Origin of the sequence: Flavobacterium circumlabens (genome assembly GCF_004345565.1) — a bacterium.
Classification (GTDB): Bacteria; Bacteroidota; Bacteroidia; order Flavobacteriales; family Flavobacteriaceae; genus Flavobacterium; species Flavobacterium circumlabens.
The window spans coordinates 1-57,671 of the sequence record NZ_SLWA01000003.1 but is presented as its reverse complement, the minus strand read 5'-3'; the positions used below and the strand labels follow the sequence as shown (position 1 = coordinate 57,671).

The following is a 57,671-nucleotide window of genomic DNA, read 5'->3' as shown; positions in this document are numbered from 1 at the left end:
TTTAACACAACTTAGAACCTTAAAAATATGCTAGAAATTATAAAAGAACCTTGGCCCTGGTACGTTTCGGGTCCGTTGATTGGGCTAACAGTCCCTATTTTGTTAATTATAGGAAATAAATCGTTCGGGATAAGTTCGTCATTGCGTCATATTTGCGCGGCTTGTATTCCGGCAAACATCTCCTTTTTTAAATACGACTGGAAAAAAGAAAGCTGGAATTTATTTTTCGTTTTCGGAATTTTCCTTGGCGGTATTATTGCTGCTTATTTTTTAGCCAATCCAAATCCGGTTGAAATTACGGCCAAACTTTCAGAGCAATTAAACAGTTACGGAATCACAGATCGTTCCGGTTTACTGCCAAAAGAACTTTTTTCATGGGAAAGCTTATTGACACTGCGTGGCTTTATCATGATTGTTGCTGGTGGATTTCTAGTGGGTTTCGGAACACGTTATGCTGGCGGATGTACAAGTGGACATGCAATTATGGGAATTTCAAACTTACAATGGCCTTCACTGGTAGCCACAATCTGTTTTATGATTGGCGGTTTTATCATGGCCAATTTGATTTTGCCGTACATTCTTTCACTTTAAAATTTTAAAAATGAATAATTTAGAAAATAAAAATACCGATACCGAAGGAATTAACGGAAGTCAATTAAAAGATTCCGGATTCTCAAATCTTAAGTATCTTTTCGTTGGAATTCTATTTGGAATCATATTCGTAAAAGCCGAAATCATCAGCTGGTTTCGCATTCAGGAAATGTTTCAATTGCAATCCTTCTTTATGTATGGTGTAATTGGAAGCGCAGTTGTAGTTGGAATTATATCGGTTCAGTTGATTAAAAAATTCAATATTAAAACCCTTCAGGGTGAAAAAATTGAAATTCAGCCAAAGACTTTCAGCAAAGGGCAAATCTATGGCGGTTTACTGTTTGGGTTTGGATGGGCATTGACCGGAGCTTGCCCGGGACCTTTGTTTGCGCAAATCGGGACTGGAGTTACCGTAATTGTTGTTACTTTGATAAGTGCTATTTTTGGAACCTGGGTTTATGGTTTCTTTAAAGATAAGTTACCCCATTAAATATCGAACCTGACAATAATAATCATACCCGACAAGTTTTAAAAACGTGTCGGGTTTCTTTTTGAATTCAACTTTAGTTTTAAACAATAGTTAAATATCAAATAATCAGTATTTTAAATTAAAATTTTGTAATACATTTATACTAATTATATGGAGTTTACATAAGTGATAGTTTGGCCTTGATTGAATTAACAAAAAATTAACGTAACATTTGTATATACAACTATTAAAAGATGTACATTTGTATATACAAATTATACACTTACGACTATGACGATTGAAGAGGTTATAAAAAGTACAGTTAAGATGGATAATGCGAAAAAAGTTATTCTGAATATCATGTACACGCAAAATGTGATTCAGGATCATTTCAACGAGTTGATAAAACCGTATGATCTGTCCGGAGAACAATATAATGTGTTACGTATATTAAGAGGACAAAAAGGGAATCCTGCTAATATGTGTGTGATACAAGAACGTATGCTGGCTAAAACAAGTAATACAACCCGATTAGTAGACAAATTATTACTGAAGGATTTTGTAACCAGAAATGTTTGCCCGGGCAATCGACGTAAAATCGAAGTTCTCATTACCCAAAAGGGATTGGATGTATTGAAAGAATTAGATCCGAAGGTAGATGAGCACGAACGCGTATTTGCGGAGAATATTAGCCCTGAAGAATTAGAATTATTAAATCAGTTATTAGAAAAATACAGAACCCAAGAAAATTAATATTTATGAGTACATTCTTAGAAAATCAAAATTGGAGATATGCAACAAAACAATATGATGCAACTAAAAAAATCTCCGATTCAGATCTAAAAACAATTAAGGAAGCTGTGAGATTAAGTGCTTCTTCATACGGATTACAGCCTTATAAAGTTGTAATTGTAGAAAATCCTGAATTAAGAGAGCAATTAAAAGCTGCAGCTTATGGGCAAACTCAGATTACTGACGCTTCTCAGCTGTTTATTTTTGCAAATGATATAAATACAGGAGCAGAATCTGTAGATAAATACATTAGTAATATTAGCGAAACAAGAGGAGTTCCTGCTGATGCACTTGCGGGATTCAGTGACATGATGAAAGGTATGATTTCGAGCTTACCTGCTGAATCAAAAAATGTCTGGACAGCAAAACAAACCTACATCGCTTTAGGAAACTTACTAAGTGCCGCTTCTGAATTAAAAATCGATGCAACTCCAATGGAAGGTTTTAATGCTGCTGCATTCAACGAAATCTTAGGTTTCGATAAATTAGGATTAAACGCTTCTGTTATTGCAGCTGTAGGGTACAGACATGATGCGGACGACGCTCAGCATTACAAAAAAGTTAGAAAATCAAACGAAGAATTATTTATCACACTATAATTATTAATAACAATCAAAATCAATTTTAACAACATGAAAAATTTAAAAACAATTGCAATAGCATTATTCGTAGCAGTGGCTAGCGTTTCAGTAAACGCACAAACAAAAAAAATCGATGTAAAAGCATCTACTATCAAATGGGTAGGTAAAAAAGTAACCGGAGAACACTCAGGAACAGTAAACTTCAAAGATGGTTCTGTAGTTTTCAAAGGAAAAAAATTAGTTGGCGGTAGCTTTACAGTTGACATGACTTCTTTAACTTCTACTGACTTAACAGGAGAATACCAAGGAAAATTAAACGGTCACCTTAAAGCTGACGATTTCTTCGGAACTGATAAATTCCCAACTGCTAAATTAGTTTTCAAAACTATCGGAGCTAAAACAACTGATGTTTATACTGTAACTGCTGATTTAACAATCAAAGGAATTACTAAACCAGTAACTTTTGACATTACTGTAGCTGGAAACACTGCAACTACTGCATTCAAAGTTGACAGAACTAAATACGACATTAAATATAATTCTGGTAACTTCTTTGAAAACTTAGGAGATAAAACTATCAATGACGATTTCGAATTGACTGTAGCTTTAAAATTCTAATATTTCAGGCTTACTAGTTCATAATATTCAGAAAACCCCAATAGTTTACGCTATTGGGGTTTCTTTTTTGCCATATATTCAAAAAAATAACGTTCTTAATATTTGCATAACACTTTGGTAATACTGATCGCGGTTTTGATTAACATGAGGCCCTTAATTTTGGGTAATTAAAAAAAATCAAAAACTAGAAATCAAATAGTTATGAAAACAAAAATGCAAATTGCACTTATTACCCTTATCAGCACTTTTTTTCTACACGCCCAACAACAAACAAAAGGAATAATTGGAACAAATAACTGGATGAATAACTGGACCAATTTTAAACCTGTCGCTAATGAATATAGCGAAGCCACCAATATCATCGCCGGAACAATCGATAAAGACACTAAACTTTTAAAACGTAATACGTACCAATTAGTTGGTGTAGTATATGTTACCAATAACGCTACTTTGACAATAGAGCCGGGAACTGTTATTCGCGGGGACGATAAAACCTGCGGAACGCTGGTTATCACAAATGGCTCCAAAATCATAGCCGAAGGTTTAGAAACAGATCCGATTGTTTTTACGACAAACAAAGAAAAAACGGAAAGAAAACCGGGCGACTGGGGTGGTATCATTATTTTAGGGAAAGCACCAATAAATACTCTTGGGGGTTTACACACCTTGCCTTTTGACTTAGATCCTTTGCTAAATCATTATGGCGGTCCCGATGCAGAAGACAATTCCGGAATTCTGAAATATGTACGTATTGAATATGCAGGAAGAAAATTAAGCGCGCTAAAAGAACTTAACGGCCTTTCTTTAGCGGGAGTGGGAAGAAAAACCGTTTTAAATAATATCCAGATTAGTTTTTCAAATGATGATTCTTTCGAGTGTTATGGAGGAGATCTGAATATGAATAACCTGATTTCTTACCGTACTACCGATGATGATTTTGATTTTACACAAGGTGCTCAAATCACTATTAGCAATAGTATTGCTATCCGTCATCCTTTCTCTTCAGATGTATCAGGATCAAGATGTTTTGAGGTAGATTCTTATGATAAAATTCAAAATACAGATATGAGCAAAAAAATGACCCGTATCAACGCAAGTAATATTACACTGGTAAATCTTGAAGAAAATAATCAGGGATTGGTGAGAGAATCCGTTTATGTGAGGGAAAATACTTTTTTCAGCTTAACCAACAGCATTGTTTCGGGCTTTACCCCTTTTGCTTTAATGGAAGAGAATATTGGAAACAGTGATGCCAATTTATCTAAAATTACATTCAAAAACATAATTGTAAACAATTGTAACGGAGGAATTACAAGCGAAGCAAGTGGTACGACTACAGCTATTCAAAATTGGTATTCCAAACCTGAATTTGGAATTGGATACACAAAAATGAAAAACAATGAGTTGTTTACAATGCCAAATATCAAAGGAAATCCAGACTTCAGAGCGAACCAAAACAACACGATTGCTATTGGAAATTAAACACTTGAAAGTCGTTTGCTCTTTTAGAATTTAACAAATTTCTAAATTTAGAAAAGATTTTTTTGAAATTTTATGTCTTTTAATCCAAATTACATTTATATCTTTGTTACAACAAAAAAAGAAATGAGAACAATTTTAAACAATACTTGGTGGTGGAAGAATTTACGTCAAACGTCGTGAACAAAGCTTCCTATGGTACTTTAAAACTATAAATATAAAAGGCTTGTCATCACGACAAGCCTTTTTTTTTTGGTAAAAATCGAAGTGAAAAAATATTAAAAACTATAAAAACGAAATATATTGAAACCTTTTATACTCAACACGCACTACAAACAAATTCTGGCAGATACGATTACTCCGGTAAGCATTTATTTTAAAATCCGAGATAAATTCCCAAACAGTCTATTATTGGAAAGTAGTGATTATCATGGAAATGACAATAGTTTCTCTTATGTATGCTGTAATCCGATTGCTACAATAAAAATTGAAAACGAGAGCATCTCAAAAACTTTCCCTGACGGAACAACAGAAACCATTTCAATAAATGAATCCACTAATATTCCGGAGGTCATTCAGGAATTTTCAAGTCAGTTCAAATCGGAGAAAAATGATTTTAAATTCATTAATAATGGCTTATTCGGATACATTTCATACGATGCCGTTCGTTATTTTGAAAAAGTAACTATTGCCAAAAAAGACAACGCCACTTCAATTCCGGATGTTTTTTATGCTGTTTATCAAAACATTATTGCCATTAATCATTTCAAAAACGAAGCTTATATCTTCTGCCATAGCGTAGATGGAAGAAATAACATTTCAGAAATCGAACAATTACTGCAGTCCAGAAATATTGCCTCTTATAAATTTACAAAAGAAGGTGAAGGTTTTTCGAACCTGACGGATGAGGAATTCAAACACAATGTGGCATTGGCCAAAAAACACTGTTTCCGTGGAGACGTATTCCAATTGGTTTTATCCCGTCGTTTTACACAAGGTTTTAAAGGTGATGAATTTAATGTTTATCGTGCCTTAAGAAGTATTAACCCTTCTCCCTATTTGTTCTTTTTTGATTATGGAGATTTCAAAATATTCGGGTCTTCGCCTGAAGCACAGATTATCGTAAAAAACAGAAAAGCAGAAATTCACCCGATCGCCGGAACATTCAAAAGAACCGGAAATGATGAACGTGATGCGCTTCTGGCAAAAGAACTTTCTGAAGATAAAAAAGAAAACAGTGAACATGTGATGTTAGTCGATTTGGCCAGAAATGATTTGAGCAGAAATGGCCATGATGTCAATGTGGAAAAATACAGAGAAGTTCAGTTCTTCTCGCATGTAATTCACTTAGTCTCAAAAGTCACAGGTCATTTACATGAAAAAGCAACCACAATGCAAGTTGTTGCCGATACTTTTCCGGCAGGAACTTTAAGCGGAGCACCGAAACACAGAGCGATGCAATTAATTGAAGATTACGAAAAAACCAATCGTAATTTCTATGGCGGTGCCATCGGCTTTATGGATTTTGAGGGAAATTTTAATCACGCCATTATGATACGAACTTTCCTTAGTAAAAACCATCAACTACATTGTCAGGCCGGCGCCGGAATCGTGGCAAGTTCAGATGAGGAAAGCGAGATGCAGGAGGTTTACAATAAATTGAGAGCGTTGAATACGGCACTTGAAATGGCAGAGAAGATTTAGTATTCAATCCTTCCCGATAGCTATCGGGATCAGTCGCAGTAGCCAACCTGAAACCTGAAACAAAAACAAACCAACTATAAAAATCATGAAAAAAATAATATCAATTTTAATTTTAATACTGGCCATTTCCGCTTGTACTTCAGAGAAAAAACAAAATCCTATTGAAGGAACCTGGCGTTTGGTAGCGGCAGAGACAACAGAGAAAGATTCGACTTTTTCGACTTTCAATTCCAAAACAAAAATGATTAAAATTATAAATGATTCACACTTTGCTTTTTTTAATCATGATTTAAATAATGGAAAAGATTCGACAGCCGCTGTATTTTTTGGCGGAGGTGGAAAATATACTTTGAAAGACAGTATTTATACGGAAAATCTGGAATATTTTAATAACCGTCAGTGGGAAAACAACAAGTTTGAATTTACAGTAAAAGTTAAAAATGATACGCTGATTCAAAAAGGAATAGAAAAAGTGGAAAAATTAGGAATCAATCGCATTATCACTGAAAAATACATTAGAGAAAAATAAAAATTTAGTTTCAAGTTTTCTTTGTTTCAGGTTTCAAGTTATTGGAACGTGAAACTTGAAACCTGAAACCTGAAACAAAAAAATAAAGATGAAAAAAATATTAGTTATAGACAATTACGATAGTTTCACTTACAACTTAGTGCACTATCTGGAAGATTTAAATTGCGAAGTTACCGTTTACAGAAATGATGAGTTTGACATCGACGAAATCGCTTCTTTTGATAAAATATTGCTTTCGCCGGGACCCGGAATTCCGGATGAAGCGGGATTACTAAAAGCCGTAATTCAGAAATACGCGCCAACAAAAAGTATATTAGGTGTTTGCCTGGGGCAACAGGCAATCGGAGAAGTTTTTGGAGGAACACTTTCGAACCTTGACAAAGTATATCACGGAGTTGCCACCAACGTAAAAACAGTAGTTTCTGATGAAATTCTGTTTGAAGGTTTAGGAAATGAATTTGAAGTAGGGCGCTACCATTCCTGGGTAGTAGACAGTAATTTACCGGATGTTTTAGAAGCCACTTCAATAGACGAAAACGGACAAATCATGTCGCTGAGACACAAAACTTTTGATGTCAGAGGTGTTCAGTTTCATCCGGAAAGCGTTTTAACACCTAATGGAAAAAGGATCTTAGAGAATTGGGTAAAGAGCTAGTTTTAAGTGCACAGTCACTCCCGATAGCTATCGGGATCAGTCACAGTTTAAAAACTTAGAACCTTAGCCTCTCAGCAACTTAGAATCTCAAAAAAATGAATATAGAAATTTTAGAAACCAGAAAAATCAACTTAGAAGACATATTGTTCCTATACAAAGAAAACGAATGGAGTTCGGCAAATAAGCCTCATGAATTATATAACGGTCTTTTGAATTCCGAAACTTTAGTAACCGCCTGGGAAGGAGAAAAACTAGTTGGCCTTGGCAACGCTATTTCAGATGGATACTTAACGGTTTATTATCCTCATTTATTGGTACTTCCCGAATATCAGGGAAAAGGAATCGGGAAACTGATTTTAGATAAACTACAGGAAAAGTATCGCCATTTTCACATGCAGATGCTAACCGCAGATGGAAGAGCTGTTGACTTTTATAAAAAGAACGGATTCGAACGTGCAGGAAAAACAGAGCCCATGTGGATTTATCAGGGAAATGAACATTGAAAAAGCAGACAGTCCCAGTTTACAGTCTTAGCAGAAAAACTCAGAACCTTATCCTCTCAGTAACTTAGAACCTTAAAAAAAATGAAAAATATATTAAATAAATTAATCAACCACGAAGTGCTTACCAAAGAAGAAGCAAAAACGGTATTGATTAATATTTCAAGCGGAGCTTATAATCCGAGTCAGATTTCGGCTTTTTTAACCGTATTCATGATGCGCAGTATTACGATCGAGGAACTTTCCGGTTTCCGTGAAGCCTTATTGGAATTATGCATTCGTGTAGACTTATCGGCCTACAATACCATTGATTTGTGCGGGACGGGTGGTGACGGAAAAGATACGTTCAACATTTCTACCTTAGCTTCATTTATCGCTGCGGGAGCCGGAATAAAAGTAGCAAAACACGGAAATTACGGAGTTTCCTCTATTTCCGGATCCAGTAACGTCATGGAAAAAATGGGAATCAAATTTAGCAATGATCCCGAATTTTTAGAAAAATGTATCGATCAGGCCGGAATTTGTGTTTTACATGCTCCCCTATTTCACCCTGCAATGAAAAATGTCGGACCCATCAGAAAAGAACTGGCTGTAAAAACATTCTTCAATATGTTAGGCCCAATGGTAAATTCGTCGTTTCCTAAAAATCAGCTGGTGGGTGTTTTCAATTTAGAATTAGCCCGAATGTATGCGTATTTATACCAGAATACCGATGTGAATTTTACAATCCTGCATTCGCTTGACGGTTATGATGAAATTTCGTTAACAGGTCCGACAAAAATTATCACCAGCACTATGGAAGGCATGATAAAACCGGATGATTTTGGTGTTCGTCTTTTAGCGCAAAGCGAAATCGAAGGCGGAAGAACAATCGAAGAATCAGCAGAAATGTTTACCAGTATCATTTCCGGAAAAGGAAGCGAAGCACAAAACAATGTGGTTTGTGCGAATGCGGCAATGGCAATTGCAACCGTGAACAAATGTTCTCCACAGGAAGGTTTCAAACAGGCCAAAGAAAGCTTATTCTCCGGAAAAGGATTGAAAGTATTAAATAAACTGAAAGAATTAAGTAAGTAAGAAAAATAGTTTCAGGTTTGAAGTTTCAGGTTGCTGGAACGTGAAACTTCAAACCTGAAACCTGAAACAAAAAATAAACCATGAATATTTTAGATAAAATAATCTTCGATAAACAACGGGAAGTTGTTCTTAAAAAATCAATCATTCCGGTTTCACAACTGGAAAGTTCGGTGTTTTTTGAAAGGCAGACGATCTCTTTAAGTCAGAAATTAAAACAAAGTTCAACTGGAATTATTGCCGAACACAAACGCCGTTCGCCTTCAAAATCAGTCATAAATCATAATTTTACGGTTGAAGAAGTAGTAAAAGGATACGAAAATGCGGGTGCTTGCGGAATTTCCGTTTTAACCGACGGGAAATATTTTGGCGGTTCGCTGGACGATTTACTTTTGGCAAGAGCTTCGGTACATATTCCGCTTTTGCGAAAAGAATTTATTGTAGACGAATATCAAATTCTCGAAGCCAAAGCTTTTGGAGCCGATCTGATTTTACTGATCGCCGCGGTTTTAACCCGTGAAGAAATCAAATCATTGTCTGAATTCGCTAAAAAATTAGGTTTAGAAGTTTTACTGGAAGTTCACAATCAGGAAGAATTAGAAAAATCGATTATGCCAACGCTGGATATGATTGGCGTAAACAACCGAAACCTGAAAACCTTCGAAGTAAGTCTGGATTTCAGCAAGCAGCTGGCTTCTCAAATTCCGGATGAATTTGTAAAAGTTTCCGAAAGCGGAATTTCATCGGTTGAAGCTATTTCAGAATTAAGACCTTATGGTTACAGTGGTTTTTTAATCGGAGAAAATTTTATGAAAACCGATAATGCCGGAAAAGCTGCAACAGAATTTATTAGACAGCTGTAGGCTAAAGGCAATAAGCTTTTCTCAACATTATTAAAATTAGCATACAGCCTAAAGCGTAAAGCCTTTTCTCAACATTAATAAAATTAGCCTAAAGCCTACAGCTTAAAGCGTAAAGCATAAAAAAAAATGAAACTGAAAATCTGCGGTATGAAATATCCCGATAATATTCTCGAAGTAGGAGCACTCCTGCCCGATTATATGGGCTTTATTTTCTACGAAAAATCCGGTCGCTATTTTGACGGAACGATTCCCGAACTGATCAAAACAATAAAAAAAACAGGCGTTTTTGTAAATGCAACTGTCGATTATATCATGTCGAAAGTCAACAAATATCATTTACAGGCTGTTCAGCTGCACGGAAATGAATCGGTTGAATTCTGTCAGGAATTAAAAAAGAAAATTGATGCAAAAATTGACGCGAAAGTCGAAATCATAAAAGTTTTTTCAGTTGGAGAAGATTTTGATTTTGATCTTTTAAACCCTTTTGAAAAACTGTGTGATTATTTTTTATTCGATACAAAAGGAAAATTACCCGGCGGAAACGGAACCGCTTTCGACTGGAAGATATTAGAAAATTACAAATCCGAAAAACCCTTTTTCTTAAGTGGCGGTATCGGAATTGATGACATACCCATTATAAAAAATCTTAAATTGCCGATTTACGCGATAGATATAAACAGTAAATTTGAGATTGAACCCGGATTAAAAAACGTAAAATTGTGCAGAGAAGCATGTATCGAAACACACAGCAGTGCAGCTGTACGCGCCCGTCTTCATGAAATAAAAAACAAATAGATTATGAATTATAATGTTAACGAAAAAGGATATTACGGTGAATTTGGAGGAGCTTACATTCCCGAAATGCTGTATCCGAATGTAGAAGAATTACGCCAGCAATATTTAAAAATCATCGCTGAACCGGATTTCAAAGCCGAGTTTAACCAATTGCTAAAAGATTACGTTGGCCGTCCAAGCCCGCTTTATTTCGCCAAACGTCTTTCTGAAAAATACAATACTAAAGTCTATCTGAAAAGAGAAGACTTAAACCATACGGGAGCGCACAAAGTCAACAACACTATCGGACAAATACTGGTTGCCAAACGTTTGGGTAAAAAACGAATTATTGCAGAAACCGGAGCAGGTCAGCATGGTGTGGCAACAGCAACCGTTTGTGCCTTAATGGGACTGGATTGCATTGTGTACATGGGCGAAATTGACATTGCCCGCCAGGCTCCGAATGTGGCGAGAATGAAAATGTTGGGTGCAGAAGTGCGTCCGGCGCTTTCAGGCTCAAGAACCTTAAAAGATGCGACTAACGAAGCCATCCGGGACTGGATTAACAATCCCGTTGACACGCATTATATTATCGGATCTGCTATCGGGCCGCATCCTTATCCGGATATGGTCACCCGTTTTCAGAGCATTATCTCAGAAGAAATCAAATGGCAGCTGAAAGAAAAAGAAGGACGCGAAAACCCTGATTATGTAGTCGCTTGTATCGGTGGCGGAAGCAACGCTGCCGGAACGTATTATCACTTTTTACACGAGCCTGAAGTGGGTATAATTGCTGTTGAAGCGGCCGGAAAAGGGGTCAACAGTGGTCATAGTGCCGCAACGAGCAAGTTAGGAAAAGTGGGCGTTATTCACGGTTGCAAAACACTTTTGATGCAGACTCCTGACGGACAAATTACAGAGCCCTACTCTATTTCTGCCGGTCTGGATTATCCGGGAGTTGGCCCAATGCACGCACATTTGGCACAAACGGGCCGTGGCGAATTCTTCTCCGTAACTGATGATGAAGCAATGAAAGCCGGCTTAGAACTTACAAAACTCGAAGGTATTATTCCGGCGATCGAAAGTGCCCATGCCTTTGCCGTTTTAGACCAGAAAAAATTCAAACCAACCGATATTGTGGTCATCAGTCTTTCCGGTCGCGGTGACAAAGATTTAGACAATTATATCGAATATTTTAAATTATAATAAAAATTGTAATTTGGGCGTTCCCCAAGGGTCGGGTTATCCGCTAAATCTTTTATTTTTTAAAGAAAAAAACAAAAGGATACCGCTGCTACCCCTAACGCGGACCAATAACAAGAAAAAACAATATTTATGGAACAGCTATTTTCTTACGGAACATTACAGTCAAAAGAAATTCAGATGCAGGTTTTTAATACAATTTTGAACGGAACTCCGGATCAGCTGACTGGTTACAAGCTAAAAGATCTAAAAATAGAAGAAGAATTTGGAATGACGGATTATTTTGTAGCCATGCCCAGCGAAAATACTTCCGATTTTATAAAAGGAATCGTTTATCAGATATCTGCCAAAGATCTGGCAAAAGCAGATTTGTTCGAATCTAATGCGTACAAAAGAGTTCAGATAAAACTGAAATCAGGAATAACAGCGTGGATTTATATTGAAAGCTAAAATTCGAAAAGAGACTGGCCCTTTAAAACCCCTGCAAGGTTTAAACCCTGAACAAATAATGCAAAACAAGCAATAATAATGATTTTAGCAGCAGCACAAACAAAACCAAAACGAGGAGATATAGCGTCTAATTTATTAGATCATTATCGTTTGATCGCACTGGCTGCCGAAAAAGGAGCCAATTTAATTGTATTTCCTGAATTATCCATTACAGGTTACGAAAGAGAAAATGCAGCAGCACTAGCTTTTACGAAAGACGATTACAGAATAGATCATTTAAAAGAATTAGCGGTCGATCGTAATATTACGATTATTGCCGGCGCACCCATTCAAAATGAATCAGAATTGTATATTGGTGAATTTGTTATTTTTCCCGATAATTCGGTTTCAATCTATACCAAACAATTTTTGCATGAAGGCGAAGACGCGTTCTTTCAGCCTTCCTTCGATTATAACCCAATGATTGCGATTGAAGATCAGAAAATTTCGTTTGCTATTTGTGCCGATATTGACCATCCGCTGCATGCTGAAAATGCCGCTCAAAAAGAAACTTCGATTTATATCGCCAGTATTTTCTTTTCCCCAAACGGAATTCCGAATGCGTACAGCCATTTGCAAAGTTATGCCCAACAACATAAAATGAATGTCTTGATGTCTAATTTCAGTGGTGAATCCTGGGGATCTCCTTCAGGCGGAAAAAGTGCTTTCTGGAATAACAAAGGAGAACTTGTCGCACAAATGAACGATTCAGATTCCGGACTTTTAATTGTAGAAAAGCAAGGCGATAACTGGATCAGCCAGGTTATTACCAAGTAAAGCAGAAAAAGAATGCCACAGATTCTCAGAGATTAAATTATTAAAAAATCATTAGAATCTTTTAATCTGTGGCGAAAAAAATAATAAACCTATAAAGTTTTAAAATCCTTTCGGTAGGTAAATAAAAAGACATAAAATGAACAGAATAACGCAAAAATTACAAGAAGATAAAAAGATCCTTTCCATTTATTTTTCGGCCGGATATCCAGATTTAAATGATACGGTCCAGATCATTCAGGATTTGGAAAAAAACGGTGTTGATTTAATTGAAATTGGTTTGCCATTCAGCGATCCTTTGGCTGATGGACCAACAATCCAGGCGAGTTCGACTCAGGCGCTTCATAACGGAATGACGACGCAGATTCTTTTCGATCAGCTGAAAAACATACGCGAAAGCGTAAAAATACCGTTGATTATCATGGGATATTTCAATCCGATGTTACAATACGGCGTTGAAGCATTCTGCAAAAAATGTGCGGAAATTGGCATCGACGGATTAATTATTCCGGACCTGCCTGTTGATGTTTATGCAGACGAATACCAAGCTATTTTCGAAAAATATGGCATCATAAACGTGTTTTTGATTACACCGCAAACTTCAGACGAACGCATTCGTTTTATTGACAGCGTTTCAAATGGCTTTATCTATATGGTAAGTTCAGCAAGTGTTACGGGTTCTCAATCCGGTTTTGGAAATATTCAGGAAAGCTATTTCGAAAGAATTGCAAATATGAATCTGAAAAATCCACAAATTATTGGTTTCGGAATTTCGAATAAAGAGACTTTTAATCAGGCGACCAAATTTGCCAAAGGCGCTATTATCGGGAGTGCTTTCATTAAGCATTTGAGTGAAAGCGGTTCGGGCAAAATTTCGGAATTTGTTGGAGGGATACGATAAGCAACAACATTTAGAATTATTTTGTACATTTTGATAAAATCAATTATCATGGATTTAGAAGCCCGCAAAATATTTTTCGTTCAGGAATTTCTAAGACTTCAAAGTTAAGAAATAGTCATTGATCTTGAAAACTTGCTTCATAAACAAAAAGTTAAACTTTTAGATCCGGAAATGAAATCAATGAGTATTGAACAATTTAATAAAGAAATTGATCAATCCTTGGATGATGCCAGAAATGCAAGAATTGTATCTGGAAAAGACTTAAAATCTAAAATTCAAAAATGGGGCTAACTGTTTAATTGGACTCAATTTGCATAAAATAAAACTTGAAGACATTTTTGAATATTACAAATTTAAAGCCGGGATAAGATTCTCTCAAACTTTAGTAAAGGGTATAATTGACAGTTCGCTATCCTTAGAAATAAACGCTTATGGCGGACAAAAAGAAGAACTTTTATCTGAAAGAATCGAAGATTTCAGGTATTTAGTTTTTAAAAATTACCAAATTATCTATTGGATTGATGAGGCCAGGAAAATAGTAGTTGTATCAAATATTTTTGACACCAGACAAAACCCTCAAAAGCTTTCTTCAGGAAAATAATCCTTTTTTCTAATTATTTTTAACACAATATTATCCTACAGTAACTACATGGTTTTCTGTTAATATTGTGTTAAAAATAAATTAAACAACTGTTTAATTTAAACGCTTGTTTAATTTTGTACCCGATTAGAAACACTACCATGTCAAACTTCGAATTTAACGATAAAAAAATTCAGATTCTTGAGGTTGCTGAAAAGTTATTTTCAGATAAAGGATTTGAGGGTACTTCGATACGGGATATCTCAAAACATGCAAAAATAAATATTGCCATGGTTTCGTACTATTTTGGTTCCAAAGAGAGGTTACTTGAAGCTTTAATTATCTATAAAACCTCTGATTTAAAATTACAACTCGAAAATTTATTACAGGAAAATCTCGAACCTATTGAAAAAATCAATAAATTAATTGAAATTTACATTAACCGAATTAGCTGTAACAAAGGAATTTTCAGGGTTTTACATTTTGAACTAAACTCAAAGAACAGAGAAAAAAGCATGGCTGCCTTTACAGAATTAAAAAAAGGAAACTTAAAATCTGTTGAAAGTATTATTACACAAGGTCAGTTAAAAGGTGTTTTCAGGAAAGATGTTATCATTCCGCTTATTACGCCAACTATAATTGGAACCTTTTTTCATTTCCACATGAACAAACCTTTCTTTGAGGAACTTTTAAATTTAAATACAGAAAAGTTATACAACGATTATATTAAAAACAGTCTTACAAAGCACATTCAACAAACTATAAAAGCGCTACTTGTTTATGAAAATTAGTCAATTAATGCTCTTTGGGATTTTCTTTATCGGGATTTCATCAATAGAAGCACAAGAGAAAACAAGTTTAACCTTAGACGAAGCCGTTAAACTGGCTTGGGAAAAAAGTAACGAAGTTACTCTTGCCAATACTAAGGTAAACTCAAAAAAGTATGAGTTACAAACAGTTAAAAACAACCAATATCCTGACTTAAAAATTTCAGGACAGTACCAAAGGTTAACAAAAGCTTCTATTGACATGCACAATGACGAAGCAAGTGCAGAACCAATGGCTTCCCCGGACCGCGCAATGTTTGGTATGGCGAATTTGAGTCTCCCTATTTTTTCGGGATTTAAGATCCAAAGCAGTATTGAAGCTTACGACAATCTTTATGAGGCTGAAAGTGCAAATGCAGCGAAGACTAAAGAGGATGTTGCTTTACGTGTTATTACCTATTACACTGCTTTATATAAAGCGCAAAAAACACTGGATCTTCTAAACGAAAATCAAAAACAGGCGCAACAGCGTGTAACTGATTTTACGGAACTGGAAAAAAACGGAATCATTCCAAGAAATGACTTATTGAAAGCGCAGTTATTGGTTTCTAAAACGAAATTATCGATAGACGAAGCAAATAACAACATCAATAATATTAATTTTTACCTGACTACTTTATTAAAATTAGATCCGACTGTAAAACTTCAGGTTAACGAAGCTGATTTCTTTAATTTAAAAACAAACAATGCCCCCACTTCAGATGCTCTGGCGCTTGAAAGCAGAAAAGATTTAGAAGCTATTCGTTTTCAGCAAAAAGCAAGTGAGGCCAATATTAGAATTGCAAAATCAGGATATTATCCTTCCCTTGCCTTATTGGGAGGCTACACGGCATTAGACCTTAAAGATTTTATTACGGTAAAATACGCGATGAATTTTGGACTTGGTTTAACGTATGACTTATCCGGAATTCTAAAAAACAGTGCTCATGTACGTGAGGCTGAAAGCAAAGCTTTGGAAGTGAAGAATACGGAAGCTGTTATGACAGACCGAATTAAAGTGGAAGTTCAGAAATCTATTGAAGATTACAGTCTGGCAATTAATCAAAGTGTCGTTTATGACGAAGCGCTGAAGCAGGCCGAAGAAAATTACAGACTTGTAAAAGACAAATTTGATAATGGTTTATCTGACACTAATGATTTAGTTGAAGCTGATGTAGAACAGCTTAATGCCAAAATAAACACTGCTTTATCTAAAGCGGCCATTATTCAAAAATATTACGAATTACTTTCAGTATCAGGACAATTATCACAATCATTCAATCTTTCTAAAATATAATCGATAGCTCTCATGGAAAAGAAAAAAACAAATACTAAATTCATCATTATACTAACCGTTTTGGTTTTAGTGGGGGGAACTTACGGAATAACAAAATACATGCACTCCTTGTCTCATGAAGAAACAGATGATGCTCAGATCGAGAAAAAAATGAACCCGATTATTCCAAGAGTATCCGGTTATATTAGCAAAGTGTATGTGAAAGATAATGATTTTGTAAAAAAAGGAGATACTTTATTTACCATTGACAAAAGAGATTATCAATTAAAAATTGACGAAGCAAATGCTGCTCTTTTAGGAGCTGAAGGTCAATACGAAGCTGCAAAAGCTGATATTGGAAGTGCATACGCCAGCATTTCTGTTTCTGATGCCAATATGAAATCTGCAGGTGGTTCTATCGAAAGTGCAAAAATCAGACTGAGACAACTTACAAATGATTTTAACCGTTATAATAATCTGTATAAAACACATACGATTACAAAACAACAATTTGAACAGGCTCAGACTGCAAAAGACGAAGCTGAAAATCAGGTACGCGTTTTAGAACAGCAACAAAGAGCAAGTTCTTTTCAAAAATCAGTAATTCAGTCTAAATCTAAAGTTTCTGACAAACAAACCGAAGTGGCTTCTGCTAATATTAAAAGAGCAAAAACAATGCTGGACGTAGCGAAACTAAACCTTACCTACACTGTTGTAACTGCTGCTATTGATGGTCAGGTTTCTAAAGTTGATATTCAGCCGGGACAATTGGTACAACCGGGACAATCTTTATTTTATATTATTAATAATACTGAAGCGTGGGTTGTTGCTAACTTTAAGGAAACACAATTAAACAAAATGATTGTGGGGCAGAAAGTGAGCTTAAAAGTTGATGCTTATCCGAACTATGAATTCAAAGGAACTTTGACATCATTCTCACCAGCTACAGGATCCCGTTTTTCTTTATTACCTCCTGACAATGCTACAGGAAACTTTGTAAAAACGATTCAGAGATTACCCGTGAAAATTAGTTTAGATGAATCAAACGATCCTGAGAAAGTAAAATTATTACGTCCGGGAATGAATGTTGATGTAGACGTACATTTGAAATAAAATGACAGCAGCACAAGGAGATGATGATTTAGTAGAATACGGTTACAGACGTGTCATAATCACGATTACAGCAGTACTTTGTGCTTTGCTTGAAATCGTTGATACCACCATTGTAAACGTAGCGCTAACAGACATGCGAGGTAGCCTTGGTGCTACTTTGACTGATGTGGCTTGGGTTATTACAGCATACGCAATTGCGAATGTTATCGTAATACCGATGACGAGCTGGCTATCACAGCAATTTGGAAGACGTAATTATTTTGTGGCCTCTATCATCATATTTACAGTTTGTTCTTTTTTATGCGGAAATGCCAGTAATATTTGGGCACTAGTAGCTTTTAGGTTTGTTCAGGGTATGGGTGGAGGTGCGCTTCTTGTAACGGCACAAACCATTATTACAGAAAGTTATCCTATAGCAAAACGTGGAATGGCGCAGGCTATTTACGGAATGGGTGTAATTGTTGGTCCAACTTTAGGTCCGCCATTGGGAGGATATTTAGTAGATAATTATTCCTGGCCTTATATTTTTTATATCAATATTCCGTTAGGAATTATTGCTACTATTCTGGCGTTAACTTTCGTGAGAAGTCCAAAATATGGGGAAAAATTAAAAGCAAATCAGGTTGACTGGTGGGGAATTGCATTATTAGCCTCTTTTATCGGATCCTTACAGTTCGTTTTAGAACACGGACAACAAGACGATTGGTTTAACGATTCGCTGATTGTTACGCTAAGTGTTGTTACTGTTCTTGGATTGGTATTGTTTATCTGGAGAGAACTTACTTATAAACATCCAATTGTAAATCTAAGTGTTTTAAAGGATGGAAACTTAAGGATTGGAACCATCATGTGTTTTATACTTGGTTTCGGTTTATATGGATCCACTTTAATTATTCCTATTTACACGCAGTCTATTTTAGGATGGACAGCAACTGATGCCGGATTATTATTGATTCCGGGTTCAATTACAACAGCGATCATGATGCCATTTGTCGGAAACATGATTCAGAAAGGAGTCCCTCAGGGATATATGGTTGGATTAGGATTTTTAGTTTTCTTCTTCTTTACCTTTATGATGCAAACGCGAATTACACCTGATACCGGTGTAGAACATATGTACTGGCCATTGATTTTGAGAGGAATCGGTTTAGGATTACTTTTTGTACCTATTACCACGCTTTCCCTTTCAACTTTAAAAGGAAAACATATTGGTGAAGGAGCTGCTTTTACCGGAATGATGCGCCAATTAGGAGGATCATTTGGTATTGCAATCATTACCACTTTTATCACCCGTTTTAGTCAGGAACACAGAGTTAATCTGATCAATCGCATTGATCCTGCAAGATACGACGTTCAACAACGTATTGCCGGAATGCAGCGAGCTTTTATGGCTAAAGGATACAGTGCCGATGTTGCGCTTAAAAAAACGTATCAGGCAATTGATTATTCCATTTTAAAACAAAGTACAGTAATGTCATACATCGATATTTTCATGTATTTAGGAATTATGTTCTTATGTTGCATACCGATTATTCTTTTCATCAAGAAAGCAAAAAACAAGATTAATCCCGCCGATGCGATGCATTAATAATAATTATAATAATTGATTTATAACACGAAAAGCCGGGTTCTTAATTGAACCCGGCTTTTTATTTTAATTTTCAGAATGACTAATAAAAAGTTTGGCTAAAGCCCTTTTACAGATTTACATCCTATCTCCAGCTAAAGCTGGAGGTTATTGAAATTCTAAACTGAAAGCCTAAAAATTATTGAAGCAATAATAAAAACATTAGTAACTCAGACCCTAAAAAAACCTCTGAACCTTTGCAACTTTGCCCCTTTGAGCCTTTGAACCTTCCCAAAAAACCTATCTCGTAAATACCAAATGATTTCCTTCAGAAAGATTGGCATCAAACTGATACCCTTCATAATTGAAACCTTTTAAATCAGCAACAGTTTCAGCATTGGTATCGATGATATAACGCACCATCATCCCTCTTGCTTTTTTAGCGAAGAAACTGATTATTTTTAGTTTTCCATCTTTATAATCTTTAAAATCAGGCGTAATCACAGGTACTTTTAAAGCTTTTACATCCACAGCAGAAAAATATTCATTACTGGCTAAATTTACAAACAACTCCCCTTTTGACAACTCTTTATTCAAAGACTTGGTAACGGGCGCTTTCCAGAAATCATGCAAATTTTTATGTTCCCCCACAGGTAGTTTTGTTCCCATTTCCAAGCGATAGGCCTGCATAAGGTCCAGTGGTTTTAAAACGCCGTAAAGCCCGGATAGGATTCTGAGTTTGTCTTGTAAAACCTCTAATTTTTCTATTGGAATTGTATACGCATCCAGACCGGTATAAACATCACCATCAAAAGTATAAACTGCAGGACGCGCATTTTCGGGTGTAAAAGGCGTTTTCCATTGTTGGTTTCTCTGCCAGTTTAAATCCGCCAGTTTTTCTGAAATCGACATTAGTTCCGCTAAATCAGAGGGTTTTTTAGGTTTTAAAACTTTATGAACCTGACGTGCTTCTTTTAGGAAAGACGGTTCTGTATAGTGTGCAGTTGGTAATTCTTTTTCAAAATTTAAGGACTTGGCAGGCGATATAACAATTTTCATGTGTGCATTTTTAAGTGATCCAAAAATACAAATTGAATTGCTAAAAAAATAGTATTGCAATTGATTTGTTTGATAGCCTTATAAGGCTTTTTTTTCCACGAATTTCACGAATTTTCGCGAATCGTATCGGGTCAAAAAATTAAAAGGGATTCGTGAAAATTCGTGGAATTCGTGGCAACCTTTTTTATTTCATAAAATTATGCACTTCAAACTGTAAATTTCTTCAAAAAAGTGAGCAATAGATTATAATAGGCATTTTCTATGTTGTAAATTTGCAGACGTTCGATTCTCTTCAGGAACAAGACGTACTATTTAAAATTCGTGAATTCGTGGCTATACAAACAAATTACAAAACAGCTTTACAACATAAAATCTTCGGAATCATTTCGCAGGCCTCTCAGGAACTCAACGTTGACACTTACGTGATTGGTGGTTTTGTCCGGGATTTACTTTTAAACCGTGGTTCTAAAAAAGACATAGACGTTGTAGCGGTGGGCAGCGGAATCGAACTGGCCTTAAAAGTATCTGAATTACTTCCTAAAAAACCAAAAGTTCAGGTTTTTAAAACGTACGGAACTGCTATGTTGCGTTTTGAAGATACTGATATTGAATTTGTTGGCGCCCGAAAAGAATCTTATAATTTTGACAGCAGAAATCCGCTTGTTGAAAACGGAACTTTGGAAGATGACCAGAATCGTCGTGATTTTACCATAAATGCTCTGGCCTTATCCTTAAACGAAAAAACATTTGGAGATCTCTCTGATCCGTTTGATGGTCTGGCTGATTTAGAAAATAAAATCATTAAAACTCCTCTGGATCCAAGCATTACGTATTCTGATGATCCGTTGCGCATGCTTCGTGCCATTCGTTTTGCCACTCAGTTGGGTTTTGAAATCGAAAAGAATTCATTAGACGCGATTACCAAAAATGCCGAAAGAATAAATATCATTTCCGGAGAAAGAATTGTTGATGAACTGAATAAAATCCTTTCGACTGAAAAACCTTCTGTTGGATTTTTACTTTTATATCAAACCGGACTTTTAGATCTTATTTTACCTGAATTAACCGCGTTGAACCAGGTTGAAGAAATTGAAGGTCACACCCATAAAAACAACTTCTATCACACGTTGGAAGTTGTCGATAATATTTGCCCAAATACAGATGATGTCTGGTTACGCTGGTCGGCTCTATTGCATGATATCGGAAAAGCACCGACAAAACGTTTCAATAAAAAACAAGGCTGGACTTTTCACGGACATGAATTTCTGGGTGGAAAAATGGCTAAAAAAATATTCGAACGCCTGCACATGCCCTTAAATCACAAAATGAAATTTGTGCAAAAAATGGTCATAATGAGTTCGCGTCCCATTGTTCTGGCTCAGGATATTGTAACGGACAGTGCCGTTCGCCGTTTGGTTTTTGATGCAGGAGAAGATGTAGAGAATTTAATGACATTATGCGAGGCCGATATTACAACCAAAAATCCTTCAAAGTTTAAAAAGTACCATAAAAACTTCGAAATCGTACGCAAGAAAATTGTTGAAGTCGAAGAACGCGATCATGTACGTAAATTTCAACCGCCTATTTCGGGAGAAGAAATTATGGAGTTTTATAATTTAAAACCTTCACGCGAAATCGGAATGTTAAAAGAAGCTATTAAAGAAGCTATTTTAGAAGGTGAAATCCCTAATGAGTATGATGCTGCTTTTGAGTTTATGCAGAAGAAAGCGCATAAAATGGGATTAGTAAAATTGTAATCATTCCCGGGATTATAACGGATTTTATTTAATTTTATAAAAATTAAAAGTTATGGATATCGCCGAACTAAAATTAGATCTGATAAAAAAAATAATGGAAACCAATGATCTTGATTTATTACTAAAAATAAAATCTTTATTAGATTCTGGTGAATCAGGAGAGGATTTATCTTCAGTCAATGAACCTGTTGCAGCATATGAAAAATTAAAAACTAAGAATATCAGAATTTTTTCTGAGGCTGAACAAAAGAAAATAAACATTGCGTTACAACAATACGAAAACGGAGATTTTGTCTCGAATGAAGAAGCTCAAATTGAATTAGAACAATGGTTCAAAGAACAAGAAAAATAGTTTGGACTTCATTTGCAAAAGAATCAAAATACGCTATTTTTTTGTATTGGAATCAAAGAAATAAATCAACATCGTACAGTAGAAAATTAAACGTTTTACTTCAGGAATCATTAAAACAAATTGTAAAATTTCCGGAAAGCGCTATTGAATCAAATAATTCAAATGTCAGACTTAAAATTTTGAGTCATTTTGAATTGATTTACCAAATTACAAATACTCAAATTGTTGTTCTTGACATTTAGGATACGAGACAAAATCCTGAAAATTTTCCAATTAAATAAATTTAAAAAAACATAGAACCTCAACAACTAAGAATCTCAGGCACTCAAAAAAAATGAAAAAACACTTCCCTGCAATCGCAAAAACAGCATTAGTTTTAGTTTATTTAGTAATTGTCGCAGGAGCCTTAGTTCGAATGACAGGTTCCGGAATGGGCTGTCCGGACTGGCCAAAGTGTTTTGGTTATTATATTCCGCCAACGGATTTAAAAGAACTGACGTGGGCACCAAACCGTGCTTTCGAAAAAGGTCAGGTCATTATTAAAGAGGAAACTCTATTAGTTGCGAAAGATAATTTTACAACTGAGACCAATTTTGATGCTTCGCATTGGGAAAAATACACCAAACACGATTATGCGATTTTCAATCCGTTGCATACCTGGATAGAATACATTAACCGTTTATTCGGGGCATTGGCCGGTATGGCTTGTTTTTTTATGGCCGTTGTTTCCTTTAAATTCTGGAGGGAAAAGAAAAGAATTACACTGCTTTCCTGGCTGGTTGTTTTTATGATGGGCTTTCAGGCCTGGTTAGGAGCCAAAGTGGTTTATTCTGTATTAAACCCGATAAAGATAACCGTGCATATGGTAATGGCTTTGGTAATTGTTGCGGTAATTTTATACATTATTCAATTAGCAAGACCAAAATTGACTGCCGTAACATACAATTCCGGATTTAAAAAAATACTTTTATTTTCGCTTTTACTGACTCTAATTCAAGTTGCTATTGGTACACAAGTACGTCAGTTTGTTGATGAACAGGTAAAAAACGGTCTGACGGAAAGTATTCTTTGGCTGCAAAATCCTTCCGTTACTTTTTACATCCATCGTTCCTTTTCGATTATCGTTTTACTTGTAAATGTGTATTTATTCAATAAGAACAGAAAACTAAACTTAGGTTTTTCAAAAATAAACTGGGTATTGTTTATCATTGGAATAGAAATTCTAACCGGAATGGCTATGGCGTATCTTGATTTCCCATTGGGGAGCCAGGCCATACATTTGGTTTTAGCCTCTATCCTATTCGGAATTCAGTTTTATGTGATTCTGGAAGCGAAGAAAACTATCCCAGCCAACTCTTAAAATCCTGAACTTTTTCGCGGCTTACAATAACCTCATCTTCTTTATAAGACGGTAAAATAACTTTCAGACGCGAATTGGTGTAAACCTGAATTTCCTTTATTGCCGTAAGCGGAACAATAAATTTTCTGCTTACGCGAAAGAAATCTTTCATATCCAATTCCTGTTCGAGAATCTCTAAAGTGGAGTCGATTAGGTAGTTTCTGTTTTCGAAAGTATGAATGTAGGTCCCTTTATTTTCACTAAAGAAACATTCAATCTCATCAGTGGTAATCACTTTTAAGTGTTGTCCTATTTTGACTGTAAATCGTTTTTTATAGTTCTTTTCAAAGGGATTAGACAGCATTTTCCTGATTTGCTCAAAATCGAGCTGAAGGTTTGTGGTTTCTGTTCCCAATTTAGGAAGGCGGGTTTTAAACTTAGTAACCGCAACATCGAGATCATCTTCATCAATAGGTTTCAGAAGATAATCGATACTGTTAAGCTTAAAAGCTTTTAATGCATATTCATCATAAGCAGTGGTAAAAATAATGGCGCTTGTAATGTTTATTTTTTCAAAAATTTCAAACGACAAACCGTCTGATAGCTGAATATCCAGAAAAATTAAATCGGGATGTTTGTTATTGCTGAACCAATGAATTGATTCTTCTACAGAGTGCAACATCGTTTCTACAGCAATATCTAACTTTTCAAGTTTCCGCTGCAACAATCTTGCAGCTGGTTTTTCGTCTTCTATAATTAATGTGATCATCTATTGATATGCAAAATTTGAAAAAATAAATTTTAAAGTTACTCCCATTTACTCTTACTCTCTACTTCTTTCTCCATATATTTTTTGATTTTTTTATCCTCCCAATCCTTATTGAAGAAGATATCAGGCCCAAAAACTGTAAAGGCATGAATGGCTAAAGCAATCCCCCAGTAAAATGCTGTCGAATAAACTTCCCAGTTCTGAAACCCTCTCAATTCAAAATGATTTCCAACAAAGTCCCTGTTCAAACTTGAAATAATGATAATAGCATTCACTATAACATAAACCTTCAAATGCGAGTAAAATCCTTTTATTTTTTTTACTTTTCTGTAAGCTATGTTATAGCTTTCGTCTGTGCTAAATTCGTGTGCATATTCTTCGTACATACGTCTTCTAAATCGTCCCATTTTTTTATTTGAATTATATTATTGCCATTTGTTTTTGCTCTCTTTTTCTTTTTCCATCAATTCCTTGATTTTTCTTTCTTCCCAGTCTTTACCTAAAACCGGAAATACTTCAAAAACTTTTAACCCATGAAAAAGAACTCCTACTCCCCACCACAATAGTGGCCAGAAAAACCATAAATACTGTGGAGATGTCCACAAATTAATGATAATTAAAATAATATTAACCCCAATAAAGGCGGTAAGATTACCATAAAAGCCTTTAATATTTTCTACTTTCTTTTTTGCAAGATAGTATCTGTCCTCTTCATTATAATTTATTTCCATGATCACACCCATTTTTGTTTTTTTTGTCTTTTCTCTAAAATATGTTTCAGTTTACGTTCCTCCCATTCCTCTCCAAAAACTTTAAAAGAAAGAAATAAATCTATTGCAGAAAATAAAAACACCGAGGTCCAGATTATCATTACAACATGATTTAAATATTGGAATGGAAAGAAGTTCAGTGGAACTCCATAATATTCCTTTACCACAAAAACTACTAATCCTAATGCATAAACAAGCGCATGCATATAAAAAGATCTGAGCTTTACTGCCTTTTTCCTGAAGATTTGCTGAAACTCAAATCTTTCATGATCCTTGTTACAATTCGTTTCCATACTTATTTCCAGGTTTTTGGGTTGTTCTCTTTTTCTAAAATTTCCCTGATTTTTCGTTCTTCCCAATCAGAGCTATACCCAAACACTTTGAAAGCATGCATGGTAACTCCAAATCCCCAGCCTAAAGCCGAAAACCAAAACCATTGAAATCCAGGAGAGTAGGTTAAATTTACAAAAATTAAACACGGAATCACACAACAATATGAAATTACGTTTGCATAAAATCCCTTTAACTCTTCTACTCTCTTTTTAGCCCTGAAATAGGCTTTATTCTCATCACTATATTCTGCACTTGTTTCCATAACTGAAATTTGTTTGGTTAAAATTGGAATTTTAACGGTAAAATTTTCTTCGTTTTGTTCAATCAGAACCTTCCTGTTGGTTATAATTCCATATCGGTTTACGATGTTTTGCAAACCAACTCCCTGACGATCCTGTAATACTTCTTTCTTCTGAAAATTATTCTGGATGGCGAGACAGTCGCCGTCAATAAAAATTCTGATATGCAATGGTTTTTGCTCACTTACCACATTGTGCTTTACTGTATTTTCGAGTAAAAGCTGTAGTGACAACGGAACTACTTTTGCATCCGGATTTATACCTTCTGAAGGTAATTCGTAAAACAAACTGTTTTCGAAACGCATCTTTAACAAATTCATATAGGTTTTGGCAAAAGACAATTCCTCTTCAACAGAAACCAGTTCCTTATCTTTCTGTTCTAAAACATAACGATAGATTTTAGACAAAGAAGTGGTGAAACGCTGTGCATTATCCGGGTTTTCTTCAATCAGGGAACTCAGCACATTTAAACTATTAAAAAGAAAATGCGGATCTATCTGATTCTTTAAACTTTCGAATTTTGCATTTGCCGTTCCAGCGATAATCTTTTGCTGGGTTACTTCAAATTTCGAAGCCTGTTTCCATTTTACCATAAAGCTCCTGGCCTGCATGAAAGTGGAGACTCCCAAAGATAAAATGATATAAAAAAGGTGTACCCAAATCATTCTTTCACTAAAAAACTTATCTAAGGAAAGGTTCTGAACTACCACAAAAATGATATAGTTGATTCCTAAAACGGCCGGAACAGTATATAAAACAGTACACAGAATGCCGTAATAAACCCTCAGGTTGGTTTGTTCCAGCCAGTCCCATTTTTTATCTAAAAGAACATTCAGAAAGCCATTTCCAAAACCGAGTCCAAAGGAATAAAGGCAGCTTAAAAAGAACGTCAGCAGTACATTTTTAACAGTTAAATCGGCTCCTAAAAAAGCTGAAAATATGATTGTAAAGACCATAGAGATCTTGAAACACATGATTGTTCCGGTTCTCAAATTTGCGAATGTATTTCTATGGTCTTTCATTTATGAACTGATATGATATTATTTTTTACAACTTTTTTGAGTTTCCAATGCCCTGTCTAATCCCCATTTTGGTGAAAAAGGAGTTTCCGGTTTAAAAGTAGCGAAAAGTTCGATAGCTTTATCTACCTGAGCACACAATGGCTTTGTATCAACGCCTGTCCATTTTGCTCCTCCTAACTGATAATCAGCTTCACCAAAAACAGCTCTCGGATTATTAGGATCTATTGCCTTAGCTTTGGCGTAATTCTCCATTACTTTACCCGAATATTTTTGAGCGTTTGTCATCGGATCCTGTACCACCCAGGCGGTATAAAGTAAAGCCTGCAAAACGTATAATTCTGCGTTGTTCTGATCTTTTATAAATTCAACATCAAGTGCATCCTGCGCTTTAGTCAGTAATAAATCAGCTTTAGATTTATCTTTTTCTGCAAAAGCACTGGTTGTATTCACTAAGGCAACATAATAATTAGGCAGCCAGCTGTTTTTTTCTGCAGACGCTATTCTTTCGAACATTGCCGAAGCTTCTGTATTTTTTCCTTCTTTCCAAAGTCCGAATGCTTTTCCCATTCCTTGTTCAAATTGTGTTTGTGCTGAACTTATTACGGCTACAAATAATGCGATGGTGGTAATTATTTTTTTCATTTTAATTTTATTTTAATGGTTGTTAATTAATTATTTTTTAGTTGAATACAATAGCTATTTTCGAGTCTTTGCTAACCGTAAATTTAGCATCTTTGTACGAAGGAGGCCCCATAAATCCTCTGGCATTATTCGAACACGCATAGGCTTCAGAAGGAATTCCCATCATATTTTTATCCAGCTTTCCATTACTGTTTTCATCATGATACGTTGAAATCCCGTATTCTCCTTTTGGAATACCTTTAAAGGTAACGGTTAACTCATTATTTTTAATTTCAGAAACAATGCTTTTGTAAGTCGTGTTCAGGAATGTACCGTCTGAGTTGTACAAACCTACTTTGACAGCCCCTGTATTGTTTTTCAAACCTGAAACGGAAACAGTAAGATTTACATTTTGTGCAGACATTAAACTGCAGATAAAAAAAGTGATTAGCGTAATAATTTTGGTCATGGTTTCTATTTTTTAAGGTTCTAAGTTTTTTTATTGATGATTAAAACTCTGTTATTAATTTATACTTCAAAAGTATACCGGATTTTATTGTTTTAAAATTAAATGATACCGAGTTGTTGAATTTGGTTACTGAATTGTTTTTTCTTTGAGGTACAAAGTAACAAAGGTGCAAAGGCTCAAAGTTTTTTATATCCTACAAATCTAATTTTGCCAAATAATTTCTTTAAAAAAGCTTTTACGATCACAATTCTAAACCTTTGTAACTTTGCACCTTTGCAACTCTGAACCTTCTTTCTACAAGTTTTTCAACTGATTCTCGTTTTTATTCTGACTGATCGTCCAGAAGAAACCAACAAAGAAGAATCTGTCTGCTGTTGGGGTAACGGCTTGTCTGTTGTAAACTCCGTTGGCATCCGGTAATTTGGCATAATCGTATCCGAAAACGTTTTGACTTCCTAATACATTTGAAACCGAGAAATACAATATTTTTTGGGTGGTCAATAAGTACGCCCAGTTAAAGCTTAAGCTATTGTAGGACTTTGTCTTTCCGTTCATAAATTGTGTCTGGTTGGGATCGTTGTAAGGTCTTCCGGAACTGTAACTGTTCGTGAAACCAATTTGTGATTTCCAATCGGTGATGAAATATTTGGTTACGATTGACAAACTATGATTCGCAACAAAATTTGGTGTCGCCATATTAGGAAAGTTTTTATACTGTCTTTCCGAATCGATATAAGAATAAGAAATCCAATATTCTAAATTTTTATACAAATTGCTGTCTCTCCAAAACAAATCCAAACCTTTGGCATAACCGGAACCGTTATTATTGAAAACCGAATTATATTGAATATCTCTTGTATTATACTGAACCAAATTGCTGTAATCTTTATAGTAAGCCTCGGCTCTGAAGGTTTGTCCCGGTTTCGTAAATTGATAATTCAGAATATAATGCTGTGCTTTTTCGCTTTCAAACTGATGGTATTTTGAATACTTGATATAATCAACCACCGGTGTCTGGGAAAAATCCCCATAAGCAAAAGAGAACTGGCTATGTTTAGAAATTTTGTAAGCTACGGAAGCTCTTGGCGCCAGATTTGTTTCATCTAACAAACTGTTATTCGAAAGCCTTACACCTACTTTCAAAGCCAGGTTCTTCGAAAACAAAACATCTCCCTCCGTATAAAAAGCCGCAATATTGGAATCGTAACCATTTGCTACTTTAATCGAAATATTATCATTGAAGTTTTCATTAAATTTGGTAATGAAATAATCGGCTCCAAAAGATAATTTAAAGTAATTGGAAACATTTTTTCTCAATTTCAATTTTAGTTGTGCCGCATTTTCATTAGTATCAACATCGTTAATATCAAATTTGACTTTGTTTTTGCTGTACCCGTAACTTATTCCCGAAGTCAGTTGCCAGCCGGTTCCAAAATCTCCTTTGTAAGAAGCATTCAGATAAAAATTATTATTGTTTAAATCCGTTCTGACCGGTTCGGCAAAATTTATATTTTTCTGATTCAAATCGAATTTTTCAGAATCGAAAGCAGCATACAATTTAAAGATTCCATTTGTAAAATGATAACGATAAACAGCTTCCCCACCCAGAGACTGGTATGGATTATTCCAATCTACATTTTGTGGAATAACGGCCTGGTAAGGCGCTAAATTGATGTAATTGGTATTGATACTGAACGAGCTTTTTTTCCATTTTTGGGTATTCCCTACTCCTAAACCAACCGTCATTAAAGCGATATCTGTCTTATTCTGATCCGGTTCATCCTGAGTATTCAAAAGTAAAACACTCGACAAAGCTTCGCCATATTCCGCAGAATAACCACCAGTAGAAAAAGCGATTCCACTAAACAAAAAAGGAGAAAATCGGCTTCTGGTCGGCAAATTATTAGTACTTGCACCGTAAGGCTGCGCTACACGAAGTCCGTCAACGAAAGTTTGTGTTTCGCTGGCTTCTCCTCCACGAACAAATAAACGTCCGTCTTCCCCAACGGTCTGTGTCCCCGGCAAAGTCTGCAAAGCGGCAATAATATTTCCGGCAGAGCCCGCAGTGGTAACAATATCCAAAGGTTTTAACACTGAAACTCTCGCCTTATCTCCCGATTCTAAAGTTCCGGCTGTGATCACTACGGCGTCAAGAGCATTTACATTTTCTCTTAATTTAACCGTTTGGTCTTTATAATTGGTAACATCAATTTCTTGTTTGAAGGTATCATAAAGCAGGAAGCTCACTATCAAAAACTGATTTCCCGTTGTTGTCGTTTCAAAAGAAAATTCACCGGTTTCAGAACTTGTAGCTCCGTCATACGTTCCGTCAATGTAAATGTTGGCTCCCGGAACCGGTTTTCCTTTTTGGTCGAGCACTTTGCCGGAAATCGTATTTTGGGCAGAAACAAAAGCTGCAAAAAATAAAACGGTAATTGTAAAGAGTAATTTGGTTTTCATACCTGTTGGTTTATATATTATTGGTTTTTGATGACGCAAATATATTTTAACAGTTTTAGTTAAAAAATATTAAATAACCCAATTGTAGAAATTCGGGGATGAGTTGTAAATTACTTATTTGTATCTTAGCTTTTAGTTCGTCACTTTTAAGATAAAATACAAATGAACATAGGACTTGCTCAGATAAAACCCAGCAAGGGAAACATTTCAGCCAACATAGAAAAGCACATCAAATTTATCGAAATTGCTTCTTCACTAAAAGCAACTTCCCTATTTTTTCCGGAGCTTTCTTTAACAGGTTATGAACCGGAACTTGCAAAAGAACTTGCAACTCATCAGGACGATGACCGACTGGAGAGCTTTCAGCAAATTTCGAATCTAAGAAAGATTACAATCGGAGTCGGGATTCCAACAAAAACAAATACAGGAATCCAAATCAGTATGATTGTATTTCGACCGGATCAGGAAAGACTTACCTATTCCAAACAACAACTCCATGACGATGAACTTCCTTATTTTGAAAAAGGTAATGAACAAATACTAATTGAAATTGAAAACCAAAAAATTATTCCCGCTATCTGCTACGAAAGTCTGCAAACCCAACATGCCGAAAAAGCAAGTAAACTGGGAGGGGAAATATATCTTGCCAGCGTAGCAAAATCTCAAAATGGTATAAAAAAAGCTCTTATTCACTATCCGGAAATTGCTAAAAAATATACAATGCCGGTTTTAATGGTAAATTGTATTGGGGAATGTGATAATTTTGTGAGTATGGGTTTTAGCGCTGTCTGGACAAAAGAAGGAAAATTAGCCGGGCAACTTGATAATAATCATGAAGGCATTATAGTTTTTAATACACAAACCGAAGAAATTACAAAACATATCATCCGGTAAAATTCACTTTACACCTTTGATAATCAGTTAAAACCTGAAATTAAACTTTAAAAAAAACAAAAAATCCATAGTCGTTATGTCAGAAAACAAAAGAATTTCGAATTTATACCAATCCATTTACAATGGAAATCCGTGGCTGGAGGTTACTCTGTCACATACTTTAGAGAATGTAACAGCAGAGCAGGCTTACAGGAAAGTAAACCCTAATTTGAATACCATTTGGGAAATTGTCAATCACCTTATACAATGGCGAAGAAACATTTTAAGGCGTGTTCAGGGAGAAACAGTAGTAGCTCCTGACCATAATTATTTTGTTCCAATTTTAGATTCTTCCGAAGCAGCCTGGGAGCAATCGCTGCAAAGTCTGGCAAAATCCCAGGAATTGTGGAATGCCTTTTTCGAAGATTTTAATGATTCGGATTTAGAAAAAATATACGTCGATAACAATCATACGTATTACGAACACATTCATGGAATCATTCAGCATGACGTTTATCATTTGGGGCAAATTGTAATTCTGAAAAAATTACTATAATCATAACCCTACTTTATGAAGACTGAAAAAGAAAAAATGATTTCGGGCGAATATTATATTGCAACAGATCCCGTTCTAATAAAAGAACGCCGAAAAGCCAAAAATTTACTGCATCGCCTCAACGTAACCGAATACCGTCTGACGAAAAAAGCCAAAGAAATTATAGCTGAATTAATTCCGAATACAGGCAAAGGTTTTTATATTGAGCCCCCTTTTCATTGCGATTACGGATATAATATTTTTTGTGGGGATAACGTTTATTTCAATGTCAATTGTGTGGTTTTGGACTGTGCACCGGTACATATCGGATCGAATGTGTTCTTTGCCCCGAACGTTCAAATTTATACGGCAACCCATCCGCTTGATGCCGAGTTGCGAAAAACATTAGAAAATGCTTTACCGATTACCATTGGGGACGATTGCTGGATTGGCGGGAATACTGTTATATGCCCGGGCGTAACCATCGGAAAAGGCTGTGTTATAGGCGCCGGATCTGTAGTGACGAAAAACATTCCGGACAACTCACTGGCTGTTGGAAATCCCGCAAAAATCATTCGAAAATTAAATCAGGAACCTGAATCAAAATCATAATGCTTACCTTAAACAAAGTCCACCATATCGCCATTTTATGTTCTGATTATCAAAAATCCAAAACTTTTTATACCGAAGTTTTAGGACTGACTATTATTCGCGAAATCTACCGTGAAGAACGTCAGTCGTACAAGCTTGACCTGGCATTAAACGGCAGTTATATTGTCGAATTATTTTCATTTCCAAATCCACCGCAGCGTCCTTCCAGACCAGAAGCCGTGGGTTTGCGGCATTTGGCCTTTGAAGTAATTAATCTGGAGGAAACCGTTGCTTTTTTAAATTCGAAGAATATCGATTCGGAACCCATTCGAATTGATGAAACAACAGAAAAGAGATTTACTTTCATCGCCGATCCGGATTTATTGCCTATTGAATTTTATGAAAGGTAATTTTTAGAAAGATTTAATCTTGAGAAGTCGCGAAGTCGGAAAGTTTTTTTTTCATTTATGTCATTTCGACGAAGGAGAAATCTTCGCAAGTAGCTCGACAAAGATTGGCGATTTTGCATGTGGAGTTACTAGTGGAGATTTCTCCTTCGTCGAAATGACAAACTAGTAGGTTTAGTAATTAATTTAAATTAAACTTCTCAACTTTTCGAAATTTTTCTTCCACATTACACAACAAAAACAACTTAGAATTATCCTTCAAAACAACTTTTAACACAATATTCTGAATGTTTTTTATTAAAAACCGAATTTGATTCTCTAATTTTGTGAAATCGCAAATAAAATTCTGCGATTCTCAAATTTACTTCTGATGAACAAAACGGCGCAAATCAAAAAAAATCATCAATTCATTGTTTTCCGAAAATTAGTTATCGTTTCTGTATTAATTGGTTTTCTTTCGGCATTCTTAGGAATTTCACTAAAAAAAATAACAGAATATTACGAAGAAATTTTCTTTCACCAAGTGACTGTAAATCCAATATTCTATGTTCTTTTTCCTGTTTTCGGATTGTCCGTCATCTATTTCCTGAGACAGTATCTTTTTAAGAAAAAGGAAAATAAAGGCATTAAGGAAGTCTTTGAAAGTACTAATTCAAGTTCAAAAAATCTTCCTTCGTATAAAATTCCATCCCATTTTATAAACGGATTATTAACCGTTATTTTCGGAGGTTCAACCGGAATTGAAGTTTCAACTGTTGTAGCTACTGCAACAATTGGTTCCGTTGCACAGCAAAAAGAAAATGTTTTCCGCAAGTACAAAACAGAATTAATTTGTGCCGGAGTTGCGGCGGGAATCACCGCTTTATTCAGCAGTCCTATTGCCGGAATTTTATTTGCTGTTGAAGTAATCTCCCGAAAAGTGACACGTGCTTTTATCATTACCAATGTAATCGCAGTTTCTATTGCTTTTGGTTTATTATCGATTTTAAAAGAAGAGCATTTATTTACCGTTTCGATTACCACCTGGCATCTGAAAGCGATTCCTTATTTTATTCTTTTAGGCATTCTGGCCGGAATAAATTCGGTTTACCTGACACGCTGCGTATTGTTTTTTAAATCTCAGTTCGGTAAAATCCAAACTCATTATTACAAAATTCTTATAGGATCAGTTATTTTGAGCGTTTCTTTATTTGTATTTCCACAATTGTACGGAGAAGGCTATCATTCTATTAAAATGATTTTTGGAAATTCCGGCGAGCTTCCTCTGACCCTGACTTTAGCCCTGACTTTCATCGGAATTTTAATTCTGAAACCAATCGTAACTTCTGTAACCCTGGCTTCCGGCGGCGATGGAGGTGTCTTTGCCCCGAGCCTATTTATCGGTTCTTTTCTGGGTCTATTGGTCGCTTCTATTTTAAATACATTTTTTAACACACAGGTCATCCCGGTTAATTTTATGATTATCGGAATGGCCGCAGTACTGAGCGCCAGCATTCATGCACCTTTTACCGCTATATTTTTGGTGTGTGGTTTAACGAATGACTATACTTTATTCTTTCCGATTTTAGCCGTTTGCCTGATTTCTAAATACACGGCAAAAATGATTTATCCGTATACCGTTTATACGTATTCTCCAAGTTTCATAAAATAAAAAGGTATTTTTTTGCCACAGATTAAGCGGATTCTAAGATTTTTAATCCTTAAATCTCTGACAAAAACATTAATGTTCGTCAAAATAAAATGCACATAAATGCCCACTCAAAAATTAAAAAGAAGTTACCGCAAGACCCGTTATATACTTTATAAGGAAACCTTAATTGATTATAAAGAACACTTTTGGTCCTTTTTAGGCTCCTTTGTCGGAATTGGAATTCTGGCTTACATACAATCCATACATTTTTCTGGTAATGATGCCGTTTATTTAATTGGTTCGTTTGGTGCCTCGAGTGTTTTGGTTTACGGAATTATTCAAAGTCCCTTTTCACAGCCCCGAAATTTAGTTGGCGGACATGTGGTTTCTGCACTGGTCGGCGTAACTGTTCATAAACTCGCTCCTGACATTCTCTGGATTGCGGCACCACTTGCCGTTTCCCTGGCTATTATTGTAATGCAAATTACCAAAACACTGCATCCTCCCGGAGGTGCAACGGCGCTTATTGCCGTAATTGGATCCGAAAAAATAAAAGCTTTGGGCTATATGTATGTCCTGTCTCCTGTACTGGCAGGAGTTTTGATTTTGCTTGTGGTCGCTTTAATTTTTAATAATATGACTTCAGGCAGGACTTACCCAAGTCATAGTACCTATCACAAACGCTATCATAGGATCAGAAAGCGATTGGTTGGGAAGTAATTTTTTATCTTAACTCTTCTGTCACGCTGAGCGAAGTCGAAAGATTGCCAATTGGAATGGGCTTCGACTCCGCTCAGCGTGACCACTAATACTAAACTTCATTCGTTAAGATAAATCGCTTTCTAAAATCTTTTCAACAAAACGTAATTCATAATTCGGATTTCGTTTTTTATATTTTACCTTTGACTTTTCAAAAAATACAAAGATTATGGTTTATAAATTTAGAGTAATTCTAGACGCCGAAGAAGACATTTTCAGAGACATTGCAATTCTTGAAGACGATACGCTTGAGGATTTACACAATGCGATCTTCAACGCTTTTGGTTTTGACGGAATGGAAGTAGCTTCTTTTTATACCTGCGATGAAACTTGGAATCAGGAAGATGAAATTCCGCTTTTTGATACCGGAGATGTTCCAGGCGAACAAAAAATCATGAGTGATTATACCTTATCTGATATCTTAGACAAAGAAAATACCAAAATTATCTATGTGTACGATTTCATTAATATGTGGACATTCCTTGTAGAATTGGCCGCTGTGGAAGAGCAATCTGCCACTGCAATCTACCCGGAAACCTTATTCTCCCACGGGGAAATGCCGGACGAAGCCATAGAAAAAAACTTTGAAGCCGACATGCACGACGATATCTACGGCGAATTTGAAGACGATTTAGACGAGGATGATCTGGATATGTTCGAAGGAGACGACAGCTTTGAGGATTTCGGGTTTGAGGAGAATTGGAATTAGTTTTTTTTTTGAGGTTCTGAGGTTCTAAGTCGCTAAGGTTCTAAGTTTTCATATTGAAGGTTTTTTCTTATTTTTAATTTTTCAAATTAAAAAAATAAAAATGAGTGATTTTCGAAAACTTCTAATCTGGCAAAAATCAATGACCCTGATTACCAAAATCTATTTTTCAACCAACCATTTCCCAAAAGAAGAAATCTTCGGATTGACTTCACAAATCCGACGAAGTTCAATTTCAATTCCCAGCAATATTGCCGAAGGATCCGGACGAGAAAGTAGTAAAGATTTTTTACGCTTTTTAAATATAGCAATAGGCTCTTTATTTGAAATGCAAACTCAATTAGAAATTGCTAAAAATATAACCTATCTTAACGAACAAGAATTTAATAATTTATATGAGGACAGCCGGGAAGTAGAGAGAATGCTAGTTTCGTTTATAAAAAAAATAAAAGACAGAAACTAAAAACTCAGAACCTTAGCGACTCAGAACCTCAGAACCTTTAAATATGATCAACTTATTCAACACCCACATCGAGACGCTTTCGATACACCGCGTAGGAAACAAAAGCAGAAACGAAGCGATTTTTTTATCGGAACAGCCATTTAATCTGAATGACGAAATTGTGCCTTTGATAAAAGAGTACTTCTTTAAGCCTTTTAGAGAAAAAGAAGAAAACTATTATCAGTTTGCGCACGAAGTAGATTTGGATTATAATGACATGTTTAAATATGCTACCGAGATTTTTGCGAATCCCGCGAATGTGCAGGAGATTTCAAAAAAAATCACGACACATTTATTCGAGCAGTCCAATCATCCGCATATTAAGAACGGAGAGGTTTATGTAACCTACCTGACCAATTTAAGTATTGACAACAATGTTGTGGATGCTATCGGAATTTTTAAAAGCGAATTGCAAGCCGACTTTTTACAATTCGAAGAAAAAGACAGCAACCTTGAAATGATCCTGCAACAAGGAATCAACCTGAGCAAATTAGATAAAGGATGCCTGATTTTTAATTATAAAAAAGAAGAAGGATATAAAATACTTACCGTAGACAGCAACCGTTATGACGCTCGTTACTGGCTGGAGCATTTTTTATCTGTTGATGCTTTTGAAGATGAAAACTTCATTACTAAAAAATACCTTAAATTCTGTCAGAACTTCGCGAAAGATGTAGTTTTACCGGCAGAAGACAAAAAAGAAGAAGTGATGTTTATGAACCGGTCTGTGAATTATTTCGCTAAAAATGATCAGTTTGAAGAACAAAATTTCTTAAATGAAGTATTAGACAACCCTGACTTAATTCCTGAATTCAAAAACTATAAAGTTGATAAAGGAGAAAAATATAGCATCGAAGATGTAACCTCATTCCCAATTGCCAACGCAGCAGTTTCAGACGCCAGAAAATCGATTAAAAACGTTATTAACCTGGATACGCATATTCAGATTAAAATGGATTTCATCAATCCGGAAAGCGCAGAAAAATACGTTGAAAAAGGCTGGGATGAAGAAAAACAAATGTATTACTATTTAGTTTACTTCAACAAAGAAGAAAAAAGCTAGAAAGTCATTCATTTTCTATTACTTACTTAAACAAAAAACGGCAACTACTATTTGTAATTGCCGTTTTTTAATTAAAATACTTTTCTGTTAAAATAAAGAAAACATTGCTTTGAGAATATCATCATAAGCTTGTTTGTCTTTCTCTCCCGAACGGGCCAAAACCCTGATTCCGGTATAATTATTAAAGATAAAACGAGCCAGTGTTCTTGCATCCTGTTTTGTTGAAATCTTTCCTGCCTCCTGCCCTTTTGTGACCGCTTTTAGAAAAATGTCCTGCATGGTTGCTCTGTTATCGTTTACTATTTTGGCAATTTCTTCGTCATGCATCGCAAGTTCTACCGATGAATTTACCATAAAGCAGCCTTTTGTAATTCGGTCTTCGAGACTTTCTAAAACAGCCTGCTTAAAAATTACCGTCAGCGTTGCTTTTATGTCTTCAGATTCGTCCAGAAGATTTTTTACATAATCCTGACCTTGCTTTTGATATCTGCGTAAGGCTTTGGAAAAAAGCTTTTGCTTGTCTCCAAAGGTATCGTACAAACTGGAACGGCTTAAACCTAAATGTGTTACTAAATCCTGAGCCGAAGTTCCGTTATACCCTTTGTGCCAGAAAATTTCAATAGCTTTATCTAAAGCCTGATCTTCATTAAATTCTTTTGTCCTGGCCATGAGTTCTAAATTAAATTCTTTACAAAGATACTAATTAAGCGGAACAATCGTTCCCTAATTAGTCAAAAAATTATAATACTGTGTTTACAGTAAGTCCACCGTCGATAACAATTTCTGTTCCTGTAATGAATGATGCATCATCTGAAGCAAGAAAACCAATTGTTTTTGCAACCTCACTAGCTTGTCCAAAACGTTTCAATAAAATCTTTTGTCCCAAAGCAGCTCCTAAACCTTCTACTTCTTCTTTTTCTAAACCAACTTTTCCGTACAAAGGGGTTTCAATTGGACCAGGAGAAACCGCATTTACTCTGATTTTTCTTGGTGCTAATTCTGCAGCAAATATTCTGTTTAAGGACAAAACTGCTGCTTTACTTGCTCCGTATACGCTTGAGCCCGGCATTCCTAATTGTGCATTTACTGAAGTATTAAAGATGATTGAACCACCATCGTTTAAAATTGGCAATACTTTTTGAACTGTAAAATAAACTCCTTTTACATTCACATTCATAATACTGTCATAATGATCTTCTGAAGCTGATTCTACCGGAGCAAAAGCTGCAATTCCTGCGTTTAAAAATACAATATCAACTTTTCCGAATTGCTCTTTTACCTGAGAAACTAAATTATCAATTGATTTTAAATCAGATTGATCTGCCACAATTCCGGTAACATTCAATTCTGTTTCAGCTTTTGCCAAAGCTTCTTTGTTTCTTCCTGTCACAATTACTTTTGCACCTTTTGATACTAATTCTGCTGCAGCAGCATACCCAATTCCGCTATTTCCACCTGTTACTATAGCTACTTTGTTTTCTAAATTTTTCATTTTTATTTGTTTTTAAATTATTGATTGTTCAATTATTATGGAGCAAAGATATAATAACGGAACGATCGTTCCGTTATTATTGAAGTTAATATTTTGTTAAATAAAAAATACCCCCTGAAAACGTCAGTTTCCAGCCCATTAAAATCTATCGAACCATAAACGAAAGAGATGGTAAAATCAATAACATTCTTAATTTTTGCTTAATTTTGCATTCTAAACCAAAAACAAATGGATACTCTTTTGCACGCAGAAAGTCCTTTCAAAACAATAATCTCCTTTCATAAATTAATTGAGTCTTTTGAAGAAATTGCTTTATCAAACGTAGATTATCGATCGAACTATGCGAAAGCTATTTTAAAACAGATCGATTCTATCCCTCAATTGAAGACTGGAATTGAAGATTTCAGCATTATAAAAAAGAATGAGGCTCTAATTAAAAACATATTAGCTGATTTATTTCCTACAGCTTTGACCTATAATGAAATAAAAGCAGTTACCATTCCCTTTCAAAACATCTCTTTCAATTATACAGAGCGTTTCAAAAGAATATTACGTAATGCGGGCGATGAGTTTTATATGGAGATTCGTGATTTTGACAGTCACCAGTTCTATATTAATAACTGCTGCCTGATTCTGAGCAGCTATTATGGTCAAAACATAGATTTCAATAAAATCTTTTTTTACGATATTCCGGATGAAAACGGAATTGAAAAACATTATCGAATTCTGTATAATGCCGATTTTATGGAAATCACCCCGACAGAACATTCTGTTTCGCTTACGCAAGACGATATTGATCTGCTGATTGACAACTATAATGATATGGAACTCTGGAAATCGAAATTTCCTCCCGGAAGCTGGAGCCTGAAAGGCTTCGGAATCGTTTCTTTATTCGATGCCACTACAGAAAGTGCTATCTCCAATTTAAAAAGTAATCTGCTAAAACCAGATACAAAAACGGTAGCATCAAATGATATTATCGAAAATATTTTTAAATCTATCTTTAAAATTCCGGATTTAAAAGTTGGTTTTATTATTTACAATCCGGAGGAAGAAAAATTTATCAGGCCAGTCAAATACGATAATCAACTCCAAAGTTTTTTACTTTCAACCGATCATGAAGTAGATTGCAAAAATGCTTTTTTTGGCTGTTCTTTTGAAAATTTATTAGACAAACAGGAACCTTTTGTTATTTCTAATGTCAAAAAGTTCATGGAAGAATCCCCAAATAAAAGACTGGGCGAGCATTTATTAAAACAAAACATCCAGAGTTGTGTTTTTGCTCCGGTAATAAAAGATGGTCATTTATTGGGTGTTGTCGAATTAGTTTCTGAAAATCCAAGAAGTTTAAACAGCGTAAATGCAACCAAACTTGAATTGGTCCTGCCTTATTTAACCGACACCATCGATCGTTATAATACGGATATGCAGCATCAGGTTGAAGCGATCATTCAGCGTGAGTATACTACCATTCACCCAAGCGTGTATTGGAAGTTTAAAAAAGAATCCCAGAATTACTTTCAAAACAACAATCCAACCAAAGATTATATCTTTAAGGAGATTGTGTTTAAAAACGTTTTTCCATTATACGGACAAATTGATATTAAGGGTTCATCGGAACATCGAAATGAAACGGTTAAAAGAGATTTGAAAAATCAGCTTACGACCATTTTAGAAATATTCGGAAATCAGAAACCCAATAGTAATCTGATGCTTCTGGAACAACGTAAATTTGAATTAGAAACACTTCGGGATGAATTGGATCAGCCTTTGAAAGCAGATACCGAACAACATATTCAGCGTTATATTGAAGAGGAAATTCATCCGATTTTAAAAAACACAAAAGACACGGCTAAAAATGAAAAATTAGAGCAGTTGTATTTTGAAAGCCTGGATGAAAAAACAGGAATGTTTTATCAGGAAAGAAAGAAATTTGATAATGCTATGTCTATTATCAATAAAAAATTAGCTTCGGTACTGGACAGAAAACAGTTGGAAGCCCAACAAATCTATCCGCATTACTACGAACGTTTTAAAACGGATGGTGTTGAGCATAATTTATATATCGGAGCTTCAATAGCCCCAACAAAACCTTTTGACATTATGTATCTGCACAACCTTCGTTTGTGGCAGCTGCAGACTTTATGTGAAATGGAACTGGAACATCATCAGCTAAAAGAATCTTTACCGTACGAACTCGATGTGACTTCATTAATTCTGGTCTTCAGTTCAGCGCTTTCTATTCGTTTCAGAATGGATGAAAAACGTTTTGATGTCGATGGGACTTACAATGCCAGATATGAGGTTGTTAAAAAACGTATCGACAAAGCGAACATCAAAGGCAAAAAAGAGAGAATAACGGAGAAAGAAAAAATTACGATCGTATATTCTCAGAATAGTGAAGAAGCTGAATATCTAAAATACATCAAATATTTACAGCACAAAAAAATACTGGAACCTTCAATAGAACAATTTGAAGTTGAAGATCTGCAGGGTGTTTCAGGCCTTAGAGCTATACGCGTAAAAGTGATTAATAACATTGCCGGCGCAAACGCTAAAAAAATTACGTATCAGGATTTACTGGATGAGCTCAACTAATTTAGTTGAGCTTATTGCTATAATGATTTAAAAGCGATTACAAATGCAACAACGGTGATGATAATGCCTACCATAAAAAAGTTGTAAGCAATTCGCAGCAAATTATATTTACGCTGTAACACCAATCCGAGATAGTATAAATCTTTGATCATGGTCGAATACAAATAATCACGGTCCTTCATCATCTCGTTCATCGCCCAGTCGTAATCTTTAAGCGGCATTTTGTAGAAATTTCCAAAAAACATCAAATTTACTTTTTTAGCTTCAACATCCTCACGGGTAAAGAAACCCGAAGTCACTTTTGGCCGTGTAGAAAGAATAGCAAAAATAATAGTAATAACGCTCGACATCAACATGATAAAAGTTGGAATCACGAGGTGTGCGTTTTTCGGACTGTCTAATTTTGGTATAATTGATGAAAGCGCAATTGAAATAATAATAGCATTTACAGACAACAAAATATTCGCCTTACTATCTGCAATTCCACTCAAACGCGTATGATTTCCTAAAGTTACACGAAATAAAGTATCCACACCACGATCCGGTTTTTCTACTTTATCTTTCTTTTTTTCTTCGGCTTCAGACTCTTTTGCTTTTTTCAATTCCTCCTTATTCAATCTTTTTTGAACCGCAGCGATATTTTTCTCTTTTAAGGGCTGCCATTTTTTCAGGGCATAATCCGTGTAAAAGCGATGCGTGTTTATTAAAAAACTCAGGTTTTCTTTTGCCCAGTCTAAGCTTGAAAAAGTAAGATTAAGGGTGTTTTTCAATTCAAAGCGCAATAATTCGCACGTAGATTCGTATTCTAAGCTGGTGATATGAACGTAATCAGCATCTTTTATAATCTTCTCCAGGTGTGTTTGCGGAACGTAATATTTGGATGTAGCCAGAATAAGTTTCGAAACTTCGGCTATAAATATCTCTGATTGTTCCTTCTCTTTCAAAAAGGCAGTCGCAATTTTAACGCTTTCGTTTTCATGGTCTTCTACGCCATTTATATAACCGGTATCGTGGAACCATGCCGCAACTAAAAGCATTTCTTTTTCAGCACCCTCCACATTTTCCTTATTACAAAGCTTATTAACCGCAGTTACTACATTAAAAGTATGGTTAATATTATGGTAAGAATATAAATTAGAAAGGTTATCTTTGAGTAAATTACTGACGAAATGTTCGGATTGTTCTATTAAATTCATAAAGAATATTTTTATACCACGAAATTATGAAATTGTTTTTGGATAACCATTTTATTACTAAGATTAAAAACTATTCTTTAGTAATAACCTCTGTGTTAATACTTCATTCCTGCGCTACGCATAAAGCGGAATACGGAAAAAGTGTCAGCGCCAACGAAAATGAAAACGCAACAGATACCATAAAAATTGCTCACACTCTTTTTTTAGTCGGAGATGCGGGAAATGCTGACGAAGAACAAGCACAGCAAACACTTGAATTACTGCACAAAAAGCTAAAAAAAGCAAATAAAAAATCAACTTTAGTCTTTTTGGGAGACAATATATATCCGAAAGGTTTCCCCGGTGATAATAATGCTGCAGAAAAAGCGGCAGCAGAGACAAAACTCAAAAATCAGTTAAAACTAACAGAAAGCTTTAAAGGAAAAACTATCATTATTCCGGGAAATCATGACTGGTACAGCGGTATTAGCGGTTTGGAACGTCAGTCCGATTTTGTAGCAAAATACCTTAATGACAAAAAAGCATTTATGCCCCGCAAAGGCTGTCCGATTGAAGATGTAAAAATTGACAGTACATCGACATTAATTACGGTTGACAGTGAATGGTATCTTGAAAACTGGGATCACCACCCTACCATTAATGACAATTGTGACATTAAAACCAGAGAAGATTTTTTTGACGAACTTGAAAATCTTTTAAATAAAAATCAGGAAAAAACGGTTGTTCTTGCTATTCATCATCCGTTAATGAGTAACGGTACTCATGGTGGTCAGTTTTCTCTGGAAAAACAATTATTTCCTTTGGAAAACAAAATCCCGCTTCCTATCATCGGCTCTTTTATCAATTTATTGCGGAAGACATCCGGTATTAGTCCGCAGGATTTACAGAACAAACAGTATACGATTTACGCCAAGCGAATAAAAACATTACTTCAGGGACAGAAAAATGTAATTGTAGTTTCCGGGCACGATCATAACCTGCAATACGTTAGCAGGGAAAATATCAAGCAAATTATTAGTGGTGCCGGTTCAAAATCTGAAGCTGCAAGGGCTACAGGCCCAAATGATTTTTCTTATGGAGGAAATGGTTACGCAACACTGACATTATTTAAAAGTGGGGATGCAAAAGTTAATTTCTTTGGAAAAGAAAACCAAAAAGAAAAATTACTTTTTGAACATGAAATCATAAAAGCAAAAGAAATTAACTGGGCTGCCAATAGCACTAATTTTCCGAAAACGATAACCACTTCTATCTACACTAAAGAAATGACGAAGAAAAGTTTGTTTCACAGATTCTTATTCGGAAATCATTACAGAGCCTACTACAGCTTACCAATTGAAGCCAAAACAGCAACTTTGGATACTTTGATGGGCGGTTTAAAACCCATTCGCGAAGGCGGAGGCCATCAGTCCAAATCGTTAAGAATGTCTGATGACAAAGGCCGCGAATATGTATTGCGCGCCATGAAAAAAAGTGCCACCCAATTCCTGCAATCTGTCGCTTTTAAAGATCAGTACATTGTAAATGATTTTGAAGACACCTATGCGGAAGGCTTTTTACTGGATTTCTACACCACTTCTCATCCTTATACTCCATTTGCTGTTGGAAATATGGCAGACAAATTAGGTCTTGCCCATACCAATCCTGTTCTGTACTACATTCCGAAACAAGATGGCCTGAAAGAATTCAATTCAAATTTCGGAGATGAATTATACATGGTGGAAGAAAGACCCGCGGACAATCATCTGGATGCCAAAAGTTTTGGGCATCCGAGAAATATCATCAGCACCGATGATATGATGAAAAATCTTCATAAAGATGAAAAGTATACCGTTGACGAAAAAGAATACATGAAAGCCCGCCTCTTTGACATGCTGATTGGCGACTGGGACCGACACAGCGATCAATGGCGTTGGGGAGAATATAAAATCGGGGACAAGATAGTTTATCGACCAATTCCGCGTGATCGCGATCAGGCTTTTGTTAAATATGACGGAACTTTGCTTTCGATTTTAATGAATATTCCGGCGCTTCGTCATATGCGAACTTTTAAAAATAAAATTGATAATGTAAAATGGCTCAACAGAGAACCTTATCCATTAGATCTGGCTTTTCTGAAAACTGCTGATGAAAAAGACTGGATAGAACAGGCTCAGTTTATTCAGAAAAATTTATCTGATAATGATATCGATAATGCCTTTAAGAGTTTACCAAAAGAAACTCAGGATGCCACGATTAAAGACATTCAGCAAAAATTAAAAAACAGGAAAAAAGAACTTCAGAAATATGCATCGGAATATTTTGATGTCCTGAGCCATACCATAATGATTGCCGGAACAGATAAAAAAGACAAATTTGTGATCAGTCATAATGCAAAAAAGAGCTTGGAAATTAAGGTTTACAGGATCAAGAAAGAAGGAGATGAATTGATTTACACGAAAAATGTAACCGATAGCAAAACTTCCAATCTATGGATTTACGGTTTAGATGATAACGACACTTTTGAGGTAAACGGAAATCAGAAATCGAAAATAAAAATTCGTTTGATTGGTGGTCAGAACAATGATATTTATAATATTGAAAACGGAAAAAGAGTGATTGTCTATGATTTCAAATCAAAAGAAAATACCTATAATCTGGATTCAAAGACCCAAACGCAGCTGACAGATGATTATGATGTCAATTTATACAACTACGAAAAGCCAAAATACAATGTAGTTTCAGGACTTCCAAACATTGGCTTTAATCCTGATGATGGTGTGAAAGTCGGTATTAATTTTAATTACACCGTAAATAATTTCAAGCAAAACCCTTACACGCAAAGACATGTATTAAATGCTTTTTATTATTTCGCGACTGGTGGTCTGGAATTTAATTATGTTGCACATTTCCCCGGATTATTAGGTAAATGGGTAATTGATGTGGAATCACAATGCACCACTCCGAACTTTGCTAAGAATTACTTTGGCTATGGAAATGAAACGCCAAATAACGACCAGGATTCCGGAATGGATTATAACAGAGTGCGTATTCAGCAGCTTAAAGTTGCTCCGGCGCTTAGACACGTTGGACGTTATGGAAGCGAATTGACTTTTCAGCCCTTTTTCGAAAGAATGAAAGTGGAAGATACAGAGGGCAGATTTATAAACACTCCCGGTATTGTAAATCCGGACATTTTTGAAGGACAGTCTTACGGTGGAGCAAAAATTAAATATATTTTTAAAAACGCTGATTTTAAAGCTAAACCAACTTTAGGAATGGCCTTTATGGTTGCCGCTAGCTGGACTACTAATCTGAATGATACGAAACAAAATTTCCCTACGATAGAAAGTGCTTTAGGCTTTACACACAGAATAGATCATAGCGGAAAATTGATTTTGGCTACTTATGTGAAAGGGAAAGCGATCTTAAATAGCAACTATGAATTTTATCAGGGTGCTACTTTGGGCGGAGATACCGATTTACGCGGTTATAGAAACGAACGATTTTTAGGTAATTCCTATTTCTCACAAAGTAGTGACCTGCGACTAAGTCTCGGCAAAATTAACCGTACCATAGTTCCGTTTACGTACGGAATCCTGGGTGGTTTTGACTACGGAAGAATTTGGCTTGATGGAGAAAATTCAAGAAAATGGCATCAGGACTATGGAGGCGGACTTTGGCTAAATGCTGTCAACGTAATCACCGCAAGAATCTCTTATTTTAAATCTCCTGACGAAGTGGGAAGAGTTATTTTTGGAGCTGCTTATAGCTTTTAAACTTAAGGTAGTAAGGTTCTGAGTCGCTAAGGTGCTAAGTTTTTTTTTAAAAGCTCAGAGTGGCAAAGAATCTGAGGAACAAAAGTTTTTGAATGTCTGTTTTTATATATTAAAAACAGACATTTTATTTTATATGACAGCTACTTTTAACACATTTACCATTTACATTTCACGAATCGAATCACACAATAACTAAAACCTTATCAACTTAGTATCTTAGCCTCTCAGAACCTTAAATTTATTTCAATTTAAACTCATAAACCTTACCTCCTATTTTGTTGGTTTTTTCGTCAGCGATAAGTAACGTTTTGTTGTCTTTAAAAACAATGGCTTCTTTTTGGGAGAAATGATTCAGTTTTATTTCCGTTTGTGAGCCTTTATGAAAAGAATCTCCTTTGTACCCCTGAAATAAAACAATTTTATCGTGGCTTAACAAAACCACTTTTTTTCCATCAGGACTGATTGTAGCACTTGTCAGGACACAATGATTATAAGTATCACAGGTTTTGAATGTTCCAATCTTAGTGGCTTTCTGAACTCCGGGAGCATTTAAAATTTTATAGATAAAAGCAGTTCCGTCAAACCCTTTACTTCTGTTTTTTGTGAAAAGATAAAAATAATTTCCGTGTTCAAAAAATCCTTCAACATCATAAAATAGTTCCTTTTTCTTTGGCGGAAATGCAGTTTGTTCCGGATACGAAAAAGAAACTTTATATTCGGATACCGCATTTTCTTTATTCAGCTCATTCTTCGAAACTTTATAAATACACAAATCCCTTCGTTCGTTGTCATTGTTTCCAAAATCTCCAATATAAATATTTCCGGCCTGATCTTTTGTAATATCCTCCCAGTCCACATTTGTTGCATTAGAAATGGTGATCGTTTTATTTAATTTTCCATCAGCATTTAAAGCGTAAATTTCGTTCGCATTTCCGCTGTCTTCCAGAGTATAAATCAGATTTGTTTTGGGGAAATAAGTAATTCCGGAAACTTCTTTTAACTTCTTCGGAAGTGAAAAAAGCGTTTTCAAATCAGCATCTGACTGCTGCTGACAAGCCAGCAACACAATTGAAAAGGGAAGTAGAAAAGAATTTTTCATAGTATTATTTTTAAATTATTAATCACCGATTTCAACAAGATTAAAGTAAATTCGAAAAATTAAATCAAATAAAATCCGTAGAATCTGCAACTCAAAAATTAAATTAAATTGGTGTTTTTAAAATTACGCGTAATAAATTCAAATGCAGCAAACATAATGTGTCCCATCGATTTGGCATTTTTAAATTTCATGTCATTGGTATAACGGTACAATTCCATTTTCAGTTGGTTCAGATGTTCTTCTGTCGAAATGGTATCGTGACACATGATATTCAATAGCTTTTTGATCCTGTTTTCAGCCGAATGAATACGTTTTGCCAAAATGGCCCTTTCTTCATCTTTATACTGAATAATTGAACGTTCTTCTAATTTCTCTTTAATTAGTTTTATCATCGGATAATTTTCCTTGAAAAACTGCGGACGATAAACTTTAAAATTACCTTCGTAACACTGCTGGTCAAAATCAATAGGGCGGATTTTATAAACGACCTGATCAAAATCATGAATTGGTACAATGACATAATTATAAGCCCGCATATCGCCCAAAAGACGAATCATACAGCGCTCGTTGAACTTTACAAACTCTTTTGCTATTTGAGATTTTTCCATTTCGGTACAATTATCCAGCAAAGTATCCATAAATACATCACCTGGAATTCCGATAATATGTTCTTCGATCAAAGTATCCTTATAAACCAAAAAGTTGATTTTATCCGGTGAAAGAATATCTTCCAGTTCCAATCCGTAAATTCTGGAAGCGTCTGCTTTTTTAATATAAAAATGAACATAATTATCATTGAGAATATTTCGGACTTTTATCCGGAACGGTTTCGAATTCCCAAAAGTACAATAATCAATAGCGTCAATATTCAGAAAGTGAATGATCTCGCTGTTTCCATCTGAATGCAACAGCGAATAGATTCTTTTCAGGTTCAGATCGATTTCATTTCTTTCAAATTCATTATAATAAACACGAATCCACAAGGTATCCGTTTCATTTTTATCATAGACATTTACCGAACCTGAAAATCGCAATAAGTCATCATAGAATACCGATACTTTCGAAATTCGTTCGTATCGTTCCAAATAACTTAAAAGAGATGGTGTTAAAGGATAAGTAGGTTTTTTTAAGACCATTAAAGGTTCGCTCATTTTAATATCTTTTGAATATCTTTAGTACAAATTTACAGTAAATTATAATTTTAAACACATAAATAAAATTTAGCGTAACAATAAGCCTATTGTATCGTCATACTAAAAACTAAAACCGAAATAAATTTGGAAACCATTCTTACTATCGAAAATCTCCACAAGAGATACGGGCGCATTCAGGCCTTAAAAAATGTATCTTTTGAAATACAAAAAGGCCGTGTTTATGGCATATTAGGTCCAAACGGAAGTGGAAAATCTACCACTTTGGGAATCGTTTTAAATGTAGTAAACCGGACATCAGGCAATTACAGCTGGTTTAAGGGACAAATGCAGACACACGAAGCCTTAAAAAAAGTAGGAGCTATCATTGAAAGACCCAACTTTTACCCGTACATGACCGCAGAAGAAAACCTCAAACTGGTTTGTAAAATAAAAAGCATTGACTATTCTAAAATAAAAGAAAAACTTGATTTAGTGGGTCTAACGGAAAGAAAAGACAGTAGATTCAGTACTTTTTCTTTAGGGATGAAACAGCGTCTGGCTATCGCGTCGGCACTATTAAACGATCCTGAAATTTTAATTTTAGACGAACCAACAAACGGTCTGGACCCTCAGGGAATTCATCAGATCCGTGATATTATCAGAAAAATTGCTTCTCAGGGAACTACTATTTTATTGGCCTCCCATTTATTAGACGAAGTCGAGAAAGTATGTTCACATGTAATTGTTTTGAGAAAAGGCGAAATTTTGTATTCCGGCTCCGTTGACAGTATGTCTGCCAATGAAGGTTTTTTTGAACTTCAGGCCACTGACAATGAAGCTTTGAAAAATGTTTTAAAAGAACATCCGAGCGTAGACCGAATTACCGAAGAAGAAGGAAAAATTCTGGTGTACTTAAAATCAGAATTGTCCGCAGCTGAACTGAATCAGTATTTATTTTCTAAAAACATTGCACTAAGCCATCTAGTAAAACGAAAAAATAGTCTGGAAGCACAATTTTTAGAATTAACCAAAAACGCCACTATCAAAAACAACTAAGCCATGAACAGACTTATCTCTATAGAATTACAAAAAATCTGGAAAAACAAAGCCAGTCGTGTCCTTACTTTAACCTACTTTATTTTACTTTCCTTTATTGCTTTAATAGCTTCCATAAAATTTGATATCGGGGTTTTTAAATTTCACTTAGCAGAAATGGGAATTTTTAATTTTCCTTTTATCTGGCATTTTAATACCTATGTTGCTGCCTGGCTGAAATTTTTCCTGGCCATTGTAATTGTTTCCATGATGGCAAATGAATACAGTTACGGAACTTTAAAACAAAACCTCATTGACGGTCTGAGTAAAAAAGAATTTATATTATCTAAATTTTTAACGGTGGTGCTTTTTGCATTGTGCTCTACTATTTTTATTTTCATAATGACTTTAATATTGGGCCTATCTTTTTCCTCTTATAATGAAATTGGAATTATTTTTACCGATTTAGACTATCTGTTAGCCTTTTTTGTAAAACTGACCGGTTTCTTTTCCTTCTGTTTATTTTTAGGAATTTTGGTAAAACGATCTGCATTTGCGTTAGGTTTTCTTTTGGTATGGAGTATCATTGAAGGAATTATTAAAGGTCTTTTAGTCTTCAAAATTTTCCCAAACAGCAATACCGGAAATTACATTATGCAATTCCTACCATTGGAAGCAATGTCAAATCTAATCGTTGAACCCTTTACAAGATTATCCGTAATAAAAACCATCGGAACCCAAATGGGCGTTGAAAACACCAAAGATTATGGTGTACATTATCTTTCCATACTCATTGTTTTGGTCTGGACATTTTTGTTTATTCATTTTTCTTACAAGCTATTAAAAAATAGAGATTTATAGTATATTTGCTGTACTATGAATTATTTTAAGAGAATTTTATTTTTTTCCTTTATATTTTGCTTGTCTTCCAAGATAAATGCACAATTTATAAGTATTAACGATCAGAAAACACCACAGCAGTTAATAGAAAATACATTAGTAAATAGTTCCTGTGTTTCGGTTACAAATGTATCCGGAACAGGGGACACTTTTACACCCGGAAAAAACAGTTTTGCGTATTTTAATGCCGGAACAAGTAATTTTCCTTTTAAAGAAGGTGTTGTTCTGACCACTTCAACAAGTTCATCTGCAAGAGGACCTTATATAAGCAATCAGGGCGGCGGAGATGACAAATGGCAAGGAGATTTTGAGCTGAATCAGATCTTAGGAATTAATTCTATAAATGCTACTGTACTGGAATTTGACTTCGTTCCCCTAACGGATTTTTTGAGCTTCAATTATATTTTCGCTTCCAATGAATATCAGTCTTTCTTCCCTTGTAGTTATTCAGACGGCTTTGCTTTTTTAATCAAAGAAGCCGGAACGGATGATGAGTACAAAAATCTGGCTGTGTTGCCTGGCACTAACACACCTGTTTCTTCTATTAATATTCGGCCGGAAACTGAGCCAGGTTATGATATTAAAGGTGCTCCATACCCTGGTTGCCCGGAATCAAATGAAAATTATTTTAACGGACAAAATAAAAATACAAGTCCGGTAAATTATGCAGGGCAAACGATCATCATGAATGCTCAGACAGCTCTAATTACCGGAAAAAAATACCATGTAAAATTGGTCATTGCCGATGATAGAAATAGATTCTACGACTCAGCGGTCTTTTTGGAATCGGGTAGTTTTTCTTCAAAAATTGATTTTGGTCCCGATCAGACCACACTAACCAATTATCCCGTGTGTTTTGGCGAATCCATAATTTTAGACACAAAATTACCAGCTGCTTACTCCTATAAATGGTTTAAGGATGGAGTTCTTATAAATTCGGAAAACAGTCCGGTCTATAAGGCCACAGCGTCCGGAACATATAAAGTAGAAGCAACAGTAACAGCTTCAGTTTGTGTGTTAACTGGCGAAATTAATCTTGAATTTGCTCCTGAAATTATAGCAAACAATACAAAATTGATACAATGCGATGACGATACAGACGGAACTTCTGTTTTTAATTTAACGAAAGCCGCTGATATGATCAAAAATAATGATGCAGCCATTCTTAATAAGGGGTATTACGAATCATTAGCCGATGCTGAATCAAAAACAAATGAAATTGCTGCTCCTGAAAAATACACCAATAAAAGTGCTAATCAGATCATTTTTGCCCGAATTGAAAATAAATACGGTTGTTTTAAAACGCCTCAGATAACATTGGAAATTTCAGGCAAAACGATTCCAAATCAAAATCCAATACCAACCTGTGACTTAGATAATAATCAGGATGGTTTTTATCAGTTTGATCTTGATTTGCAAGTAACTCCCCAAATTAGGACGGGGTTGCCAACCGGATTAATTATAAACTATTATTTAAATGCTGCTGATGCTTTGGCAGAAACAAATGTATTGCCCAACATTTTCAAAAATACAATCCCTTTCTCTCAGACTATTTACGCCCGTGCCGTAAACGGAGCTGACTGTTATGCTATTACACCAATTACACTTGTCGTAAACACTTTTGACCCTCCTGCTTTTGAGGAAGAAACAAAAAGTTTATGCAAAGGCAGCCAAATCGATTTGACAGTAGATCCTGCTTTTAGCAGCTATTTATGGAATGTCGCTACTAATAATACCAATTCTCTTATCACAGTTTCCGAAGCCGGAGATTACTCCGTAAAAGTCACTAATGAATTTGGTTGTGAAAAAACTAAAAAGTTCCAAGTAATTTTATCTGAACCTGCTGTGATTACCGGAGCAGTTATAAAGGATTTTTCCGGTACTGATAATTCCGTTACCTTACAATATACAGGAACCGGCAATTATGAATTCTCCTTAAATGGAATTGATTTTCAGGATGATCCTTTCTTCGCTAATGTAAGTCCGGGAGTTTATAATGCTGTTGCACAAAGTAAAGATAACTGCGGTATCTCCAATTATTATTTGCTGTATGTCCTGGATTATCCTAAATTTTTCACGCCAAACGGAGATGGTATTAATGACGTATGGGCGATTAAAAACTTAGATCAGCTTCCGGATTACAGGCTTTCTATTTTTAATCGTTATGGGAAGTTATTAAAACAAATGACCCAAAACAGCCCGGGATGGAACGGTCAGTTTAACGGTCAGCAACTTCCCTCTGACGATTATTGGTTTGATTTGATCTTTACAAATGGTAAAGATATCAAAGGTCATTTTAGCATAAAAAGATAATACTAAAACTATGAAACATAAAAAAAGCCATCCGACGTGTCGGATGGCTTTTTTATATATAAAATTCAAATATTAGAATTTAAATCTTTTTCTGTCTGTTTCAGTTAAGTAGATTTTTCTTAAACGAATAGATTTTGGTGTAACCTCTACATATTCATCTTTTTGAATGTACTCTAAAGCTTCCTCTAATGAGAAAATAATCGGAGGGATAATTCTCGCTTTTTCATCATTTCCAGAAGAACGAACGTTAGATTGTTTTTTCTCTTTAGTTACGTTTACACACATATCATCACCACGAGAGTTTTCTCCAATTACCTGACCTTCGTAAATTTCGGCATTTGGTTCAACGAAAAACTTACCACGATCTTGCAATTTATCGATAGAATAAGGAATAGCTTTTCCTTTTTCCATAGAAATCAATGAACCTTTGTTACGTCCGGCAATTTCTCCTTTGTAAGGTTCGTATCCTATAAAACGGTGCGCCATAATCGCTTCACCAGCAGTAGCAGTAAGCAATTGATTACGCAATCCAATAATTCCACGTGATGGAATATTAAATTTTACAATCATACGGTCACCTTTAGTTTCCATACTAAGCATTTCACCTTTACGCATGGTAACGAACTCAACCGCTCTACCTGAAAGAGTTTCCGGTAAATCGATTGTCAATTCCTCAATAGGCTCACATTTTTTACCATCAATTTCTTTGATGATAACTTGTGGCTGACCAATTTGTAACTCATACCCTTCTCTTCTCATTGTTTCAATAAGAACAGATAAGTGAAGTACTCCACGACCAAAAACCATAAATTTATCAGCAGAATCAGTTTCACCTAACTTCATAGCTAAGTTTTTCTCTAATTCTTTTGTCAAACGCTCTCTAATATGACGAGAAGTTACAAACTTACCCTCTTTACCAAAGAAAGGAGAGTCATTAATTGTAAACAACATACTCATAGTAGGCTCGTCGATATCAATCGTTTTCAAACCTTCCGGATTTTCAAAATCAGCAATAGTATCACCAATTTCAAAACCTTCCACTCCAATGATTGCACAAATATCTCCAGCAATAACTTGTTGTACTTTTTTGCGACCAAGTCCTTCAAAAGTATGAAGTTCTTTGATACGGGATTTAGATATAGTACCATCTCTTTTTACTAATGAGATTGGCATACCTTCATTAAGAACACCTCTTTCCAGACGACCAATAGCAATACGACCTGTAAAGGCTGAGAAATCTAAAGAAGTAATTAACATTTGTGGTGTTCCTTCAGAAACTTTAGGAGCAGGTACATTTTCAACAACCATATCCAATAATGCTTCAACATTATCAGTTACGTTTTCCCAATGATCAGACATCCAGTTGTTTTTAGCAGAACCATAAACTGTTGGAAAATCCAACTGCCATTCTTCAGCACCTAATTCAAACATTAAGTCAAAAACTTTCTCGTGAACTTCTTCAGGAGTACAGTTTTCTTTATCAACTTTGTTGATAACGACACAAGGTTTTAAACCTAAATCAATAGCTTTTTGTAGTACAAAACGCGTTTGTGGCATTGGGCCCTCAAAAGCATCGACTAACAAACATACACCATCGGCCATGTTTAATACACGTTCAACTTCACCTCCAAAATCCGCGTGGCCAGGAGTGTCGATAATATTGATTTTTGTTCCTTTATATTGAACTGATACGTTTTTCGAAGTAATAGTAATACCTCTCTCACGCTCTAAATCGTTATTATCAAGAATTAAATCACCTGTATTTTCGTTGTCACGAAATAATTGACAGTGATACATAATTTTATCAACCAAAGTGGTTTTACCGTGATCGACGTGGGCAATAATTGCAATGTTTCTAATAGATTCCATCTGAGATTTTTAATGGGTGCAAAGGTACACTTTATTTTGATATAAAAAACGTTTCTGCGATAGTTTGCGTATAGACAAGTAATTAGTTGATTAAATCAATGTAAATATCAGCGCCAAAATGAGTTTAATTATTGTTTAATTATGGTTAATTTAACTATATTTGAGTAATGAAAAGTAAAACTATCCCAATTACTCTAATTTATATTATCATTTCGTTATTTATGGCTATTTTCTGTCATAAGTTACTAACCAGTTTTATCCCCTCCAAAGAATATTTTTATTTATTCTTCATAAAAGACATCTTATTTATATTAATTACAGGTCTAATTTTCAGATATATACTCTCTAAAAACGAAAGCAAAAATATCGCTGTTTTTGAAAAATTAAAAAAAACAAATGAAGAAATTAAAGAGTCAAATGAAAAGTATGACATTGTAGCAAAAGCAACTAGTGATACGATCTGGGACTGGAAAATCCAGGAAGACAGTATTGGATGGAATAAAGGCATTGAAAGTGTTTTTGGATACAAACAGAAAGAAGTAGGAAAAACATCAAAATGGTGGTTCGATAAAATCCATCCCGAAGACAGTATCAGGATGTCAATTAAACTCTACTCATTTATTGAACAGAAAACCGAAAAATGGCAAGATCAATATCGTTTCAGATGTGCCGACGGAACTTATAAATACGTGTTGGACCGTGGCTTTTTACTGAAAGACGAAAACGGGAGAGCCATCAGGATGATTGGAGCCATTCAGGATATCACCAAGCAAAAAGAAGAAGAACAACGATTAAAACTTTTAGAAACCGTAATCACACAATCTAAAGATTCGATATTAATTACGGAAGCCAATTCAGCAAACGGAAGAATTCCAAAAATAGTTTACATCAATCCGGCTTTCTCTCAAATGTCAGGTTATCAGCCTAATGAGATAATAGGAAAATCAACAAATATCTTCAACAAAGGACCAAATTCAGATTCCGAAGAACTAAAAAAGCTATTAAGAGCGATCAAAAACGAAGAAGAATGCTTAATAGAAACCATTAGCTATACCAAACAAAAAGAAGAATATTGGGTACGGTTTTCTATGATTCCAATTTTTAATAATGATGGCGTAATTTCCCATTGGATCTCTATCCAGAGAGATATTACCGACGAAAAAAAATTAGAAACAGAAAAAGAGCATCTTATTCGCGAATTAACCCAAAACAACAAAGACTTAAAGCAATTCTCTTATATAACATCGCATAATCTGCGTGCACCATTATCTAATTTAATTGGTCTTTTAAATCTCATAGAGGACATCCCGATAGAAAATCCTGAATTAGAAGAAATCTTAACAGGCTTCAACAAATCAACACATTTATTAAACGAAACAATAAACGATTTAGTAAAAGTCATCATCATCAAAGACAACCCTTCGATGCAAAAAGAGGAAGTTTCTTTAAAAGAAGTCTTCGAGAACGTCTTCAACCAGTTATCTTTTCAGATAGAACTTCACAAACCCATCATTAAACTCAAATTTGACAAGGTTCCATTATTAAACACAAATAAAGCATATATAGAAAGCATTTTGCTTAATTTGCTAACCAATTCTATTAAATACAAATCAGAAAACAGAAAATTAAAAATATCAATTATAGCCGAACAAATGGATCATAAAGCTATATTAACCTTTAAGGACAACGGAATTGGTATAGATTTAGAGCGAAACAGAGATAAAATCTTCGGACTGTATCAGAGATTTCATAATTACCCTGACAGTAAAGGATTAGGATTATATCTTGTAAAATCCCAGGTAGAAACTATGGGAGGAACAATAAGTATCGAAAGTGAGGTTAATAAAGGAACTACATTTACTATAACATTTAAAAATTAACATCAATTATGCTTGAGCAAATTTTATGCATCGACGACGACCCGATCACCTTAATGTTATGCAAAAAAGTAATTTCAAAATCTTGTTTTTCAAATGAAGTTATCACAGCACAAAATGGTGAAGAAGCATTACATCACTTTAACATCTTAAAATACAACAACAGTAAAAATACAATCAATAAAAAGCCGGAGTTAATTTTTTTAGACTTAAACATGCCTGTTATGGGCGGCTGGGAATTTCTCGATCATTTCACCTCTTCGGATTACACCGAATTTAACAAGGCAAAGGTAATCGTATTATCTTCCACTATTGACCCTGAAGACTTAGCTAAAGCAAAGAAATATCCCATCATTATAGACTTTCTTTCCAAGCCAATAACACAGCCCATGCTTGAGTATCTTAAAAAAAAGATAGAACCATAGTACATCTCTTCAATTTATAATTTTTCCAATGGCGTTTCCTTGTGGGCCGGGCTCTTCACTAAATCTTTTGCGGGATTGGTTTGGGGGACTTTAAGAGATTTACGTTCCCCGCAAAAGGATATCGCTGCGATCCCTAACGCACTTTAAGGGTAATTTGAGATCTTGTTTCCAAAAGAATCCTCCAGCCTTGCGTCCCTTGCGATTTAATACCATTCAAGAACTCCAAAAACTCCTTTGCGGGCTTTGCGGTTAAATTCCACGACTCAATATAAAACAAAAAAATCCCCATCAAATACATGATGAGGATTTTAAAAAGAAAGGC

Annotated in this window: 58 protein-coding genes; 42 read left to right on the top strand and 16 right to left on the bottom strand. The window is 35.2% G+C overall.

Annotated elements, in window-relative coordinates; all coding sequences use genetic code 11:
* Positions 1 to 27 precede the first annotated feature (27 nt).
* The 23 genes from EV142_RS08615 to EV142_RS08510 all read left to right on the top strand — a co-directional run bounded on the left by EV142_RS08615 (position 28) and on the right by EV142_RS08510 (position 19,359).
* Positions 28 to 591 (top strand): YeeE/YedE family protein, encoded by a 564-nt coding sequence (locus EV142_RS08615; protein ID WP_132034534.1) that lies wholly within the window; start codon positions 28 to 30, stop codon positions 589 to 591.
* 10 nt (positions 592 to 601) lie between these two features.
* Complete coding sequence (locus EV142_RS08610; RefSeq protein ID WP_132034532.1) at positions 602 to 1,081, top strand: DUF6691 family protein; 480 nt, start codon at positions 602 to 604, stop codon at positions 1,079 to 1,081.
* Between the two features lie 270 nt (positions 1,082 to 1,351).
* The gene (locus EV142_RS08605; RefSeq protein WP_132034530.1) at positions 1,352 to 1,813 is read left to right on the top strand and encodes a MarR family winged helix-turn-helix transcriptional regulator; all 462 of its coding nucleotides are present in this window, start codon (positions 1,352 to 1,354) and stop codon (positions 1,811 to 1,813) included.
* A 5-nt stretch (positions 1,814 to 1,818) separates the two neighbouring features.
* Positions 1,819 to 2,451, top strand: a complete 633-nt coding sequence (locus EV142_RS08600; protein WP_132034528.1) for an NAD(P)H-dependent oxidoreductase — start codon at positions 1,819 to 1,821, stop codon at positions 2,449 to 2,451.
* Positions 2,452 to 2,484: 33 nt separating this feature from the next.
* On the top strand, positions 2,485 to 3,051 hold the full coding sequence (locus tag EV142_RS08595; RefSeq protein ID WP_132034526.1) for a YceI family protein: 567 nt from the start codon (positions 2,485 to 2,487) through the stop codon (positions 3,049 to 3,051).
* Positions 3,052 to 3,252: 201 nt separating this feature from the next.
* The gene (locus tag EV142_RS08590) at positions 3,253 to 4,533 is read left to right on the top strand and encodes a hypothetical protein (protein WP_132034524.1); all 1,281 of its coding nucleotides are present in this window, start codon (positions 3,253 to 3,255) and stop codon (positions 4,531 to 4,533) included.
* A 300-nt stretch (positions 4,534 to 4,833) separates the two neighbouring features.
* Positions 4,834 to 6,234, top strand: a complete 1,401-nt coding sequence (locus EV142_RS08585; protein ID WP_132034522.1) for an anthranilate synthase component I family protein — start codon at positions 4,834 to 4,836, stop codon at positions 6,232 to 6,234.
* A gap of 85 nt (positions 6,235 to 6,319) precedes the next feature.
* Positions 6,320 to 6,763 carry a hypothetical protein gene (locus EV142_RS08580; protein ID WP_132034520.1) on the top strand — a complete coding sequence of 148 codons (444 nt, stop codon included), beginning with the start codon at positions 6,320 to 6,322 and terminating at the stop codon, positions 6,761 to 6,763.
* An 88-nt stretch (positions 6,764 to 6,851) separates the two neighbouring features.
* Complete coding sequence (locus EV142_RS08575) at positions 6,852 to 7,418, top strand: anthranilate synthase component II (RefSeq protein WP_132034518.1); 567 nt, start codon at positions 6,852 to 6,854, stop codon at positions 7,416 to 7,418.
* A gap of 95 nt (positions 7,419 to 7,513) precedes the next feature.
* Complete coding sequence (locus tag EV142_RS08570) at positions 7,514 to 7,921, top strand: GNAT family N-acetyltransferase (protein WP_132034516.1); 408 nt, start codon at positions 7,514 to 7,516, stop codon at positions 7,919 to 7,921.
* An 81-nt stretch (positions 7,922 to 8,002) separates the two neighbouring features.
* The gene (gene trpD, locus EV142_RS08565) at positions 8,003 to 8,995 is read left to right on the top strand and encodes an anthranilate phosphoribosyltransferase (protein WP_132034514.1); all 993 of its coding nucleotides are present in this window, start codon (positions 8,003 to 8,005) and stop codon (positions 8,993 to 8,995) included.
* Positions 8,996 to 9,075: 80 nt separating this feature from the next.
* Positions 9,076 to 9,855 (top strand): indole-3-glycerol phosphate synthase TrpC, encoded by a 780-nt coding sequence (gene trpC, locus EV142_RS08560; protein WP_132034513.1) that lies wholly within the window; start codon positions 9,076 to 9,078, stop codon positions 9,853 to 9,855.
* Positions 9,856 to 9,981: 126 nt separating this feature from the next.
* On the top strand, positions 9,982 to 10,650 hold the full coding sequence (locus EV142_RS08555) for a phosphoribosylanthranilate isomerase (protein ID WP_132034511.1): 669 nt from the start codon (positions 9,982 to 9,984) through the stop codon (positions 10,648 to 10,650).
* Positions 10,651 to 10,653: 3 nt separating this feature from the next.
* Positions 10,654 to 11,835 (top strand): tryptophan synthase subunit beta, encoded by a 1,182-nt coding sequence (gene trpB / locus EV142_RS08550; RefSeq protein ID WP_132034509.1) that lies wholly within the window; start codon positions 10,654 to 10,656, stop codon positions 11,833 to 11,835.
* A 129-nt stretch (positions 11,836 to 11,964) separates the two neighbouring features.
* Positions 11,965 to 12,282, top strand: a complete 318-nt coding sequence (locus EV142_RS08545) for a gamma-glutamylcyclotransferase family protein (protein ID WP_132034507.1) — start codon at positions 11,965 to 11,967, stop codon at positions 12,280 to 12,282.
* 78 nt (positions 12,283 to 12,360) lie between these two features.
* Positions 12,361 to 13,098 (top strand): carbon-nitrogen hydrolase family protein, encoded by a 738-nt coding sequence (locus tag EV142_RS08540; RefSeq protein ID WP_132034505.1) that lies wholly within the window; start codon positions 12,361 to 12,363, stop codon positions 13,096 to 13,098.
* Positions 13,099 to 13,234: 136 nt separating this feature from the next.
* Positions 13,235 to 13,996, top strand: coding sequence for a tryptophan synthase subunit alpha (gene trpA / locus EV142_RS08535; RefSeq protein ID WP_132034503.1), 762 nt, complete (start codon positions 13,235 to 13,237; stop codon positions 13,994 to 13,996).
* A 132-nt stretch (positions 13,997 to 14,128) separates the two neighbouring features.
* Complete coding sequence (locus tag EV142_RS24230; protein ID WP_170208065.1) at positions 14,129 to 14,287, top strand: hypothetical protein; 159 nt, start codon at positions 14,129 to 14,131, stop codon at positions 14,285 to 14,287.
* A gap of 19 nt (positions 14,288 to 14,306) precedes the next feature.
* Entirely contained in the window at positions 14,307 to 14,597 is a 291-nt protein-coding gene (locus EV142_RS08530) for a type II toxin-antitoxin system RelE/ParE family toxin (protein WP_202978493.1), read from the top strand.
* Positions 14,598 to 14,737: 140 nt separating this feature from the next.
* On the top strand, positions 14,738 to 15,367 hold the full coding sequence (locus EV142_RS08525; RefSeq protein WP_132034499.1) for a TetR/AcrR family transcriptional regulator: 630 nt from the start codon (positions 14,738 to 14,740) through the stop codon (positions 15,365 to 15,367).
* Positions 15,357 to 16,679 (top strand): TolC family protein, encoded by a 1,323-nt coding sequence (locus EV142_RS08520; protein WP_132034497.1) that lies wholly within the window; start codon positions 15,357 to 15,359, stop codon positions 16,677 to 16,679. The genes EV142_RS08525 and EV142_RS08520 overlap by 11 nt, the downstream gene beginning before the upstream one ends.
* Before the next feature lie 12 nt (positions 16,680 to 16,691).
* Entirely contained in the window at positions 16,692 to 17,771 is a 1,080-nt protein-coding gene (locus EV142_RS08515; protein ID WP_132034495.1) for an HlyD family secretion protein, read from the top strand.
* Position 17,772: 1 nt separating this feature from the next.
* Positions 17,773 to 19,359 (top strand): MDR family MFS transporter, encoded by a 1,587-nt coding sequence (locus EV142_RS08510; RefSeq protein ID WP_132034493.1) that lies wholly within the window; start codon positions 17,773 to 17,775, stop codon positions 19,357 to 19,359.
* 279 nt (positions 19,360 to 19,638) lie between these two features.
* On the opposite strand, the gene yaaA is transcribed toward EV142_RS08510, so the two are convergent.
* The gene (gene yaaA, locus EV142_RS08505; RefSeq protein WP_132034491.1) at positions 19,639 to 20,397 is read right to left on the bottom strand and encodes a peroxide stress protein YaaA; all 759 of its coding nucleotides are present in this window, start codon (positions 20,395 to 20,397) and stop codon (positions 19,639 to 19,641) included.
* Positions 20,398 to 20,726: 329 nt separating this feature from the next.
* On the opposite strand from yaaA, the gene EV142_RS08500 reads away from it, so the two are divergent.
* The 3 genes from EV142_RS08500 (at position 20,727) to EV142_RS08490 (ending at position 23,866) form a co-directional block, all read left to right on the top strand.
* Complete coding sequence (locus EV142_RS08500; RefSeq protein ID WP_162304646.1) at positions 20,727 to 22,154, top strand: CCA tRNA nucleotidyltransferase; 1,428 nt, start codon at positions 20,727 to 20,729, stop codon at positions 22,152 to 22,154.
* Positions 22,155 to 22,206: 52 nt separating this feature from the next.
* A complete protein-coding gene (locus tag EV142_RS08495) occupies positions 22,207 to 22,506 on the top strand; it encodes a hypothetical protein (RefSeq protein ID WP_132034489.1) in 300 nt (99 codons plus the stop codon).
* Between the two features lie 334 nt (positions 22,507 to 22,840).
* Positions 22,841 to 23,866: a COX15/CtaA family protein gene (locus tag EV142_RS08490; protein WP_132034487.1), complete on the top strand. Its 1,026-nt coding sequence runs from the start codon at positions 22,841 to 22,843 to the stop codon at positions 23,864 to 23,866.
* Here the strand turns inward: EV142_RS08490 and EV142_RS08485 are convergent.
* From EV142_RS08485 to EV142_RS08450, 8 genes are all read right to left on the bottom strand, one after another.
* A complete protein-coding gene (locus EV142_RS08485) occupies positions 23,847 to 24,614 on the bottom strand; it encodes a LytR/AlgR family response regulator transcription factor (RefSeq protein WP_132034485.1) in 768 nt (255 codons plus the stop codon). The two genes, EV142_RS08490 and EV142_RS08485, sit on opposite strands and share 20 nt — an antisense overlap.
* Positions 24,615 to 24,652: 38 nt before the next feature.
* A complete protein-coding gene (locus EV142_RS08480) occupies positions 24,653 to 25,021 on the bottom strand; it encodes a 2TM domain-containing protein (protein WP_132034483.1) in 369 nt (122 codons plus the stop codon).
* A gap of 18 nt (positions 25,022 to 25,039) precedes the next feature.
* Positions 25,040 to 25,345, bottom strand: coding sequence for a 2TM domain-containing protein (locus tag EV142_RS08475; RefSeq protein WP_238698678.1), 306 nt, complete (start codon positions 25,343 to 25,345; stop codon positions 25,040 to 25,042).
* Positions 25,346 to 25,347: 2 nt separating this feature from the next.
* A complete protein-coding gene (locus EV142_RS08470; protein ID WP_132034479.1) occupies positions 25,348 to 25,677 on the bottom strand; it encodes a 2TM domain-containing protein in 330 nt (109 codons plus the stop codon).
* A gap of 2 nt (positions 25,678 to 25,679) precedes the next feature.
* On the bottom strand, positions 25,680 to 27,038 hold the full coding sequence (locus EV142_RS08465; RefSeq protein ID WP_132034477.1) for a histidine kinase: 1,359 nt from the start codon (positions 27,036 to 27,038) through the stop codon (positions 25,680 to 25,682).
* Between the two features lie 18 nt (positions 27,039 to 27,056).
* Positions 27,057 to 27,680: a hypothetical protein gene (locus tag EV142_RS08460; protein WP_132034475.1), complete on the bottom strand. Its 624-nt coding sequence runs from the start codon at positions 27,678 to 27,680 to the stop codon at positions 27,057 to 27,059.
* Between the two features lie 37 nt (positions 27,681 to 27,717).
* Entirely contained in the window at positions 27,718 to 28,128 is a 411-nt protein-coding gene (locus EV142_RS08455; protein WP_132034473.1) for a DUF2141 domain-containing protein, read from the bottom strand.
* A 294-nt stretch (positions 28,129 to 28,422) separates the two neighbouring features.
* Entirely contained in the window at positions 28,423 to 30,588 is a 2,166-nt protein-coding gene (locus tag EV142_RS08450) for a TonB-dependent receptor (RefSeq protein WP_132034471.1), read from the bottom strand.
* A gap of 162 nt (positions 30,589 to 30,750) precedes the next feature.
* Here EV142_RS08450 and EV142_RS08445 point away from each other — a divergent pair, with 162 nt between their 5' ends.
* The 9 genes from EV142_RS08445 to EV142_RS08405 all read left to right on the top strand — a co-directional run bounded on the left by EV142_RS08445 (position 30,751) and on the right by EV142_RS08405 (position 37,654).
* Entirely contained in the window at positions 30,751 to 31,482 is a 732-nt protein-coding gene (locus EV142_RS08445) for a carbon-nitrogen hydrolase family protein (RefSeq protein WP_132034469.1), read from the top strand.
* Between the two features lie 76 nt (positions 31,483 to 31,558).
* Positions 31,559 to 32,017, top strand: coding sequence for a DinB family protein (locus EV142_RS08440; RefSeq protein ID WP_132034467.1), 459 nt, complete (start codon positions 31,559 to 31,561; stop codon positions 32,015 to 32,017).
* Positions 32,018 to 32,032: 15 nt separating this feature from the next.
* Positions 32,033 to 32,608 carry a sugar O-acetyltransferase gene (locus EV142_RS08435; protein WP_132034465.1) on the top strand — a complete coding sequence of 192 codons (576 nt, stop codon included), beginning with the start codon at positions 32,033 to 32,035 and terminating at the stop codon, positions 32,606 to 32,608.
* Positions 32,608 to 32,997: an SMU1112c/YaeR family gloxylase I-like metalloprotein gene (gene gloA2 / locus EV142_RS08430; RefSeq protein WP_132034463.1), complete on the top strand. Its 390-nt coding sequence runs from the start codon at positions 32,608 to 32,610 to the stop codon at positions 32,995 to 32,997. Before EV142_RS08435 ends, gloA2 begins: the two co-directional genes overlap by 1 nt.
* Positions 32,998 to 33,364: 367 nt before the next feature.
* Positions 33,365 to 34,645, top strand: coding sequence for a chloride channel protein (locus EV142_RS08425; protein WP_132034461.1), 1,281 nt, complete (start codon positions 33,365 to 33,367; stop codon positions 34,643 to 34,645).
* A gap of 99 nt (positions 34,646 to 34,744) precedes the next feature.
* Positions 34,745 to 35,344 carry an HPP family protein gene (locus EV142_RS08420; RefSeq protein ID WP_132034459.1) on the top strand — a complete coding sequence of 200 codons (600 nt, stop codon included), beginning with the start codon at positions 34,745 to 34,747 and terminating at the stop codon, positions 35,342 to 35,344.
* Between the two features lie 208 nt (positions 35,345 to 35,552).
* Positions 35,553 to 36,092: an IS1096 element passenger TnpR family protein gene (locus tag EV142_RS08415; protein ID WP_132034457.1), complete on the top strand. Its 540-nt coding sequence runs from the start codon at positions 35,553 to 35,555 to the stop codon at positions 36,090 to 36,092.
* 100 nt (positions 36,093 to 36,192) lie between these two features.
* Entirely contained in the window at positions 36,193 to 36,552 is a 360-nt protein-coding gene (locus tag EV142_RS08410) for a four helix bundle protein (RefSeq protein WP_132034455.1), read from the top strand.
* Positions 36,553 to 36,595: 43 nt separating this feature from the next.
* Complete coding sequence (locus tag EV142_RS08405) at positions 36,596 to 37,654, top strand: nucleoid-associated protein (protein ID WP_132034453.1); 1,059 nt, start codon at positions 36,596 to 36,598, stop codon at positions 37,652 to 37,654.
* Positions 37,655 to 37,741: 87 nt separating this feature from the next.
* Here the strand turns inward: EV142_RS08405 and EV142_RS08400 are convergent, their stop codons facing one another.
* A complete protein-coding gene (locus tag EV142_RS08400; protein ID WP_132034452.1) occupies positions 37,742 to 38,323 on the bottom strand; it encodes a TetR/AcrR family transcriptional regulator in 582 nt (193 codons plus the stop codon).
* A 70-nt stretch (positions 38,324 to 38,393) separates the two neighbouring features.
* On the bottom strand, positions 38,394 to 39,146 hold the full coding sequence (locus EV142_RS08395) for a glucose 1-dehydrogenase (protein ID WP_132034450.1): 753 nt from the start codon (positions 39,144 to 39,146) through the stop codon (positions 38,394 to 38,396).
* Positions 39,147 to 39,374: 228 nt separating this feature from the next.
* Here EV142_RS08395 and EV142_RS08390 point away from each other — a divergent pair, with 228 nt between their 5' ends.
* Complete coding sequence (locus EV142_RS08390) at positions 39,375 to 41,744, top strand: GAF domain-containing protein (RefSeq protein ID WP_132034448.1); 2,370 nt, start codon at positions 39,375 to 39,377, stop codon at positions 41,742 to 41,744.
* 17 nt (positions 41,745 to 41,761) lie between these two features.
* Here EV142_RS08390 and EV142_RS08385 read toward each other — a convergent pair whose 3' ends face one another.
* Positions 41,762 to 42,940 (bottom strand): Pycsar system effector family protein, encoded by a 1,179-nt coding sequence (locus EV142_RS08385; RefSeq protein ID WP_132034446.1) that lies wholly within the window; start codon positions 42,938 to 42,940, stop codon positions 41,762 to 41,764.
* A 26-nt stretch (positions 42,941 to 42,966) separates the two neighbouring features.
* On the opposite strand from EV142_RS08385, the gene EV142_RS08380 reads away from it, so the two are divergent.
* On the top strand, positions 42,967 to 46,698 hold the full coding sequence (locus EV142_RS08380) for a metallophosphoesterase (protein WP_132034444.1): 3,732 nt from the start codon (positions 42,967 to 42,969) through the stop codon (positions 46,696 to 46,698).
* A 238-nt stretch (positions 46,699 to 46,936) separates the two neighbouring features.
* Here the strand turns inward: EV142_RS08380 and EV142_RS08375 are convergent, their stop codons facing one another.
* Together EV142_RS08375 and EV142_RS08370 are read right to left on the bottom strand one after the other, a co-directional pair.
* A complete protein-coding gene (locus EV142_RS08375; RefSeq protein ID WP_132034442.1) occupies positions 46,937 to 47,797 on the bottom strand; it encodes an SdiA-regulated/phytase-like domain-containing protein in 861 nt (286 codons plus the stop codon).
* A 98-nt stretch (positions 47,798 to 47,895) separates the two neighbouring features.
* Complete coding sequence (locus EV142_RS08370; protein WP_132034440.1) at positions 47,896 to 48,948, bottom strand: hypothetical protein; 1,053 nt, start codon at positions 48,946 to 48,948, stop codon at positions 47,896 to 47,898.
* A 126-nt stretch (positions 48,949 to 49,074) separates the two neighbouring features.
* Here EV142_RS08370 and EV142_RS08365 point away from each other — a divergent pair, with 126 nt between their 5' ends.
* Genes EV142_RS08365 through EV142_RS08355 form a run of 3 tightly spaced genes read left to right on the top strand, consistent with a single transcriptional unit; the run spans position 49,075 to position 53,178 of the window.
* Positions 49,075 to 49,986, top strand: a complete 912-nt coding sequence (locus EV142_RS08365; protein WP_132034438.1) for an ABC transporter ATP-binding protein — start codon at positions 49,075 to 49,077, stop codon at positions 49,984 to 49,986.
* Between the two features lie 3 nt (positions 49,987 to 49,989).
* Positions 49,990 to 50,826 carry an ABC transporter permease gene (locus EV142_RS08360; RefSeq protein ID WP_132034436.1) on the top strand — a complete coding sequence of 279 codons (837 nt, stop codon included), beginning with the start codon at positions 49,990 to 49,992 and terminating at the stop codon, positions 50,824 to 50,826.
* Positions 50,827 to 50,886: 60 nt separating this feature from the next.
* Positions 50,887 to 53,178, top strand: coding sequence for a T9SS type B sorting domain-containing protein (locus EV142_RS08355; RefSeq protein ID WP_238698677.1), 2,292 nt, complete (start codon positions 50,887 to 50,889; stop codon positions 53,176 to 53,178).
* 72 nt (positions 53,179 to 53,250) lie between these two features.
* Here EV142_RS08355 and typA read toward each other — a convergent pair whose 3' ends face one another.
* On the bottom strand, positions 53,251 to 55,047 hold the full coding sequence (gene typA, locus EV142_RS08350) for a translational GTPase TypA (protein WP_127339470.1): 1,797 nt from the start codon (positions 55,045 to 55,047) through the stop codon (positions 53,251 to 53,253).
* 167 nt (positions 55,048 to 55,214) lie between these two features.
* Here typA and EV142_RS08345 point away from each other — a divergent pair, with 167 nt between their 5' ends.
* Positions 55,215 to 56,927: a PAS domain-containing sensor histidine kinase gene (locus EV142_RS08345; RefSeq protein WP_132034432.1), complete on the top strand. Its 1,713-nt coding sequence runs from the start codon at positions 55,215 to 55,217 to the stop codon at positions 56,925 to 56,927.
* Between the two features lie 8 nt (positions 56,928 to 56,935).
* Positions 56,936 to 57,349: a response regulator gene (locus EV142_RS08340; protein ID WP_132034430.1), complete on the top strand. Its 414-nt coding sequence runs from the start codon at positions 56,936 to 56,938 to the stop codon at positions 57,347 to 57,349.
* Between the two features lie 133 nt (positions 57,350 to 57,482).
* Here EV142_RS08340 and EV142_RS24225 read toward each other — a convergent pair.
* Positions 57,483 to 57,671: hypothetical protein (locus EV142_RS24225; RefSeq protein ID WP_209443526.1), on the bottom strand; the 189-nt coding region annotated here is incomplete at its 5' end.

Coding starts and splice junctions, on each gene's coding strand:
- EV142_RS08615 (WP_132034534.1), top strand. CDS start 28: ATGCTAGAAATTATAAAAGAACCTTGGCCCTGGTACGTTTCGGGTCCG.
- EV142_RS08610 (WP_132034532.1), top strand. CDS start 602: ATGAATAATTTAGAAAATAAAAATACCGATACCGAAGGAATTAACGGA.
- EV142_RS08605 (WP_132034530.1), top strand. CDS start 1,352: ATGACGATTGAAGAGGTTATAAAAAGTACAGTTAAGATGGATAATGCG.
- EV142_RS08600 (WP_132034528.1), top strand. CDS start 1,819: ATGAGTACATTCTTAGAAAATCAAAATTGGAGATATGCAACAAAACAA.
- EV142_RS08595 (WP_132034526.1), top strand. CDS start 2,485: ATGAAAAATTTAAAAACAATTGCAATAGCATTATTCGTAGCAGTGGCT.
- EV142_RS08590 (WP_132034524.1), top strand. CDS start 3,253: ATGAAAACAAAAATGCAAATTGCACTTATTACCCTTATCAGCACTTTT.
- EV142_RS08580 (WP_132034520.1), top strand. CDS start 6,320: ATGAAAAAAATAATATCAATTTTAATTTTAATACTGGCCATTTCCGCT.
- EV142_RS08575 (WP_132034518.1), top strand. CDS start 6,852: ATGAAAAAAATATTAGTTATAGACAATTACGATAGTTTCACTTACAAC.
- EV142_RS08570 (WP_132034516.1), top strand. CDS start 7,514: ATGAATATAGAAATTTTAGAAACCAGAAAAATCAACTTAGAAGACATA.
- trpD (WP_132034514.1), top strand. CDS start 8,003: ATGAAAAATATATTAAATAAATTAATCAACCACGAAGTGCTTACCAAA.
- trpC (WP_132034513.1), top strand. CDS start 9,076: ATGAATATTTTAGATAAAATAATCTTCGATAAACAACGGGAAGTTGTT.
- EV142_RS08555 (WP_132034511.1), top strand. CDS start 9,982: ATGAAACTGAAAATCTGCGGTATGAAATATCCCGATAATATTCTCGAA.
- trpB (WP_132034509.1), top strand. CDS start 10,654: ATGAATTATAATGTTAACGAAAAAGGATATTACGGTGAATTTGGAGGA.
- EV142_RS08545 (WP_132034507.1), top strand. CDS start 11,965: ATGGAACAGCTATTTTCTTACGGAACATTACAGTCAAAAGAAATTCAG.
- EV142_RS08540 (WP_132034505.1), top strand. CDS start 12,361: ATGATTTTAGCAGCAGCACAAACAAAACCAAAACGAGGAGATATAGCG.
- trpA (WP_132034503.1), top strand. CDS start 13,235: ATGAACAGAATAACGCAAAAATTACAAGAAGATAAAAAGATCCTTTCC.
- EV142_RS08525 (WP_132034499.1), top strand. CDS start 14,738: ATGTCAAACTTCGAATTTAACGATAAAAAAATTCAGATTCTTGAGGTT.
- EV142_RS08520 (WP_132034497.1), top strand. CDS start 15,357: ATGAAAATTAGTCAATTAATGCTCTTTGGGATTTTCTTTATCGGGATT.
- EV142_RS08515 (WP_132034495.1), top strand. CDS start 16,692: ATGGAAAAGAAAAAAACAAATACTAAATTCATCATTATACTAACCGTT.
- EV142_RS08510 (WP_132034493.1), top strand. CDS start 17,773: ATGACAGCAGCACAAGGAGATGATGATTTAGTAGAATACGGTTACAGA.
- yaaA (WP_132034491.1), bottom strand. CDS start 20,397: ATGAAAATTGTTATATCGCCTGCCAAGTCCTTAAATTTTGAAAAAGAA.
- EV142_RS08495 (WP_132034489.1), top strand. CDS start 22,207: ATGGATATCGCCGAACTAAAATTAGATCTGATAAAAAAAATAATGGAA.
- EV142_RS08490 (WP_132034487.1), top strand. CDS start 22,841: ATGAAAAAACACTTCCCTGCAATCGCAAAAACAGCATTAGTTTTAGTT.
- EV142_RS08485 (WP_132034485.1), bottom strand. CDS start 24,614: ATGATCACATTAATTATAGAAGACGAAAAACCAGCTGCAAGATTGTTG.
- EV142_RS08480 (WP_132034483.1), bottom strand. CDS start 25,021: ATGGGACGATTTAGAAGACGTATGTACGAAGAATATGCACACGAATTT.
- EV142_RS08475 (WP_238698678.1), bottom strand. CDS start 25,345: ATGGAAATAAATTATAATGAAGAGGACAGATACTATCTTGCAAAAAAG.
- EV142_RS08470 (WP_132034479.1), bottom strand. CDS start 25,677: ATGGAAACGAATTGTAACAAGGATCATGAAAGATTTGAGTTTCAGCAA.
- EV142_RS08465 (WP_132034477.1), bottom strand. CDS start 27,038: ATGAAAGACCATAGAAATACATTCGCAAATTTGAGAACCGGAACAATC.
- EV142_RS08460 (WP_132034475.1), bottom strand. CDS start 27,680: ATGAAAAAAATAATTACCACCATCGCATTATTTGTAGCCGTAATAAGT.
- EV142_RS08455 (WP_132034473.1), bottom strand. CDS start 28,128: ATGACCAAAATTATTACGCTAATCACTTTTTTTATCTGCAGTTTAATG.
- EV142_RS08450 (WP_132034471.1), bottom strand. CDS start 30,588: ATGAAAACCAAATTACTCTTTACAATTACCGTTTTATTTTTTGCAGCT.
- EV142_RS08445 (WP_132034469.1), top strand. CDS start 30,751: ATGAACATAGGACTTGCTCAGATAAAACCCAGCAAGGGAAACATTTCA.
- EV142_RS08440 (WP_132034467.1), top strand. CDS start 31,559: ATGTCAGAAAACAAAAGAATTTCGAATTTATACCAATCCATTTACAAT.
- EV142_RS08435 (WP_132034465.1), top strand. CDS start 32,033: ATGAAGACTGAAAAAGAAAAAATGATTTCGGGCGAATATTATATTGCA.
- gloA2 (WP_132034463.1), top strand. CDS start 32,608: ATGCTTACCTTAAACAAAGTCCACCATATCGCCATTTTATGTTCTGAT.
- EV142_RS08425 (WP_132034461.1), top strand. CDS start 33,365: ATGAACAAAACGGCGCAAATCAAAAAAAATCATCAATTCATTGTTTTC.
- EV142_RS08420 (WP_132034459.1), top strand. CDS start 34,745: ATGCCCACTCAAAAATTAAAAAGAAGTTACCGCAAGACCCGTTATATA.
- EV142_RS08415 (WP_132034457.1), top strand. CDS start 35,553: ATGGTTTATAAATTTAGAGTAATTCTAGACGCCGAAGAAGACATTTTC.
- EV142_RS08410 (WP_132034455.1), top strand. CDS start 36,193: ATGAGTGATTTTCGAAAACTTCTAATCTGGCAAAAATCAATGACCCTG.
- EV142_RS08405 (WP_132034453.1), top strand. CDS start 36,596: ATGATCAACTTATTCAACACCCACATCGAGACGCTTTCGATACACCGC.
- EV142_RS08400 (WP_132034452.1), bottom strand. CDS start 38,323: ATGGCCAGGACAAAAGAATTTAATGAAGATCAGGCTTTAGATAAAGCT.
- EV142_RS08395 (WP_132034450.1), bottom strand. CDS start 39,146: ATGAAAAATTTAGAAAACAAAGTAGCTATAGTAACAGGTGGAAATAGC.
- EV142_RS08390 (WP_132034448.1), top strand. CDS start 39,375: ATGGATACTCTTTTGCACGCAGAAAGTCCTTTCAAAACAATAATCTCC.
- EV142_RS08385 (WP_132034446.1), bottom strand. CDS start 42,940: ATGAATTTAATAGAACAATCCGAACATTTCGTCAGTAATTTACTCAAA.
- EV142_RS08380 (WP_132034444.1), top strand. CDS start 42,967: ATGAAATTGTTTTTGGATAACCATTTTATTACTAAGATTAAAAACTAT.
- EV142_RS08375 (WP_132034442.1), bottom strand. CDS start 47,797: ATGAAAAATTCTTTTCTACTTCCCTTTTCAATTGTGTTGCTGGCTTGT.
- EV142_RS08370 (WP_132034440.1), bottom strand. CDS start 48,948: ATGAGCGAACCTTTAATGGTCTTAAAAAAACCTACTTATCCTTTAACA.
- EV142_RS08360 (WP_132034436.1), top strand. CDS start 49,990: ATGAACAGACTTATCTCTATAGAATTACAAAAAATCTGGAAAAACAAA.
- typA (WP_127339470.1), bottom strand. CDS start 55,047: ATGGAATCTATTAGAAACATTGCAATTATTGCCCACGTCGATCACGGT.
- EV142_RS08345 (WP_132034432.1), top strand. CDS start 55,215: ATGAAAAGTAAAACTATCCCAATTACTCTAATTTATATTATCATTTCG.
- EV142_RS08340 (WP_132034430.1), top strand. CDS start 56,936: ATGCTTGAGCAAATTTTATGCATCGACGACGACCCGATCACCTTAATG.